Source organism: Pseudomonas sp. WJP1, from assembly GCF_028471945.1.
Taxonomy (GTDB): domain Bacteria; phylum Pseudomonadota; class Gammaproteobacteria; order Pseudomonadales; family Pseudomonadaceae; genus Aquipseudomonas.
The window spans coordinates 2530284-2587450 of the sequence record NZ_CP110128.1 but is presented as its reverse complement, the minus strand read 5'-3'; the positions used below and the strand labels follow the sequence as shown (position 1 = coordinate 2587450).

The following is a 57167-nucleotide window of genomic DNA, read 5'->3' as shown; positions in this document are numbered from 1 at the left end:
TTGCCTCCAAGCGTAGTCTCGCGGCTTCGACTGTGGAAGCATCCGCACCCTGAGGCACTTTGATCAGGATATGCCTGACCTGGATCTCCTCGGGACGGTTCATTTCGGCGCGGTGTTCCTGGTAAAACGCCTGCACCTGCTGTTCGTCCGGCTCGCCGACCTTCGTGAGTTCGGCAAACATCTGTTGCGCCGCCAGGTCACGGCGGGTGTACTCGATGTAGCCGGCCTCATCGAAACCTGCGTCTTCGAGGCGCCGGGCGAACACCTGGTCGCCCCCCATGGCCTGGCGGGTCTGGGCCACCTGGTCGTGCACCGTGGCATCGCTGACCACCACCCCGCGCTTGACCGCTTCCTGCCAGAGCAGCTCCTTGTCGATCAGGGCGTCCAGCGCCGCCTTGCGCAGCTGCTTGTAGGCGCTGGGACTGCGGATGCTGGCGACCGCCCGGCCCTGATCCTCCAGGTATTCGGCGAAATAGCGCTCCAGGCGCAGCTGGGAAATTTCCTCGCCATTGACCCGCGCCACCGCCGGGCCATTGCTGCAAAACGCGGCGGGCACCCACAGGGTCAACAGCACCAACACAGTCGCAAGTTTCATCTTCGGCCTCCGGATCAGGGCATGGCGGCAATGGGTTTGTAGGGGGCGACCAGATAGAAGCGCTGGTCTGGCAGGTCCACGGTGACCACATGGGCGCCGTTCAGGCCCAGGCGTCGACCCGGCCCGAAACTGATCAGCGGGGTCAGGCCGGTATCGAAGTCATGCAAAGCTTCCAGGGCACTGATCAGCTTTTCCCGGCTGGCATCGCGGCCCGCCTGTTTCATGCCCTCGCTGAGCAGCATCATCGAACTGTAGGCACCGACCTGCAGCACCGCGTGTTCGCCGCCGAGCTTCTGGCGCTCGCGCAGTTGCGTCAGGGCGGTGCGCCCGGTCATCGTCCAGTCGCTGGGCACGAACGGATAGGCCAGGAACACCCGCCGGGAAAAACCGCTGGGCACCTGCAACAGATCGCCCGCCACCTGATTCGAGGCGGCGAACAGGTAGGGCACCTGGCCCGCGGTCTGCAAGCGCTCGGCCAGGCGACTGAAACCGCCACTGCTGCCCATGTAGAACACTGAACGCGAGCCCAGTGGCAACTCGTCCTGCGCCGACTCGTAGGGTTGCAGGCGCACTTTCTGCCAGTCGTTGTCCTGCAGGTACTGGGCAAGTTTCTCGGCTGCCAGTCGTTGGCCCGGATCGTTCGGGTAGGCGATCAACGTGGGGCCTTGCAACACGCGCAGGCTGGTGGCGGCGTAGTTGGCCAGCGCGATCATCTGTTCACGCAGCCCCGGCAGCGGTTCGAAAATCTGGCGGCTGGCCTGGGCCGTGCCCTGCAATGACAGCGGGCCGATCAGGGGTACGCCGGCCTGTTCCAGGCGCGGCGCCAGTTCGGCATCCAGCGCCGGCACCAGCGGTGCGACCAGCGCGAACACCTGTTCCTGTTCGATCAACTGGTCGAGCGCGTGTTCGGCGCTGACACGGTCGGGACCGGGATCAAGGATGGTCAGGCGCACCTGCCGGCCGTGAATCCCCCCGGCTTCGTTGATCCGCGCCACGCTGCCCCTGAGCACCGCCGCCACGGTAAGACCCTCCTCGCTCAGCACGCCAGAACTCGGCAGCAAGGTACCCAGGTGCAGGCTGTCGGGGCTCAGGCCCGGATCGCGCTCATCGGCCAGGCGCTTGAGGTACGCCGTCAGGTTGCGTTGATCGTTCATCGACAGCACGAACCGCGGCATCGCCGCATCGAGCCGGTTGTTGCCCGGGTCGCGCCCCTCCTGGACCGCACGGGCCAACGTGCCCTCGGTGTAGGCCGGATAGGCGCGCCCGTTGACCTGCTGTTGACCGTAGGTACTGGTCAGCCGCGACCAGCTCAAATCCGGCGGCCGCACCCCGCCTTCCGGGCGCCCCAGGCCATCGCTGCCGTGGCAGTTGGCGCACGGCAGGCTGGTGGCCGGCAGTAGCATGCCCGCCGCCCCGATCCGCGCCATGATCGGCTCACCACTGGCCGATACACCTTCGCGGTACAGCCGTTTGCCGGCGCTTTCGCTGGGCGTCAGCGATAACGCCTGGGCGCTCAGGCTGAGGCTTCCCAGGATAAGCAGGCCGAGGATCAGGGCGTTTTTCATGGCCCGGACTCAACGGCCGGCCACGGGCATTGCCAGCAACTGCAAGCGCTGGGCAATGGCCGCGGCCGGGGCATCGGGACGGATCTTGCTCCAGCGCTTGTTCGACACGTCGCCGACGATCAACTGGGTGGAGTGTTGCTCGGGGGACGGTATGACCTGGCCGATACGTCCCAGGACCAGGTCCATTTGCGCTTTGTCGCCGGTAAGAAAAAGCCAGTGGGGCTCATCGACGCCCTGCTTCAAGGTATAAGCCTTGAGTACCGCCGGGGTGTCCCGCAGCGGATCACTGGTAAGGGAGATAAAGGTGATGCCGTCCGCCTTGTCGCCCAGCACTTCGCGCACTTGCTTGAGTTTCTGGGTGATCAGGGGGCAGGCATCGGTGCAACTGGTGAAAATCACATTGAGCAGCACCACGCGGTTTTCCAGCGCGTCGCTGTAGAAACGCAGGGTATTGCCGTTCTGGTCCTGCAACGGCGTGTCGGTGAACCAGGTCTTGGCATCGCGGGTGCCACCGGCCGGCTGCGCGGCGGCCGCTACCGTGGCGGAGGCCGGCGCCGCTTGTTCATGCCCTTCATGGGCCAAGGCCAGGGAGCTTGCGAGGCAGGAGCAGAGGCTCAGGGCGATCCAGTCGAGAAGTCTCATGGTTGATGCTCCATGGCGATGGCGGTGTGTTTGGCGTGGGCGTTGCGTTCACCGCTGAGCTTCTCCACTTGCCGGGTCAATATGGCCGGGTCGGTGAAGCCGTAGTAGCGGGTCCAGTGGCGGCTGTTGCCGTCCCCCACCAGGATCAGCGGCGCATGATTCTTGAAGTCGCCACTGAAGCTGCCCAGGCCTTTGAGGGTTTCGTTGACCGACTGCGTGGAGCCGGTCAACCAGCTCCAGCCCGGGCCGTTCTGGAACGTGCGGGCGTATTCGTTCAGGCGCTTGGCGTCGTCGCGCTGCGGATCGATGCTGATCGACACCAGCTGCACCTCGGTGCCGACCCGTGCCCCCAGCTGTTTCTGCACCTTGCCCATGATCGAGGACACCACCGGGCAGACCGTGGTGCAGCTGGTGTAGATAAAGCTCATGACCACGATCTTGTCGGCCACCAGGTCTTTTTCCAGGCGTACGCTTTTGCCGTTCTGGTCCACCAGCGCGACGTCGGCGAACTTGACCTGGGCGGTATCGGAACTGGAGCTCTTGGCCGCCATGGTGTGGCCGGCATGTTCATCGGCCGAATGGGCCAGGGCCTGGCCGATGCTGGCGGCCAACAGGCAGAGTGTCAGCAGTCCGTGATGTGCGAATCGGTTCATGTCGATGTCCTCTTCAATGAGCTTGGCCGGGTGTCACCCGAACGCTGGCAAAAGTCTGGTCGTCGAAACTTGCGCCCAGGGACGCCGCACGCACGTGCAGGTACCAGGCGCCTTTCTGGTCAAGGGTGACCGGGGCTTCATAGATGCCGTTGCCGACGTCCAGTGCCGCGACGTACTGCGGCCGTGAACTGGGCGCCAGGAAGTAGCGCACCTGCACGTCCTTGACCCCGCTGCGCTGGACCTTCTGCTTGCCCTGGACGATGCGAAAGCGCACGACATAAGGGCTGCCCAGGGCGGCCGTGGTCTTATCGAGCATGAACTCGACTTTCGGCACGCCGGCGACGGGGCCGAGCTTGTCGTTCGGCTCAACCACGGCGCTGAAGCAATGGATGATGTTGGGCTGGTTGAGCAGGAACGCCACGTCGAAGCGCCCCGCCGCCGGCAGCTTGATCCGCGCGCTGTACAGCCCCGGCTCGACTTCGCGCAGGCTGCGGTCGATGACCAGTGCCGCCCGTGCCACTTGCCCGCGGTTGGGGTAGCCGGACATCGGCGCGTTCATGCCTTCGGCGTAGAAGTAGGTGGTGTTGTCCACCGGGTTGACCGCAAACACCGCGTTGTCGTCCCGCGACACTGCCAGGCTCGACGCCAGCGGCAGGTCACCAGCCAGCCGCGGCGGTTGTGTTCCGGCTTCAAAGCCCTGAGTGATCGGCTTGCGGCCTTCACCGAGGGAGGCCAGGTTGATCATCGTCACCTTGGCCGAGGCCAGGCCGCGCACATAGGCATAGGCCTTGGTGAACACCACTTGATAGGGTTCGGCGGACACGTCCAGTTCATGGATCAGCGAATCGGTGGCCGCGTCGATTACCGCGGCCTGGTTCTCCAGGGTATTGAGCACGATGCCGAAACGGCCGTCCGCGCTGAAGCCCATCGGGCCCAGGCCCTGCTTGATCTTGATCACCCGCCGCACCGACTGGTTCGCCGCATCGACCACGGTGACCGTGCCGTCCTTGCCGTCGGCCACGTAGGCCGCGCCGGACAGTGGCGAGTACACCACCGACAGCGGGTGCGAACCGGTCTTGAGCTGCTTGACGATGGTCAAGGTGGCGACATCGATGAGGCTGACTGTGCCGTCGTCGCGGTTGGTGACAAAGGCGAAGCGATTGTCCTTGCTGAAGGCGATTTCGTGGTGGCCGCTGCCGGTCGCCAGGTGCTTGAGGGTCTTGAGGCTGGCGGTGTCGATCACTGTGACCCCGGAGAGCTCGGCCGACGGGGCATTGTTGCCGACCCACAGCAGGCGTTCGTCCGGTTGCAAGGCCACGCGCACCGGGTTGCTGCCGGCGGCCACCGAGTCGAGTAGCTTGAATTGTTCACTGTCGATCACCGCGACTTCACCCGCCGTCGGCATCGACACGAATACCCGCTTGTTGTCCCGGGGGGTGACCCAATCCATCGGCGGTTGCTTGATATCGATGCGGGTCATGGTGCTGGTGATGCCACCCACCGAGACGGACGGGTCGACCACCGAGACGCTGGCATCGCGGTTCATCACCATCAGGAAGTAGCTGTTGAGATCGAGCAGCGGCCGTGCGCCGATACTCGACTTGAGGAACACCCCGACCCGGGCCTTGCAGCTCTGTTCGCGGCCCTGGGCCTGGTCGGCGGCAACGGTTTCGGGGTCGATCCAGGCGCCGGGGGCGACGCCCGCCAAGGGTTGGCCCGAGGCCTTGTCGGTGACTTTGAAGCGCACGTCGGCAAATTCACCCTCGCGCAACACGCCGCCTTGGGCCAGCGGCCGCACCTCAAGCGCCACCGACACGCCGTCACGCTCAAGCGTCTGGCCGGTCCAGGTGTCGGGTAGCGCAATGTCGCTGAGCTGGGTTGGAGGCGACGTGCGCCACACCCCGAGCCAGATCAGCGCTACCCCGACGACCAGGGCAACGCTGGCGATTTTGATGGTCCTGTTCATGTCACCTCTCCCCTTCAGATCTATGCCTGCTTCACCGCCCTCCTGTGGGAGCGGGCTTGCTCGCGAAGAGGCCAGCACATCCAGCATTGATGTGTCTGACACTCCGCCTTCGCGAGCAAGCCCGCTCCCACAGGTGTTGCGTTGTTTCCTGCCCTACGGCGCTGGCGCCGGTTCCGGGTCATTGGTCACCCGCAACAGCCCCCACAACCCGGAGGTGTTGCCATAGGCGCCGTAGTCGCGGAACAGGTAGTCACCCGGTATCGCGTTGACCCCACCGGCGCTCGGCAGCATGAAGCTGAAGTGCGCTGCCGGCAGGACGCTCTCGTGGGCGCCGATGTACATCGACATCGGGTTGTAGCCGAACTTCACCGAACCCACGCCCGGGGTGCTCATTGGGTAGCCACCGGTATCGCTCTTCTCCGACAGGAACGGGTTGGTCGACCAGACGTGACCGTCAAGCTGGAAGGTCGTACCGCGACTACCGCCGGTAGGCATCAGGATGTGCGTGCGGAACGGCTGCCCCGGCTTGGCGTACAGCACCGGTGTTTGCGGATCGCCACCCACCAGCGCATTGCTGTAGGCCATGTGCGCATTCGCCATGTCGCCGTAGCCCGCGCCGTCGGCATGGCCGAAGGGTGCATCCGGGGCCAGGCCGAAGCGGTACCACATCGGTTCGGTCTTGTAGTTGATAGCCATGCTCGAGTTGTCCTGCGGATCGGTCGGCACGCCGAACCCTTCCGCGGCAATCCCTTCCACCGGCCGCCCATTGGCCCAGCGAGTGTTCAAGGCCTTTTGCCAGACCATCGCAAAGTCGCGGTAGGTGGTTTGCCCAGGGGCGGTGACGGTTGCATTGACCTTGCGCGTATCGTCAACCCAGGTGGCGCCCACCGGCAGAATGCTCATCGCCCCGGCCAGGCCTTTTTGCGACTGCTTGATCACGTCCGCCGGGGTGATGTTCAAGCCGCCGAACTCGATCGCCGTGGCATTGATGTTGTCGACATTGCGCCCCAGTTGCGTGATCGGCTTGCCTTCACGCTCCAGGTGCCCGGCGTAGTACTGATAGGTACGGGTCGGGTAGGCCCCGCTGTTGCCAACACGCGGTGGCACGGTCTGGGTCGGGTTGGCGCCGATGTTGGTACCGTCGGATTTGGTGATGTCGTACGCCAGCAATTGCGCGTGCAGACCCACGTGGCTCGACGGCCGCATCAGGTTGTTGCTGAAGGTGGTCGAACCGCTGCCGCTGTTGCGATCACGTTTGACCATGCCTTGCATCACCGCTGTCTGGGTCAGGTCCGGCATGACGCTCGGCAGACGGTTTTCCAGGGTGATGTTGATGCAGTCACCGGCTGCTGCGCGCAGCACCAGGGGTTCGACAGGCACACCGGGCTTGAGCTTGCCGGTGGCCGGGTCGAGGTCGGCCTTGCGCACATAGAGGATCGCGGTCGGATCATGCAGCGGCCCGCTTTGCCCGCCGATGGTGATGGTTTCACCGTCTTCAGGGTCGGTCACGGTGACCTGTGGAATGCTCACGGTACGCGAGTTGAGCACCAGGGTACCGCCGGCCGGATTCAACGGCCCGCCCACATGCATGCCGAGGCCCGCCGGGTCACCGATGGTCAAGCCCAGTGGATTGCCGAGGATGTCATTGGCCAGCGCCGCGACCACTTCATAGTTGCGTTGCGGGGTCGGCCGGGTGCCGATGCCGTTGGGGTTGGCGCCGATCCGCGGGCAAACGCCGTCGAAGGCCACGGTGTTGCGCATACCGGTCGGCTTGGCGTTGTTGGGCAGCGCGAACAGATCGTTGCGTTGCGCCGTGTAGTTGCGCATCACGCCCCAGATCCCGCTCCAGTAACCCTCGATCGAAGCGTCCATCGAGTACAGGTAGTCACCGGTGGTGGCGGCCGAACTGGACAGCATCGAGACCGGTGCAATGAAGCCCATCTGCTCGGAGATGCCGATCATCTGCGACGCGCGCCAGCCGGAGTTGGAGCTGTTGCCGAAACCGGAACCGCTTTGCAGCCACTTCACGCCGTGCAGGGTGACGTTGTGCTCCTCTTCGTGACCGCCGGCATGCACCCGCAGCCGCACGTTGTCGCCGGTGTAGGTGCGCAGCATCGGGGTGAACGGGTCGCCAGGTTCGGCGCCGCCCTTGTTGATGTGCGGCGGGAACAGCGTGGTGCCGCCGGTTGGGCCGGTGGCCGCGGTGATCAGGTTCGGCGCCAGGTTCATCGCCGGGATCGCACGGTCGGTACGGCTTTGCATGGCGTACGCCAGGTCGCCGCCCAGGCCGTCGGCCTGCATGCCGCGCTTGCCGTCCGGGCCGACCTTGTACGGGTCATACACCCGCAGGGCCAGCGGTTCGTTGCGGTAGTTGACCACGAACATGCCCGGGTCATCGACCGAGATGGCTTGTGGGCATGGCCGGCTCGGGCAGCCGGGAACCATGCCGCCCTGCACTTCGAGAATGCCGTCGAGCAAGGTACTGGCGTTGTTACGCACAGGCGGGTTGATCGCGTAGCGGAAGCTGTCGGCGGTAGCCGGGAAGCTTTGCGCATTGGGTTTACCGTCAGGCCCGGCGCCCACGTACACACCGGCTTCATAGGCGTGCTGGAAGTCGCTGTATTCGAGGAAGAACTCACGGAAGCTGTCGTTCTTGCCGTCGCCGTCCAGGTCACCGGTGGAAATCACCGCTTGCCACGAAGTCGGCCCGCCGTCCTGACGCGCGCCGCTGTACAGCGGCTCGCCGGTTTCGGCGTGGAACCAGGTGGAGCCGGCAGGTTCTGCCAGCACGGTGGCGTAGAGGCCGATCTGTTGGTGCGTCGATGGGCCGAGGTGGTCGTGGGTAAAGATGGTGCCCAGGCCACGGTCGACGCCTTTGGCGTTGACCACCGGGTCGACGAACCAGCGCTGCATCGCCGTACGCGCACCGACCCAGTCGGCCCGGCCGTATTGGCCGAAGTACGGGTGGTTCTTGGCTTTCGGGCAGGCCGGTGTGCCATCGCGTGGATCGCTACCCTGGCACTGGTTGAACTCGCGGATGGCGTGGATGCGTTCTTGTACCGCACCTGGGGAGAGTACGCCGTCTTCGTAGTTCCAGCCGTTGGACGAGCCATCGGCAGACACCAGGTCCCACTTCGGCAGGTGAATGTGCTGGCCGATCACGTCGGTCGGCGTGCGTACCTGATAGTCGTCCATCTCATAGGTGGCCGGCACCAGGTTGGTTTGCTGGTACTGCACGCAGTCGAAGGTGTTCATGCGCATCACCAGGGGCTCTGGCGGACGCTGCTTGGTGATCACAGGCCAAGCGTCTTCCCAGAGCGCCAGGATGCGCGCTTGCGGGAAGTGGTAGCCGACCTTGTTGTACACCGCGTCGAACTGGATGTTGGCCGCCTTGTAGATGCGCGGACGGTCGGCGGTGAAGCTCGAGGAGCCGATGAACGACATGCCGTCGAGCCGCTCGCCACTGTTGAATTCACCGGTGCCGGCGCTGCTGCTCAGGCGTTTCTGCCGGTCGTCCATGCACGGTTCGTAGAACGGCGCACCGGCCATCGGCAAGGCGCCGTTGGTGCGGAAGGCCCGTGCGACGATTTGATTACCCGGCAGCAGGGCGAAGCTTGGGTGGTCCTTTTTGGCGTGGAACGCCATGGCCGCTTGCTCGACTTCGGTGCCCTCTTCCGGCAGGTAGATCGGTTTGGCGCGCGTCACCGTCTTGGAGAAATCCAGCGATGTGGTAATGGTTTCGGCCTCGCCTCCGGCAGAGACGCCGTCCAGCGAATGGCGCCCAAGGCCACCGTCCCAGCCACCGGACTGCGCTGGGTCAAGGTTGGCCCACAAGGCTTTGCCGGTCGCTTTCAAGGCCTGCGCCGTGGCAGCGTCGAGCATGTCCAGCGGCGGGGTCGGTGGGCGTTGGCCGACCGAGCTTTCCATGCCGCCGATCCAGAAGGGGTAGCCTGGGTTTTTCAGCGTGCCATCGGCGTTGCGGTTGGCTTCGCTGCGATCCACCAGCGCCAGGGAACCGATGGCCTGGGCACCACCGCTGCCGCCATGGTGCTCGCCGTCATCGTCGTCTTCTTCATCATCGTCGTCATCGTTGTGGGCGGCCACCAGGGTTTCGCCGATTTTCGGTACGACCGCGACTTTGCCTGGCATCGGTGCCATGGCTTTGCCAGGCAGCGGCACCACCGCCGGGATCGGCGTGCCGGCAACGATCTCGCCATCGGGCAAGGCCCGTGCACCCGCGGCGGGTTTACCGCTGCGCAGGGCATAAGGCTCACTGTGGAAACCGTCCGATCCTTGTTGCGACACCTCCAGCTTGGTGCCTTCTTCAAACACATCGTGCACCCGCCACATGGCCCACATACCCTGGGCGAAGTGCGGGTAGAAGTGGCAGTGATAGATCGCATCGCCCGCTACCCGGTTGCGGTTGCCCGAACCGCCGTTGGCGATTTCATAGGTGTAGCCGGCACCCGGGCCGATGCCCTGGGCGTCCACATAGTCGGAGTTGTCATCGTTGGGGTTGAACAGCCACTGATGCCCGTGCAGGTGGAAGATGTGCTGCTCATGGCCGTTGTGGGTGTTGCGGAATTTGACGAAGTCACCGATGTAGCTGTGGTTGACGTTGGACGGCTCGGACGGATACAGCGCCATGGTCGCCTTGACGCCCACCTGATCGGCGTTCGGTGTCTGTCCCGGGGTGATGCCTTCCAGGCCGGCGTTGGCCGGTACGTCCACCAGCATCGCCACGTCGCCGACGGTGTGGGAGCTGAGGAAGAATTCTTCGTAGGCGCAGGACAGGCAATCGTGCATCGGGCCTACGCCGAGACGGTTGGCAACCACTTCGGCACCCATGCCGCCAGAGCCATAGTTGATCATGAACGAATCGCGGGTCGGCTCCAGCACGTGGGCCATCACAGGGTCCGCCCAGTAGGCCGGGAAAGCTTGGGTCGCGGCGGTTTCATCCTGGAACTGCGAGGCGAAATCGCGGAACGGCTCCAGACGATTGGGCAGCGCCGGGTTGCGTTTGCCCACGGCTTCCAGCGGATAGGTCGAGGGCGGGAAGCTGCCATCGGCGTTGCTGCCCATGACGATCGCGTCGCTTTCGCTGGAAATGATTTCATTGCCGTCGACCATGTTGATGATCGGCGTGCCGGCCTTGCCTTCACGGACCCATGGCTCACGTTGCGGGTAACGCGCCTGGTAATCGACGATCGGCTGGCCGGCCGGGGTGCGGCCGGTGGTGGCCAGGCGCATTTCTTCTTCGGTCACGGTGTTGCGGTAAGTGCGACCGCCCTTGGGCACCACCACGACCTGGCCGAACAAACCGTTGGCCACGTTGCCGGCCGCCCCTTCGCCACCGAAGGTTGCGCCACGGCTGCTGACGGCGAACACCCCTTCACGCTCGGCGTACAGGGTGTAGGAACGGCTGGCACCCGGTGCGATCAAACTGTTGGCATTGCGGCCGGTGAACGAAGCGATGTCATCGATGCTGTTGACCGCCTGCATGCCGTTGACCTGGAAACCGACATGGCGGTCGGCGACTTGCTCGTCGACCTTGAAGTTTTCGTTGTTGCCGATTTCGATGCCTTCTTCTTCCTCGCCCTCCTCCTCTTCTTCGCCACCGTCATGGGAACCGGGGTTGGCCTGGTAGGCCAGCAGGTTCTGCAGATTGATGGTCAGGCAGTCACCGGCGGCTACCCGCAGCACCAGCGGACGCGGACGCTTGTCGGGACGCAGCGAAACCTTGCCCGGCACCGCCGCTCCACCCTGGGCCAGAGAGATGTCATGGTCATCGACCACATCGCGACGCAGGGCGAACATCATACCGTTGACGTTCTGCGCACCGAGGCGGTTGAACATCAGCGGCTGGTCGAGAGTCACGACGTTGGCCACCAGGTTGCGTTCACAACGCGCGGCAGCCTCGGCCAGCTCGACGCCAAGCATGGACGCTGCGAACAGCAGGAAACTGAGCAGGGGTGGAGCGTGGAATATGCCGGTCATGATCACGGGCCTCGCTGTGGGCGCTCACAGGGAATAATTCTCGACAAAACCCCTTGAGCAATCTGTATGCCATAAAAAATCTATCGGTTTTTCAAACAGTTACAGTCGCCACTTAATTCATCGGGGGATATTCCCCATTTATTCCCCACTTTTTTGCCGGGGCCACCATGCCCCAATGTTGGGGAAACCCGCCCCAGGCTGTGCGGTCACAACGGGGCATCCGCTGCCAGCCCCTGCAGACGCCGGTACTGGCGCAGCACGCTGGGCACATAACGCTGGGTTTCGGCGAACGGCGGGATCACGCCGCCACGGCTGAGCACCGCTTGGGGGCCGGCGTTGTAGGCGGCAACGGCAAGGGCGATGTCGTTGTCGAACATGGTCATAAGGCGCTTGAGATATTTGGCCCCGCCCTGGATGTTGGCCTTGGGGTCGTAGACGTTTTTCACGCCCAACTCCCGGGCGGTATCGGGCATCAGCTGCATCAGCCCGCCCGCGCCCTGGGGTGATACGGCGCTGGCGTCGTAGCTGGATTCGGCCTGGATCACCGCGTGCAGCAGCGCCGCCGGCAGCTGGTTGTCGGTGGCCGCCTTTGATACCAGTTCGGCATACGGCCTGGCGGCGATCATCTGCGGCTGCTGATCGAGGCTGGCCACCTTCGCTTCGACATCACGGACCACCCGTTCGTACTGGCGTCCGGGGCGATGGACATTGGACAAGACGAAGTCGCCCTTGGCGTCCCTGGAAACGAATACATCGGCCTGCGCCGTGCCTGCCAGCAGCATCACGCCGAGCAGTCCTGTGGTGAGAGTTTTCATTGTTCTACCTCCCGTGACCGGCCCCCGAAAAATGGGGGTTATGCCCCAATGGCCGGTCGTGTATCAGCCATACGCAAGCACTGTGCCGAAAGCGCAAGTGGCCGTAATACGGGGGTTGCACGGGGATGTCCGGCGCTGGGCCGGGCCTGTGCATGGCAATTGCATAAGCCTTTGTCGCGACCCTTCTGCCGACTGTGTGAGGTCATCATGAAACAGCGTCTGCGTTTCGCCCCGCGTGCTTTTGCCCTTCGAGCCGAGCGCGGGTTCACATTGCTTGAACTGTTGGTGGTGCTGGTGGTGCTGGGGCTGTTGGCCGGCATCGTCGCGCCGAAGTACTTCGCGCAACTGGGCCGCTCCGAAGTGAAGGTGGCCAAGGCGCAAATAGAAGGCCTGGGCAAGGCCCTGGACCTGTACCGCCTGGAGGTCGGCCATTACCCGTCGACCGAGCAGGGTTTGCAGGCACTGGTCACCGCCCCCAGCGACGAAACCCGCTGGACCGGCCCTTACTTGCAGAAAAAACTGCCGCAGGACCCGTGGGGCCGTAACTACACCTACCGCTACCCCGGGGAAAACGGCGAGTACGACCTGCTGTCCATGGGCAAGGACGGCCAACCCGGCGGCGAAGGCGAAAACGCCGAAGTCACCAGCTGGCAATGAGGGGAATGGCGACCATGCGTTTTCACCTCAAGGCGGTAGGCAAGGCCGGTGTGGTTTCAATGACCGTCGAGGCGCCGGGCGACAGCGAAGCCCGGCGCATCGCCGAAGACCAGGGGCTGCGGGTAGTCAGCCTGCACGCCGAGAGGCATTGGCGGGCACTGCGCCTCAAGCAGCGCGAGACCTTCAACCTGGTGCTGTTCAGCCAGGAACTGACCACCCTGCTCAATGCCGGCCTGCCGTTGATCGATGCGCTGGAAAGCCTGGCGGAAAAAGAGAATGCGCCACAGGCCCGCAAGACCCTGAGTGAACTGGTGCGCCTGCTGTATGAAGGCAAATCGTTTTCCCAGGCCTTGGCCCAATTGTCGGCGGTGTTCCCGCCGCTGTACGTGGCATTGGTCCAGTCCAGCGAGAAAACCGGTGCCGTGGGCGATGCGCTGGGTCGTTATGTCAGCTATCGCCAGCGCATGGACGAGGTTCGCCAGAAGATCGTCAGCGCGTCGATCTACCCCATGCTGTTGCTGGTGGTGGGCGGTGGCGTGGTGTTGTTCCTGATGGGGTATGTGGTGCCGCGCTTCAGCCTGGTGTTCGAAGGGCTGGGGTCGAACCTGCCGTGGCTGTCGCAGATCCTGATGAGCAGCGGCATGTTCCTGCACGCCCACCAGGGTGAATTCTTTGGCGCACTGGCGACGATCGTCATCGCCCTCGCCTTCCTCCAGCGCCAACCGGCCTTTCGTCGGGGCCTGGACCGCCTGATCGAAAAACTCCCGGCGGTGCACCAGCGCATCTTCATGTACGAACTGGCGCGTTTCTACCGTTCCCTGGGGATTTTGCTGCAGGGCGGCATACCGCTCGTCACCGCCATGGGCATGGTCCGCAACCTGCTCACTCCCGCCTCCCGATTGCGCCTGGACCAGGCCTGCGAACGGGTGCGCGAGGGGCAATCCTTGTCGACGGCGCTGGAACTCAACCACCTGGTGACCCCGGTGTCCCTGCGCCTGCTGCGCGCCGGCGAGCAGTCCGGCAACCTCGGGCAGATGATGGAGCGCAGCGCCGACTTTTACGACGAAGAAATCAGCCGCTGGATCGAATGGTTCGTACGCCTGTTCGAACCCTTGCTCATGACCTTCATCGGCCTGCTGATCGGGGTGATCGTGATTTTGATGTACATCCCGATTTTCGAGCTGGCTTCAAGCATCCACTGATGCCTCTGGGACGGGCCTGCGCGGGAAGTCGCAGTCTTTTTTCAACATCACAACGAATAAAGCGGCACCTTGGCGTGTTTACCCACTGAATATGGCAGCACGTTGCAATGTTCATCAACGTTCCAACTTGAATTAGAAGACGGAGAACGACATGCACATCAACAAGCTATTACTGGCAGTAGCGATTGGCGCGATCTTATCGGCGTCTACCGTCCTGATTCCGGACAGCCTCTCCGGGGTATCGAGCGCTCAGGCGAAAGAAGGCGGAAGTGGCGGTGGCGGTGGTGGTGGTGGCGGTGGTCACGGTGGTGGCGGCGGCAGTGGGGGCGGCGGTGGCGGTCACGGTGGCGGCGGCAGTGGTGGCGGTGGTGGCGGTCACGGTGGTGGCGGCAGTGGTGGCGGCGGCGGTCACGGTGGAGGCAGCGGTGGCGGTGGCAACGGTGGTGGCCACGGCGGCAGTGGTGGCAGCGGCGGTGGTAATGGCGGTGGCCACGGCGGCAATAGCGCCGGCAGCGGTCATAGCGGCAGCGACCATGCTTCCGGGCATTCCGGCAGCACAGCCTCGAACTCCGGACGCAGCGGCACCCATGCCGAACCGGGTGACGACCATGGCGTGCATCAGGCCGGGCATGACGACAATGGGGTTCACCGCTCCGGCGAGGTAGGCGACGACCACGGCGTGCACCGCTCCGGCGAGGTAGGCGACGACCACGGCGTGCACCGCGCCGGCGAAGTGGGTGACGATCGCGGCCTGCATGCCGCTGGCGAGCCGGGTGACGATCGTGGTGTCCACGTCGGTGGCGAACCGGGTGACGACAAACGCGTCAACTGACGTGCACAAACCCTTGTAGGAGCGAGCCTGCTCGCGAAAAACGTCCAGACAACGCGGGCATTCAGACAGCCCGTGTCATCGTTGACGTCCATCGCGAGCAGGCTCGCTCCTACAAGGGGTTGTGCGAATCGTCCAGGCGCTCGCGCAAAAACTCGATCAACGCCTGCACCGGTCGCGAGGACTGACGATGTTGCGGATACACCGCCGATAACGTCAGCGGTTGCGGTCGAAACTCATCCAGCACCGCCACCAGCCGCCCGTCCTTCAATGCCGAACCGACGATGAACGTCGGCAAATAGGTAATCCCCATCCCGGCAATCGCCGCGTCCTTGAGCAACTCACCATTGTTGACCCGCATCCGTCCCGTAACGTTGACCACCAACGGCTTGCCCTGCCCTTCGAAGCGCCATTGCACCTGACGCCCGTGGCCGTATGGCAGGCAGTCATGCTGGTGCAGATCTTCGGGTTTGAGCGGCGTGCCACGCTCTGCCAGGTAAGCCGGACTGGCGCAGTACACCCGCTGGATGGAGGCGATGCGCCGCGCGATTAGCGTCGAGTCTTCCAGTATTCCGATGCGCAGTGCCAGGTCATAGCCTTCGCCGAGCAGATCCACCGGGCGATCGCTCAAGTCCACCTCCACCGTGACGTCCCGATAGCGCTGCAAAAACTGCGGCAGCAGGCACCCCAGGTGCGCCAGCGCAAACGACAGCGGCGCGCTCACGCGCAAGGTCCCGCGCGGCTCGGTGGTCTGCCCGGCGATGCCCTGCTCCACCTGCTCGACTTCACCCAGCAAGCGCAGGGCCGATTCGTAGTAGCTCTGCCCCAATGGCGTGACATCCAGCCGCCGGGTCGAACGATTGAGCAGCCGCACGCCCAGTCGCTCTTCAAGTTGCATCAAGCGTCGGCTGACAAACTGCTTGGACAGCCCCAGTTGATCGGCGGCGGCCGTGAAGCTGCCGGAGTCCATCACCTGGCAAAAAATACGCATATCTTCGAACGGGTTCATTGTCATGCCTTGATTGACAGTCACCCGCTTTTATAGCGTTTTATTCTCGTTTCGGCACCCTATTCAGGGTCCCACGCAAAAACTGTAGGAGCACGGCTTGCCGGCGATGGCGATTTCATGGACGCCTTCGCCGGCAAGCCGGGCTCCTACAGGTGCGGTGCGGTCTTACTTGGCGGTGAACGTGGTGTAGCTGTTGATCAGGTTACGGTAGTTCGGCAGGCGCTCGGACAGCAGGTTGGCCAGGCCTTCCATATCGTTGCGCCAGTCGCCTTGCAGCTCGCAGGCCACGGAGAACCAGTTCAGCAGATGCGCACCGGCGGCCGACATGCGGGCCCAGGCAGCCTGCTGCACGGTGGTGTTGAAGGTGCCGGAAGCGTCCGTCACCACGAACACTTCAAAACCTTCGGCAATGGCCGACAGGGTCGGGAACGCCACGCACACGTCTGTGACTACACCGGCGATGATCAGTTGCTTGCGACCGGTGGCCTTCACCGCCTTGACGAAATCTTCGTTGTCCCAGGCGTTGATCTGGCCTGGACGGGCAATGAACGGCGCCTCGGGGAATTGAGCCTTGAGCTCCGGCACGATCGGACCATTTGGCCCCTTGTCGAAGCTGGTGGTGAGGATGGTCGGCAGTTTGAAGAACTTGGCGATGTCGCCCAGGGCCAGCACGTTGTTCTTGAATTCGTTGGGCGAGAAATCCTGCACCAGCGAGATCAGGCCGGTCTGGTGATCGACCAGCAGCACAACAGCGTCATCTTTGTTCAAGCGAGAGTACGGAACGTTGCTCATGAAAAAACTCCTTGGTGGATGGTTGTCGCTTGTGGCGCCTGGCCAGGAGGCCGGCGCTTATTGGTATTCGTCAGAAGGCAAAACACGAGCAGCCGAAGGCGCCCCAGAAACCGGCGAAATCACTGACCGGCGCATTCGACAGGCGTGCCCGCTCATGGCTGTGGGAATGCACCGCACACGGCCCGCTGCACTGGTGAACCTGGGCCTGCAACGGCGAATTCGGCCGCCAATGGCCCGGGACTTTCACCACTGGCGACCAGTCCGGCAGCACCGGCACGCTCGCTGGCCCAAGCTTTTCGAAATCACCGGCGGCGTACACCACCTTGCCGCCGACCACGGTCAGCACCGACTCGATCCACTTGATCGCTTCTTCGTCGACGCTGAAAAAGTCCGCGCTCAATGCCGCCACGTCCGCCAGTTGCCCGACCTTGATCTGGCCTTTCTTGCCCTGCTCGGAGGAGAACCAGGCGCTGCCGTGGGTGAACAGTTCCAGCGCGGTCTGCCGCGACAGGCCCTCGGCGTGTAATGCCAGGCCACCCACGGTGCGACCGCTGACCATCCAGTACAGCGAGGTCCAGGGGTTGTAGCTCGACACCCGCGTGGCGTCGGTACCGGCACCGACCGGCACACCTTCAGCGAGCATGCGTTTGATCGGTGGCGTGGCTTCGGCGGCCTTGGCACCGTAGCGTTCGACGAAATATTCGCCCTGGAACGCCATGCGATCCTGAATCGCGATGCCGCCACCCAACGCCCTCACCCGCTCGATGTTCCGGGGAGTGATGGTTTCGGCATGGTCGAAGAACCACGGCAAACCGTTGAACGGAATGTCTCGGTTGACCTTCTCGAACACGTCGAGCATGCGGCTGATGGATTCGTCGTAGGTGGCGTGCAAACGGAACGGCCAGCGCTGCTCGACCAGGTGGCGCACCACCGGCTCCAGTTCGTCTTCCATGCTTTGTGGCAGGTCCGGACGCGGTTCGAGGAAGTCTTCGAAATCCGCCGCCGAGAACACCAGCATTTCCCCGGCGCCGTTGTGCCGCAGGTAGTCGTCGCCCTGGTGCAACTTGACGCTGCCGGTCCAGTTCTGGAAATCCGCCAGCTCTTCCTTGGGCTTTTGGGTAAACAGGTTGTAGGCGATGCGAATGGTCAGCTGCTGGTCCTTGGCCAACTGCTCGATCACCTGGTAGTCGTCCGGATAATTCTGGAAACCACCGCCGGCATCGATGGCGCTGGTCAGGCCCAGGCGATTGAGTTCGCGCATGAACTGGCGCGTCGAGTTGACCTGATACTCCAGCGGCAACTTCGGCCCCTTGGCCAGGGTCGAGTACAGGATCATCGCGTTGGGGCGCGCCACCAGCATGCCGGTGGGGTTGCCATTGGCATCGCGCACGATCTCGCCACCTGGCGGGTTCGGTGTGTCGCGGGTGTAGCCGGCCACGCGCAAGGCCGCGCGGTTGAGCAAGGCCCGGTCGTACAGGTGCAGGACAAACACCGGGGTGTCCGGCGCGGCCTGGTTGAGTTCTTCGAGGGTCGGCATGCGCTTTTCAGCGAACTGGAATTCGTTCCAGCCCCCCACCACCCGCACCCATTGCGGCGTCGGTGTGCGGTCGGCCTGCTCCTTGAGCATGCGCAGCGCATCGGCCAGCGACGGCACGCCTTCCCAGCGCAGTTCGAGGTTGTAGTTCAAGCCACCACGGATCAGGTGCAAGTGCGAGTCGTTGAGGCCGGGAATCACGCAACGGCCCTTGAGGTCGATCACTTGCGTGCCCGAGCCACGCAACGCCATGGCTTCGGCATCGCTGCCGACCGCGACAAAGCGGCCATCACGGATGGCTACCGCAGTGGCGTGTGGGTTCTCACGGTCGACGGTATGAAATTGGCCATTGAACAGAATCAGATCGGCGTTCATCGCGTTTCCTTGGGCGAAGTGGATGAGGACAGCCAGGGCGCGAACAAGCGCGTCGCCATCGGCATGAACAGGTACACCACCGACAGCACGATGGTCAGGGTGATCAGGAAGGTCGCGACCACGTAATGGGAGAGAAAGGCGTTGAGTTGCAACAACGGCCCCCAGAGCAACGGCACCAACAACGTGTGCGGCAGGATCACCAGCAGCGTGACCACGGCCTGCTTCCAGCGCGGCGCCGGCGAGCCCGACTCGGCCTGCGGGGTAAACCAGAACTCGTTGAGCGGATTGACCTCGGTCTGGTCGCCGTCGGCCAGCATCGGCGTGGCTTCCTTGACCAGCGCCTGGCGTTGCGACGAATCGAGCCAGCGCTGCATTGCGTCGGTAGAGCAAAAGCGCAAGACGCAGGTGTACATATCGAGCCCGGCATTCTTGCCGCGCATCACATCCACGCCCAGGTGCCCCTCCTGCTGTCCGGCGATACTGACAATGTTGCGCAGCCAGGCTTCGTAGGGCACTTCAAAACCGGCCTTGACCCGGTGTTTGATGACCAGGGTCACGACTTCCTCGAAAGGCGAGTCGGGCACGTTGGAATCAGGCATGACGCAGGGCTCCGGCGAGACAATATTGGGGGGCGAACAAACAACCGCAGGGGGTTGATTGCTGGTATTGAGTTGGATGGTGCCGGGGCGGGGAAGGAAAAAATTGGATGTACGTGCTGTTTTTGCGGGGGACGCGAATCCACAGAACGGGACAGGCCCTTGCTCGCAATGGCGGAGTGTCAGCCGATATCACTGTTGAATGACACACTGTCATCGCGAGCAGGCTCACTCCTACAGTAGATCAGGTACAGCCGTAAGAGATTGGTCGGTTGTCAGGCCGCCATCGCTGGCAAGCCAGCTCCCACAGGGGATGGGTACATCTGCCAGATGTTGGTCGGCTGTGAGGCCGCATTCGCGAGCAAGCCCGCTCCCACAGGAGATTGGGTGCATCCAGAAAGGTATAGTCGGCTGTCAGGCCGCCATCGCGAGCAGGCTCACTCCTACAGTGGATCGGCGCACATCCACCCGCTCTTCACCACTCATCAGGCCGAGCGTTAGCTCGCCTTCAGCTTTTGATCTTGATCTTGATCTGCCGGCCCCTTCGGGAGGCTGAGTGGAGGTGTTCATCCGGGGATTGGCGCGCAGCGCCGTTCGACGGAGTCGAACACATCGCATGTAGGTGCCAGCGAAGCCAACCGGAGGGCGATGCCCCCGGATGAATGCCGGAGCGAAGGAACGCCGAGCCCTAGCGAGGGGCCGGACGCTTGGGGCGAGCCTTTTTTTGCTTACTTTTTTTTGGCGTTTGAAAAAAAAGTGAGTCGCCGTAAGGGCGAAACCGCCTGCGGCCGTTACCGCAGCAACGGATATGTACTCAAACAACCAGCAACCTGGTCGGCTACCAGGCCGCCAAGGTCAAGCCGGAACCGCCAAAGGCTCAGACATGAACTGACTGATCCGCGACCGCAACCAGCGCTCCGCCGGATCATTGTCATGCACCCCGCTCCACGCCATCGACAACTGCGCCGCCGCAATCTCGAACGGCGGATCTTCAGCGCGCAATCCACACCCCTCCACCAACGCGCAAGCGGCATAATCGGGCACCGTGGCAATCATCTCGGTGCCGGCGAGCAACGCGCGCAAACCACTGAACTGCGGCACCCCCAACACCACACGGCGGGTGCGGCCAACCTTCGCCAGATCCAGGTCGATATTGCCGCTCAGGTCCCCGGAAAACGAGACCATCGCATGGGGACGCGCACAGTATTCATCCAGGCTCAGCGTCCCCGGTCGCTTGTCACCGCGCAGCACCTTGCAGGGAATATCCCGCAGTTTCTTGCGCTTGGCATTGGCCGGCAGGTCGGTGGTGTAGCTGACGCCCACGGAGATCTCCCCCGACGCCAGCAAGGCCGGCATCAACAGGTAATTGGCCCGGCGTACGACCACGACAATGCCCGGCGCTTCTTCCTGCAGCTTGCTAAGCAGTGGCGGAAACAAGCCGAACTCGGCATCGTCCGACAGGCCAATGCGAAACACATCGCAACTGGTCGCCGGGTCGAATTCCTTGGCCCGACTGACCGCACCGGAAATGGTGTCCATCGCCGGTTGCAGCTCCTTGAGAATCGCCACTGCCCGCGCCGTCGGCTCCATGCTTCTACCGTTGCGCAACAGCAAGGGGTCGTCGAACAGATCGCGCAACCGCCCCAGGGCCGCACTCACGGCCGGCTGGCCCATGAACAGTTTTTCCGCAACGCGGGTCAGGTTCTTCTCGAACATCAAGGCTTCGAAAATCACCAACAGGTTCATGTCGACGCGGCGCAAATCGTTACGGTTCATAGGCACGGTTCCTTTTTGTGTTGAGCCAGGCGCAAGGCAGATTGTGTCTGACTTTACCCAAGACTGCCCGCCCCGGACGAGGAATTAACAACGTTTAACTCGCACGCCAGAGCCCTGGAGTTCAAGAATGAAGCCTACCGACACGGACATTCGCCATGGCTCAGTTGCAGCAAAGCGCCGCCCGCGCGGCAGTCGCGCAAACACAAGGCAAAAGCACCAGCGGCCTCAGCCCGCAGCGTGAACGGTTGGTCAAGCGACTGATCCTCGAGCGCCTCGGCGAAACCCTGCAAGTGACCGAACTGGCCGAGGCCTGTTCGTTGTCGCGCAGTCATTTCTCCCGTGCGTTCAAATGCAGCACCGGTTGTTCGCCCCAGGAATGGATCCGCCAACAACGCATCGCCCGGGCCAAGCTGCTGATCCAGCACACTGACCTGAGCCTGACGCAGATCAGCCTCGAATGCGGCTTCTGCGACCAGGCGCACTTCTGCCACATGTTCACCCGCAGCGAAGGCATCAATCCGTTTGCCTGGCGTTGCCGCACAGTACGTGCCCTCCCCACCTCACCCGCACAAACAATTGCGCAGTAGCCGGCGATGGCGACCTCACGGGCGCCATCGCGACGTACATCAACCCTTGAGGAAGGCCAGCAGATCGGCGTTGAGCTGATCCTTGTGGGTGTCGGTCAAGCCATGGGGCGCGCCAGGGTAGACCTTCAGCTGCGACCCTTTCACCAGCGCTGACGCAGCGATACCCGCGGCCTCGATCGGCACCACCTGGTCGGCGTCGCCGTGCACCACCAGCGTCGGCACGTCGAACTTCTTCAGGTCTTCGGTGAAGTCGGTTTCCGAGAAGGCCTTGATGCAGTCGTAGGCGTTCTTGTGGCCGGCGGTCATGCCCTGCATCCAGAACCAGTCGATCATGCCCTGGGACGGCGTGGCGCCAGGTTGGTTGAAGCCGAAGAACGGGCCGCTGGCGAGGTCCTTGTACAGCTGCGAGCGATCCACCAGCGACGCCTGGCGAATGCCGTCGAACACTTCGATCGGCAGGCCGCCGGGATTGGCGTCGGTCCTGAGCATCAGCGGCGGCACCGAGGAAATCAGCCCGGCCTTGGCCACCCGTTCGGTGCCGTGACGCCCGATATAACGCGCCACTTCGCCGCCACCGGTGGAGAAGCCGAACAGCACGACGTTGTGCAAGTCAAGATGGTCGATCAGTTGCGCCAGGTCATCGGCGTAGGTGTCCATGTCGTTGCCAAACCACGGCTGGCTGGAACGGCCGTGCCCACGGCGGTCGTGGGCGATAACGCGGTAACCCTGGTCGGCCAGGAACAACATCTGCGATTCCCAACTGTCGGCATTGAGCGGCCAACCGTGACTGAAGACGATCGGCTGACCGGTCCCCCAGTCCTTGAAATAGATCTCGGTGCCGTCGCGGGTGGTGAACGTACTCATGGGGCGTGCTCCTTACGTGGGGTTTGAGTCAATCAATCGGATGCGCGGCCCATTCGTTCGGCCAGCCGCGCCACGCGCTCGCCCAGGTGTGCCGCGGTGCAGCGGTCCTCGGCGGGAGGTGCCAGGTCGGGGGACTGTTCGACATTCGACTGGGCCATGGCGCCCAACGAACTGCCCAGCCGGTTCATTTGCCCCTCGAACACGCCCGTGGCGGAGCGTGCGGGCAGCAGGTCGAGGCCAACCCAGATCATCGAATGCTGGGCGGCGAACACCGCCATCTGCAGCAAGGTGTTGAGTTTGTCGCCGCACAGGCAGCCGGAATTGGTAAAGCCGGCCGCCAGTTTGTCGCGCCACGGTTGCGCCAGGTAAAACGCCGCCGTGGCCTCCATGAAGGCCTTGAAGGCCGCCGAAGCGCTGCCCATGTAGGTCGGCGCACCGAAAATGATCGCATCGGCGTGGTGCAGACACGCCCAGTGTTCGTCCACGTCTTCGACGGCAATGAGTTGGCAGGTGCTGCCCACGTGCCGTTGCACACCCTGGGCCACGGCTTCGGCCATGACCCGGGTGTGCCCGTAACCGCTGTGATAGACCACCACCACCTTGCTCATTTCCGGCGTCCTTTGTGGGCGTGAGCTGGCTTCCACACGACCGGTGGAAGTTGAAGAGGCAGAGTTTTGGGCGTAGACCGGACGCACGACGAGTTAAACGTTGTTAATTTTCCCTGGCACGGCAAAAGTCCCGACGGAACGGTTTACCGCGTCCCCGACCAATGTTCACGGGACGCCCGGCTTTACCTGATACTCAACATTCAATGCACTTGAACAACAGTCACCCGCGCAGCGCATTGCACGGCGGCAAAAACCTGAGGAATATGCTCGAAAAGCGCGTTCCAGACGCATGCATGCAGGAGTGACCCGTTGACCTTCGCCCCCGAACAGGCTGTGCATTTCGGCCCCTACAGGATCTACCCCGGACAACGTCTGGTGATGGAATCCGAGCGCCCCCTGCGCCTGGGCCGACGCGCCATGGACATCCTGTTGATCCTGCTGGAACACGCCGGGAAGGTGGTCAGCAAGCAAGACCTGATGGCGCAAATCTGGCCCGACAGCGTGGTGGAAGAGATCAACCTGCGGGTGCACATGGCCGCTCTGCGCAAAGCCCTCGGTGACGGTCAGGCCGGCCAGCGCTACATCGTCACCGTGGCCCAGCGCGGCTACAGCTTTGTTGCGCCGTGTTCGCTGGGACATGCCGGGCAAGGCCCACAAAGCGACACCGTTGAATCGAGTGGCCACAACCTGCCCTTGCGTCGCACCCGCCTGATCGGCCGCCAGGTGCTGGTCGACAGCCTGATGGCGCACCTGCCACGGCAGCGCTTCATCACACTCGTCGGCCCCGGCGGCATCGGCAAGACCACCGTCGCCCTGCGCGTTGCCGAGCAACTGATCGGCCGCTACCGCGACGGCATCCGCCTGCTGGACCTGACGCCGATCAACGATCCGTCGATGATCAGCGGTCATCTGGCGGCCGTGCTGGAACTGTCCCTGCACGACAGCGAACCGATGAACAGCCTCGCCACGTTCCTGCGCGACCGGCATATGTTGCTGGTGATCGACAACTGCGAACACCTGATCGACAGCGTGGCGCTGTTGTGTGAAAGCCTGCTGAGAGGCGCGCCACAGGTGCATATCCTGGCCACCAGCCGCGAGAGCCTGCGCGCCGAGGGTGAATTCGTGCAGCGCCTGGAATCACTGGACTGCCCCCCGCCCATCGCCGTGCTGGACCGCACCCAGGCCCTGGGTTTTTCCGCGCTGCAGCTGTTTGTCGAGCGGGCCATGGCCAACCACGACAACTTTGAGCTGACCGACGCCCAATTGCCGCTGGTGATCGACATCTGCCGGCGCCTGGACGGCATTCCGCTGGCCCTGGAACTGGCGGCTGCGCAAGTCGCGAACCTTGGCCTGCAGGGTTTGCTGACGCAATTGCAGGAACGTTTTCGTCTGCTCACCCACAGCAGCCAGACGACCCTGGGCCGGCATCAGACGCTGCGCACGACGCTGGACTGGAGCTTCAACCTGCTCAATGCCTGCGAACAAACCTGCCTGCGTCGACTGGGCATCTTCCGCGGTGGCTTCACCCTGGAATCGGCAGCGGCGGTGATCGTTGGCGAACACATTGAACCGCGCGAGGTGTTTGGCTCGATCACGCAACTGGTGGCCAAGTCGCTGCTGAACGTGGACGTCGGGGACGAAGAGGTGTTCTACCGCCTGCTCGACACCACCCGCAGTTATGCGCTGGAAAAACTCGAACAGAGCGCTGAACTGCCCGCCACCCGCGACCGCCACGCCCAAAGATGCCTGGCCCTGATGCAGCAGGCTCAGAACGACTGGGAACAGATTCCCACCGGGCAGTGGATCGAACGTTATGCCCGCGGCTTGCAAGACATCCGTGCGGCGCTCGACTGGGGGCTGTCCGCGTCAGGGCCGCATGCGCTGGCCATCCGCCTGACCGCGACGTCCACGCCGCTGTGGCAGGAACTGTCGCTGCTCAACGAGTACGGCGGTTATGTGCGCAAGGCCCTGACGCTGCTCGATGCAGCGCCAGAACCCTGCCCACAACTGAAAATGCTGCTGAAACTGGCCCTGGGCAGCACCTGTTACCACGCCCAGGGCGGCACTGCCGAAACCATCGAAGCCTTCGTCAGCGCCCGGGCCCTTGCCAATCAGTGCAACGACGTGGCCGGACAATTGCGCGCCGTTTCCGGGCACCTGGCGGTCAACCTCAGTTGCGGCCATTATCAAATGGCCCTGGAACAGAGCGAGCAATTCGACCGACTGGGGCTGCATCGCGACGCGGCGCTGTCCTTGAGCACCCATCGCTTGCGCGTGCTGACCCTGCACTTTGCCGGCGATCAGCAACGGGCGCGGATGAACGCCGAAGAGGTGATCCAGCGCATGGCCCACAGCGGCCATCTCAACCGCTTCACCCACGGGTTTGGCGTGCAGTACGACCAGAGCGTGGCGGCCCTGACCATCCTTGCCCGCATCCTCTGGGTCCAGGGCCAACCCGAGCAAGCCTGGCGTACGGCCCGGCAGGCGCTGGACGTTGCGCTGCAGATCAACCATGGCACATCGATCTGCTACACCCTGGCGCTGTCGGGTTGCCTGATCGCCCATTACAACGGCGACGGCCAAACCGCTCGCGAACTCTTGCGCCTGTTGCTGGAACAAGCGCAGAAACACTCGGTGCTGCTGTTCTACACCTGGGCGCGCCACTATGCGCAGGTCATCGACAGTGCCGAGGCCCCTGCGCTGCCTCGCCCGGGTGTGGGTCTGATCAAGGAAATCATGGTCACCCTCGACAGCGGCCTGGTCGATGACGATTTGCTGCAACGCGCCGAGACCGGCGTGGCAGGCTGGAGCACCGCGGAGATTCTGCGGGCCAGGGCCAATGCTTTGCTGGCTGCCGAGTGCCCGGTAAAAAACTGTGCCGCCGAGACCCTGTTGATCAAGGCACTCAACGTGGCAAAAGCCCAGGGCGCCCTGGCCTGGGAGCTGCGCAGCGCCACCTCGCTGGCGCGGCTTTGGCAGCGCCAGGGCCGCTACCGCCAAGCCCGGGAGCTGCTGTCGCCGATCTACCAGCGGTTTACCGAAGGCCATGCCACGCCGGACCTGGTCGCTGTGCAGCGGTTACTCGGCGAGCTGCAGGCTCACCTGCCTGGCTGAAGGTCGGCGGGTATGACTGACGTAGCCGGCGTAGCGCATTTCGAAGGTGCGCAACGCCCCGCTCTGTTCGAGTTTTTCCAGGGCATAACAGCGTGTCGTGTTGAGGAAGCGATAGCGGGTCACGCCGCGGACCAGCTCCAGCGACAGCAGCGATTTATGCGCCAGGCCTTCCATGACGCCGGCCAGACTGGACGGCGGCAGCATCGCGCAACTGATCACGGCCATCGCCGCGTCCATTGTGAACGCCGACTTGAACACCGCCAGACGCTGCAACACCGTTTGCTCCATCGGTGTCAGCCGCTCATAGCTCCAGTCCAGGGCCGCCTTCAGGGTCTGGTGCCGCGGGACTGCCGTGCGTCGCCCCTGGGTCAGCATCTGAAAGCAGTTATCCAGTTGCGCTTGCATTCCCACCAGCGCCAGCGCATCGATCTGCGCCGCCGCCAGCTCGATGGCCAAGGGCAAACCATCGAGTCGCCGACAGATTTCGCGCACGGCCTTGAGGTCCTGCTCACGCAGGGCAAATCCTTGCTGGCGGGCGCGGGCACGGCTGACGAACAACTGCACCGCCGAATAGCCCATGAATTCATCGAGACTGCACAATGCCGACGCGGGTGGTACCAGCAACGGCGGCAAAGGCAGGAGTGTTTCGTCGCTGGCTCGCAGCGGTTCACGGCTGGTGACGAGAATCGACAAGCGAGGTGCCGAATTCAGCAGCGCCTCGACCAGTGTCCGGCAACCTTCAAGCAGGTGTTCGCAATTGTCGAAAACCAGCAATGCATGCCATTGTCCCAACGCGTCCAGGGGCGTGCCGATGCCCAGCTGCAAGGTGCGCTTCAGATGATCGACCAGCTGCGCCGGGTCATCGATCATCGCCAGATCCACCCGCCACACGCCATCGCGATAGTGCTGCAACAGCAATTCGGCGACTCGCAGGGCAACGGTGGTCTTGCCGATGCCACAGGGCCCGACCAGGGTCATGCAACGGCGCACCGGCAACTGCCGCACCAGGCTGCCGACGATGGCATCGCGACCGGTGACGGGCGTGAGTCGCGCCGGCAGATTGTGTGGAGGAGCCGCAACGGCGTCGCGGGTCAAAGGCGTAAGCTCCATCGCCTGGCGCACCGGCGCGACAAAGCTGTAGCCACGCTCGGGAACAGTGGCGATGTAGCAATGCCCGTCCTGCCCATCACGAAATGCCCGACGCAGCGCCGCAATATGCACGCGCAAGTTGATTTCCTCGACCACCGACCTCGGCCAGACCCGGGCAATCAGCTCGCCCTTGCTGACCACCGAGCCTGCATGCTCGAGCAGCACCTGCAAGATATCCAGTGCGCGCCCGCCCAGGCGCAACGGTTGATCACCTTCCAACACCAGTCGTTGATGGAGGTGGAACGCGTAGGGGCCGAAGTGCAGCACCGTGTCGCTGGTTGGGTTTGTAAGGCTGTTCATCCACGTTCACCCGCTGGAAACCTGCCCGGCACGTGAGGCCATCCAGGCTCCGTACCTTCCTTGCAATGAGTTCAGCGGTATCTTGGCAGGCCCGGGTGACGGTACAACAGCCACGTGGGGAGCGTCACGGCCATTAGGGTGCGCACTACGGACATGGGCGCTAGCTGAATTGTTCGCGGTACTGGCTCGGGGTCAGGCCGAGCTTTTCAGCGAACAGGAAACGCATGTGGCGCACGCTGCCAAAGCCGCTTTTGAACGCCACGGTCTTGAGCGGCAAGTCACCGGTTTCAAGCAGGTTCCTGGCGCAGTCGATGCGTGCGCTTTGCAGGAACTCCATGGGTGTCATGTTCACTTCCCGGGCAAAGACCCTGGCGAAATGCCGCGGGCTCATGTTGGCGAGGCCAGCCATGCGTTCAATGCTGAAGGTTTCGTCCAGGTGTTCGAGCACATGGTTCTGCACCCGGGTGATGGCCGTTTCATGGGGGGCCACCGCCGCCATCAACGGGCTGAACTGCGCCTGGCCACCCTGGCGTTTCATGACTACCAACAACACCTTGGCCACGTCCTGGGCGACCTTCTTGCCATGGTCCTGGGCGACTACCGCCAGCGCCAGGTCAATGCCGGCGGTGACGCCGCCGGAAGTGATGAGGTTGCGGTCCTCGACGTAAATCCGGTCGGTCTCAACCGTCGCCCTGGGGAATGCCTTGATCAGGCGTTCGGTGTAATGCCAGTGGGTAGTCACGCGATAGCCGTCGAGCAAACCGGCGTGCCCCAGCACAAACGCTCCGGTGCAGATCGAGCCATAGGCCTTCGATCGACTGACGTTGCGCTTGAGCCACTCGAGCAAGGGCGGATGTTTTTCGTTGTAGGCACCGGGACCACCGGGTACCAGCAACAAATCGAAGCCATCACAGGCCTGCTCGACAGGAAGGTCCGCCTGCACCTTCACGCCATTGGACGCCCGCAGTGCGCCGGGCTCGGTGCCAATGGTCGTCAGCACGTAGTGGTCGGCGGGCTTGAGATAACGATTGGCAATGGAAAACACCTCCATGGGCCCGGCCATGTCGAGCAGGAGAAAGTCGGGGAACAACACCATTGCTACGGTTTTCATGGGTTCAAAATCACTGGAATCAAAAAAGGAATGCTTACACCGCCCCCTGTAGGAGTGAGCCTGCTCGCGATAGCGGTCTAACCGTCACATTCATCGTGGAATGTGACATCGCTTCGCGAGCAGGCTCGCTCCCACAAGGTCAATGCTGTGCAGTATGCCGAAGTGTGGACCGAGCGTCGTCCGTACATTACTGTCAACCTGAAGGAGACAGTATTTCAGTTTTCATCTACTTATTGCATCAATCGATTAACATTAACCTTCTCCTCACTCGGACGAATCAACGTCCCCACAGGAGATTTCATCATGCTGACCCTTCGCAAAGCATCGGATCGTGGCCTGGCCAATCACGGTTGGCTGAAGTCGTTCCATACCTTTTCCTTCGCCAGCTACCGCAACCCGAAAGAACAGGGTTTTTCCGATCTGCTGGTGATCAACGATGACCGCGTGGCCGCCGGCAAAGGCTTCGGCCAGCACCCGCACCGCGACATGGAGATTTTCTCCTATGTGCTCGAGGGCGCGCTGGAACACAAGGACACCCTGGGAACCGGCTCGGTGATCCGTCCTGGCGATGTGCAGTTGATGAGCGCCGGCAGCGGCGTGGCGCACAGCGAGTACAACCACTCGGACTCGCGGCCCGTGCACTTCCTGCAAATCTGGATCGTCCCGGACGTCAGCGGTGCCAAGCCCCGCTATCAGCAAGAACATTTCAGCACCCAGAAGAAACGCGGTCGCCTGCAATTGATCATCTCCCCCGACGGCGCCCAGGGCTCGCTGAAAGTGCGCCAGGATGCACGGGTGTATGCCGGCCTGATCGATGGCAAGGAAAGTGCCACGCTGGAACTGGCGGCCAATCGCTATGCCTACGTGCATGTGGCTCGCGGTCGCGTCGAACTCAACGGCGTGCCGATGCAGGAAGGCGACGGTGTGCGGATTCGCGAAGAACAGCTGCTGACCTTGAACAATGGGGTGGATGCTGAAGTACTGGTGTTCGACCTGCGGCCGCAAGAGCTGCCGGAAATGCCGTAATCTCACGCCGATACATTGGCCCCGGAAAACCCTTCGACAATCTCCTCGATCACCACACGGACCCTCGCGGTATGTCGAAGGTCCGCGTGGGTCACCAGCCACACGTCATACGGCAACGTCCGCGTGCGCTCCGGCCACAGTCGGACCAGCCCATCTTTCTGCCCGACGTACACCGAAATTTCCCCGATCCCGATCCCCTCGGCAATGGATCGCCGCACCAGCAGGCTGGAATTCAGGCTCGCGGCGATCCGCCCGCGCACCACAGGTTCGTTGACCAGCGTCATGTCCTTGCCAGCCTGCAAATACGGCTGATACACCACCAGGTCGTGCCCTTCGAATGCCGACCCCGGCTCGGGTATACCGTGGGCATCCACATAGGCTCGCGAGGCGAACAGGCCCACCGGCCAACGGGCGATTCGCCGGGCGATGAGGTCCGGGTTGTCCGGCCGGGTATTGCGCACGGCGATGTCGGCTTCGCGCTTGGCCAGGCTGAGGATTTGTGTCGAAGCGTCCAATTGCACCCGCACGTCGGGGTGACGTTGATGCAGGCGAGCGACGGCCGGGATCAGGAAGTCGATGGCCAGTGAGTCGGTGGTGGTCACGCGCACCGTGCCCGTCAGCCGGTCATCGAGGCCCTGGATACGCCGCTGCAGTTCCAGCGCCGAATGCTCCATCTTCTCGACCGCGCGCATGGCCGCTTCGCCCACGGCGGTCAGCGCATACCCGTCGGAGGTACGCAGGAACAGCGTGGCGCTCAACGATTTTTCCAGCGCAGTGATGCGCCGACCGACCGTGGCCTGATCGACACCCAACACCCGCGCGGCACCGCGCAGCGTTGACTCGCGGCAGACCGCGAGAAATACCCGTGCGTCATCCCAATTCATGGGCTTCTCCCTCCGATGCATTTACGCATCACCATAACGCGAATTCGCTGCGTAAGTGCATCAGTAAAGGTGGTTAAGCTGTTCACCAGTGAAAAACTAGCAGGAGAGCATCCATGCCCAGTCCCTCGAACACCCCACGCAACGCGTTCTGGCTGCCGATCCTTGCCGGCCTGTGCGCCAGCCTGGTCAGCATTGGCCTGGCGCGTTTTGCCTATACGCCGCTGATCCCCTCGCTGATCCAGGCCCACTGGTTTTCCGCCGGCGACGTGGTGTACCTCGGCGCCGCAAACCTGGTGGGCTACCTGGTCGGGGCACTGATCGGCCATCCGTTGGCCCGTCGCACGTCCAACAAAACCGCGCTGCGCCTGATGATGCTGGCGGTCACCCTGTCGTTCTTCGCCTGCGCTTTTCCCTTGTCCATGAGCTGGTTCTTCGGCTGGCGCTTGCTCTCGGGCGTTGCCGGCGGCGCGATCATGGTGCTGGTGGCGGCTACGGTACTGCCCCATGTGCCGGCCTCACGCAAAGGCCTGGCCAGTGGTGCGATCTTTCTCGGCATAGGGCTGGGTATCGCCGGGTCGGGAACGATCGTCCCGCCGCTGTTGAGTCTGGGCCTGCAGCAAACCTGGTTGGGCCTCGGCTTGCTGGCACTGGTCCTGACCGCCATCAGCTGGTTTGGCTGGCCGTCGGCGGCACCCCAGGCCACGATGACCGCGACAACCCACACCACGCCGACCCGCACCCACCCGGGTGTCTACCTGCTGTTCGCCCAATACGCACTCATGGCCGCGGGGCTGGTGCCGGCCATGGTGTTCCTGGTGGATTACGTGGCGCGCGGCCTCGGCGCCGGGCAACACATCGGCGCGCTGATCTGGGTGATGTACGGCCTCGGCGCGATTATCGGGCCGGTGAGCTATGGTTTTCTTGCGGATCAACTGGGCGCGAAGCCGAGTATCCGCCTGGTGCTGGTGGTGCAGGCGATTGCCGTGGCCCTGCTGTCGGTCTCCAGCTCCTTCGCGACATTGGCTGTGCTGGCACTGATCCTCGGCTCGTTCCCACCGGGCATCGTGCCGTTGGCATTGGCGCGGGTTCACGAACTGGTCCCCGGGCATCATCAGCAACAGGTGGTGTGGAGTCGCGCCACGGTGTCCTTCGCCACCTTCCAGGCCATTTCCGGGTTCGCTTATTCGGCCCTGTTCAATGCCAGCGGCGGCCACCATGGACTGATGTTCGTGATTGCGGCCGGGGCGATTGTCGTGGCGTTGTTGCTGGAGTTGGCCGCGCGCTTGATGAATCGACCTGACCCTCTGGTTCAGGCCAGTTGCCCATGAAGCTCAAAAGATTCTCGAAACAGGAATATGAAATGAATTTGCCTAAAGACATGACCCTGATTGAAATCACCCAACCGGGTGGCCCTGAAGTCCTGCAACCGCGCCAGGTGGCAGTGCCCACGGCGGGGGTCGGTGAAGTGCTGATCCGCGTGCACGCCGCCGGGGTCAATCGCCCCGACGTGATCCAGCGCGCCGGCAAGTACCCGATGAAACCCGGCATGAACCCGATTCCGGGGCTGGAAGTGGCCGGTGAAGTGGTCGCCGTGGGCGCGAACGTCAGCGACTTTATCGTCGGCGACAAGGTCTGTGCGCTGACCAATGGCGGCGGCTATGCCCAGTACTGCGTAGTCCCGGCCAGCCAGGCCCTGCCGATACCCGAAGGCATGGACTGGGTGCAGGCGGCGGCGGTGCCGGAGACCTTCTTTACCGTGTGGGCCAATCTGTTCGACATGGGCGGCGCCAGCAAGGGCCAGCACGCGCTGATCCACGGCGGCACCAGCGGCATCGGCACCACCGCGTTGATGTTGTGCCGCGAATTCGGCATCAAGGCATTCGCCACCGCGGGCAGTGAGCAAAAGTGCGCGGTCATCCGCCAATTGGGCGCCGAAGCGATCAACTATCGCGATCAGGACTTCGTCCAGGTCATCCAGGAAAAAACCGCCGGCAAGGGCGTCAATGTCATCCTCGACATCATGGGCGGTTCGTACCTGAACCAGAACATCGCGGCATTGGGCATGGAAGGTCGGCTGGTGATGCTGGGCTTCCTCGGCGGCGCTTTCGCCAAGGAGGTCGACCTGTTGGCGATCCTGGGCAAACGCGCCACGATCACCGGGTCGTTGTTGCGTGCCCGCACCCGGGAAGAAAAAGCCTCGATCGCCGAACAGTTGCGCGAATACGTATGGCCGGTGCTCGCGGCCGGGCGTTGCCTGCCGATGATCGACCAGGTTTACGCGCTCACCGAGGCGGCGCAGGCACATGCGCGGATGGAGGCCGGCGACCACATCGGCAAGATCGTGCTGCGCGTGGACTAAAGAGCCGAGCAAAAAACCTGTAGGAGTGAGCCCTGCTCGCGATGGCGGAGTGTCAGACAACATCGATGTCGACTGACACACCGCCATCGTCGGAACGCCGCCCGGAGCCGGGCTCACTTCCACAAGTCGCATTTTTCCCCATCCCGCGGGCGCATCTGTTAAAACGCGGACTTCATGTCCGTACCGGTGAGCCACCCGATGCCCTCTGCCCTCCTCACCCGTCTGCGCCTGCGCTGGCTGCCGCTACTGTGCATGGCCGCGCTGATCGTCGGCCTGCCGGTGGGTTGCGGCGCACTCCAGTACAAAGAGCGCGAGCTGCTGTTTCGCGTCGAACCGGGCACGGCCGGCTGGTATCGCGGTTTGCCTCGGGATGTGCAGGAGTTCGACATCAAGCCCGCCGATTTCAAGGCCGGGCAAAACCTGCATGCCTGGTGGTGGCCGGCTGCGCGCCGCGACGCGCCGTCGATCCTCTACCTGCATGGCGTGCGCTGGAACCTGACTGGCCAGGCCTTTCGCATCGAGCAGTTGCGGGCCATGGGCTATTCAGTGCTGGCGATTGACTATCGCGGGTTCGGACAGAGCCAGGGTGATTTGCCCTCGGAAGCCAGCGTTTACGAAGATGCCCGGGCCGCCTGGGAACGTTTCACAACGATGCAACCGGACGCCAGCAAACGGCTGATCTACGGCCACTCCCTGGGCGGTGCGGTGGCCATCGACCTGGCGGCGGACCTGGCCGCCCAGGCGAAAAAGGCAAAAAGCCCGGTCCCGGTGCGCGGCCTGGTGATCGAGTCCACCTTCACCTCCCTTGGCGATGCCGTCACCGAAGTGGCGGGCAACAACTTGCCGGTAAACTGGCTACCGGTACGCTGGTTGCTGTCGCAGAAGTTCGACTCCATCGACAAGATCGTCGACATCGACATGCCATTGCTGGTGGTCCATGGCCTGGCCGATCAGTTCATGCCGTCGCGGTTCAGCCAGCAGTTGTTCAATGCGGCCAACGAACCCAAGCGCCTGTTGCTGATACCCGGCGGCACGCACAACAACAGCATGAGCCTGGGCGGCAGCCAGTATCGCCAGGCACTGGAAGGCCTGATGCGGGCAAGACCGCAGATCGCCGGGCCGACGACTTCACGGGGCGACCAGGATTCCTGAGGATTATCGATAGCCCCGCGCCTGCAGGTCGAACAACTGCGCATAACGCCCGCCTGCCGTGACCAGCGTGGCATGATCGCCGCGTTCAAGGATGCGGCCTTGATCCAGCACGATGATGTGGTCGGCGTTGCGCACGCTGGAAAAACGGTGGGATATCAGCAGGGTCATGCGGCCTTGGGTGTGCTGGCTGAAATGCTCGAACACCGCCGCTTCCGCCGCCGGGTCGAGTGCCGAGGTCGGCTCGTCGAGGATCAGGATATCGGCGTCGCGGCGCATGTAGGCCCGCGACAGGGCGATTTTCTGCCACTGCCCGCCAGACAGCTCCAGCCCACCGGCAAACCAGCGCCCCAACTGCGTGGCGTAGCCGCGATCGAGCCGCTCGATGAACGGCGCGGCCATACCTTCGGCGGCGGCTTGCTGCCAGCGCTGCTCATCCTTGAACGCCAGTGTGTCGCCCACGCCGATGTTCTCGCCTACGGAGAACTGGTAGCGAATATAGTCCTGGAAGATCACCCCAATTCGCCGGCGCAGTGCATCTTCCTCCCAGGCCTGCAGATCGCTGCCGTCCAGCAGGATGCGGCCTTGATCGGGACGGTACAGCCGGGTCAACAGCTTGATCAGCGTGGTCTTGCCCGAACCGTTCTCCCCCACCAGCGCCACACTGTGCCCGGGCACCAGGTGCAGGTCGATGCCTGTCAGTGCAGCGCGACTGGCACCCGGGTAACGGAAGCCAACGTTCTCGAAGCGCAAGCCATCACTAGGCACCGCGCCCACCGTCAGATGGCCGGTGTCGGCAACCACGGGTTCGGCCAGGTATTCATAGAGGCTCGACAGGTAGAGGCCATCCTCGTACAGACCGCTGATGGCGCTCAGGCTGCTGCTCACCGCCGCCTGTCCCTGCTTGAACAACACCAGGTACATGGTCATCTGGCCGAGGCTGATGCTGCCGTGGACGGCATCGACCACCACCCAGGCATAAGCCAGGTAGAACGCTGCGGTGCCGAGCAGGCCGAGGACAAATCCCCAGCCATCGCGACGCAGGGTCAGCCGCCGGTCCTCGGCATAAAGTTTGGCAAAGGTGTCGCGGTAACGCTGCAACAGCAGCGGCGCGAAACCGAACAGCTTGACCTCCTTGATATAGCCCTCGTGGGAAAGTAGCGTCTCGATGTAGTTCTGTTGCCGACTCTCCGGCGCGCGGCGGGTAAACAGGCGAAAGGCATCGCCGGAAAAGTGCGCCTCGGCAAAAAATACCGGCAACGCGCCGACCACCAGCAACACCAGCGCCCAGGGCGAAAAATGCACCAACAGCACACCGAAGCTGATCAACACGATCATGTTCTGGATCAGCCCCAGCGACTTCATCACCAACGCCAACGGCCGGGTCGAGGCTTCGCGGCGAACCCGCACCAGCTTGTCGTAGAACTCCGAATTCTCGAACTGCACCAGCGATAACGTCTGGGCCTTTTCCAGAATCATCGTGTTGACCTTCTGCCCCAGCTGCACCCGCAACAGCGACTGCTGTACCGACAGCGCCCGCTGGGCGCCGGACAGCAAGGCCAGCACACCCGCCTCCAGCAGCACATAGCGCACCACCGGCCACAACGGCGCACTGCCCTGCTGCGCGTGCAATTGCATGGCGAAAACCACGGCGTCGACGATGCGCTGGCCCAGCCACGCCGCCAGCGCCGGAAGCACACCGGCAATCAGCGTTGCCAGCACCAGGCCGAGGAACAAACCGCGTGAGGTGCCCCAGACCAGCAGCAAGGCACGCCGCGACTGGTCGAGTAACGAAGTGAAGCGGGCAAAAACCGGGCTCACGCCAAAGGCTCCGCCGGGTCGAGCCGTTCCCCCTGAAACCGCGCCCGATACCGTCCCGGACTCTCCCCCGTCCACTTCTTGAACGCCCGGTGGAACGCACTCGGCTCCTGGAAACCCAGTTGTTCGGCGATATCGCCGATGCTGGCCTGGCTCTCGCGCAACTGTTCGAATGCCACCGCGCGTCGTACTTCGTCTTTGATCTCCTGATAGGAACAGCCTTCGCGCTCCAGTTTGCGGCGGAAGGTGCTGGGGCTCAGGTGCTGTTCGAGGGCAAAGGCCTGCAGGGTCGGCCACTGGCTGTAGTGGGTGTTGCGCAAGCGTTGGTGTACCTGGGAAGCCAGGCCGTGCTGGTTGCGAAAGCGGATCACCAGCCATTGTGGCGCGGTGCGCAGGAACACTTTGAGCGACGCCAGGTCCTGGACCACCGGCAGGCGCAGGTAATGGCTGGCGAACTCGATTTCGGTGCGCTCGGCGCCAAAGGTCAGGTTCGGCCCCCAGAGCAGACGGTCGTCGCTGAGTGACAGGCGTGCATGGCGAAAGTCCGCGCGGTCGATCGGGATGCGCCTTCCGCCCAGCCAGCAGAGCAGGCTGATCATCAACACCAGGAACGTCTCTTCGCCGAAACGGCTGACGTCTTCGTTGACCGCCTGGCTGTCCAGGCTGATGACCGCCCGTTTGCCGCGCACGGTCAGCGTGCCGCGAAAGTCCTGGAGGAACAGGGCGAAGTTGGCCAGGCACTGGCGCATGGCCTTGTGCAGGTCGGGCTCCTGAATCAAGGCGCGGCAAATCAGGGCGAATGCGCCCGGCGGCATGCCATGGGAGTCGAGCCCAAAGAACTCGTCATTCAGCTCGCGGATCTGAATCAGCCACAACGCCGCAAAAGCATTGGCCGACACCCGCGCCGTGGGGTCCTGCATCAGCGCCGGATCGATTCCGGCCTGTTCCAGCACAGCCCGTACACGCTGTGGATCGTCTCCCAGCCCGTGGATCATCGCCTGCACGAAGTAGGCGGCTACCGAGTCCTTTTCCCGCATGCGAACGCTTCGCTCCCCATCACCCGAAATGGCAAAAAACATCAGTGCCGTTGAACAGTTTCGGCATAGGCCAACCACCGTGCCGGCTCTAGACTCGTGGCAATAGTACGCTTTCGGCCATCACGGCGGCCAAGGTATCGCAGGGTTTATCGAAAGGACGGCAACATGAATCTGCAAAACATTGGCGTGATCGGCGCCGGCACCATGGGCAACGGCATCGCGCAAGTCTGCGCCCTGGCCGGTTTCAACGTGACCCTGCTGGACATCAGCGAGGTTGCCCTGCAAAAAGCCCTCGCCACCGTCGGCAAGAACCTGGACCGCCAGGTCGCCAAGGAAACCCTGAGCGCCGAACAAAAAAACGCCGCCCTCGACAAGATCCGCACCAGCACCGACTACAGCAGCCTGCACGATGCGCAATTGGTGATCGAAGCCGCCACCGAGAACCTCGACCTGAAACTGCGGGTGCTGCAGCAGATCGCCGCGCAGGTCGGCGCCGAGTGCGTGATCGCCTCCAACACTTCGTCGCTGTCGATCACCCAGCTGGCGGCCAGTGTCAGCCAGCCTGAACGCTTCATCGGCCTGCACTTCTTCAACCCGGTGCCGGTGATGGGCCTGATCGAAGTCATTCGCGGCCTGCAAACCAGCGATACCACCCACGCCCTGGCGCTGGACATGGCGACCCGCCTAGGCAAAACCGCGATCACCGCCGGCAACCGCCCGGGGTTCGTGGTCAACCGGATCCTGGTACCGATGATCAACGAAGCGATCCTGGTCTTGCAGGAAGGCCTGGCCAGTGCCGAGGACATCGACGCCGGCATGCGCCTGGGCTGCAACCAGCCTATCGGCCCGCTGGCCCTGGCGGACCTGATCGGCCTGGATACGCTGCTGGCGATCCTTCAAGCCTTCTACGACGGCTTCAACGACAGCAAATACCGCCCAGCGCCATTGCTCAAGGAAATGGTCGCCGCCGGTTACCTGGGACGCAAGACGGGGCGCGGCTTCCATGCCTATGCCTGAGCGTTGCTCGCGTTTCGCCGAATACCGGGACAAGGTGCTGGAGCTGTTCGCCAGCAAGGGTTTCGGTCAGGTTGGCATGCGTGAGCTCGCCACGTGCCTGGGGCTGTCCCCAGGCTCGCTGTATCACCATTACCCGAGCAAACAGCACCTGCTGCTGGATTTGATCGAAGAATTCTACGAAGAGTTGCTGGCCACGCTGGGGCGCATCAAGCAACAGGCGCCGGCCAAACGCGACCGCATCAACGGACTGATCCGCGCACACCTGAACCTGCATCGCGAGATGCCCTGGCATTTTCGCCTGGTGGAACGCGACAGCGATTGCCTGAACGAAGAGCAACAGGCACGGGTTCGACAGTTGCGCGAGCAGTACGAACGCCAATTGATGGTGATCCTCGGCGCCCGGTCGAGGTTCAGTGAGTCGGGGCTTCTGGCGGCCGGTCATGCCATCGCCGCCTTGCTCAACAGCGCTCCCTGCTGGCTGACCGTCCATTCGCTGGACGAAAGCGAGCACGATGAACTGCTGGAAAACATGGTCGGCGGCGCCATCGAGCGCTTGCTGGCGCCACGGCGCACGGGCGAGGCTATAAGCCTGGCGCGCCCTATCGAGAAAATATCTAAAAATACCCAGGCTCCCGCCGCGATTTAGCGCTTTGCTTGCCCAGTCGATGCCGTCGGAATTCGCGCTTGAACCAAGCGTCCAATCCGGTGTGTACCTTCCACTGACCGGGAGCGCAATCATGAAAATCAATCCCTACCTGATCTTCAATGGCGACTGCAAAGCCGCGTTCACCTTCTATGCCGAAAGCCTCAAGGGGCAGATCGAAGCCATGCTGACCTTCGGCGAAACCCCTGCCGCCGAGCATGTCCCCAAGGATCTGCACAATCTGATCATCCACACCCGCCTGGCCGTGGGCGACCAGGCGATCATGGGCTCGGACACCACCCCTGACCGCCCCACCGACGAGATGAGCGGCTGTTCGATTTCGCTGAATGTCGACAGCATCAAGGAGGCTGAACAGGTGTTTTCAGCCCTGGCCGAAGGCGGCCAGGTACAAATGCCGCTCGAGGCCACTTTCTGGGCCGCGCGTTTCGGCATGTTGGTCGACCGCTTTGGCGTGTCGTGGATGATCAACTGCGAGAAGGACCAGTAACAGAGCGCGTGCAACGACACTGTTCAAGCCTGAGCTGGAACGGTCGTGCATTCTGGAAACTCCCGGGCCGTCTGCTACCGTCAACAAGCCACCCCCGTGGCAGCGGCCCTTCGGAGGACACCACCATGCAAACCCATGACGCGTCATGGTCCACCCGTTTCAAACTGTCGCTGCTGGCGGGAGGGCTCGCCGCCGCCCTGCTGGCACTCAGCGGTTGCGCGACAGTCGATGCCCAGACCACCGCCTACGTCGGCGTGGAACATCCCGCACCGACCCTGCCCAGTGAAGTCGTGGTGCTGCGCTCCGAGCCCCTTCGCCCGCACATTCGACTGGGGGAAATTCTGATCGACGCCAGCGTCGACCCCGCCCCGCCTATTACCGAGGTCGAACAGAAACTGCGGGAAGAATCCGCCAAGCTCGGTGGCGATGCCGTGGTAGTGGTCTATGACCATATCCAGCCGGTAGGTGCCTACCTCAACGGGCCGCTATGGGCTCGCGACGTACAGACCGTCAATGGCCGCAAACTCAAAGGGATCGTGATCAAGTACAAAATTTGAGACGCTGGATTTTCCGTTGGAAGTGACAACGCGGGGCACCGTTTCCCCGCGAGTCACTGGGCGCATTTGTGCCCGCGTACCACCCTGCTTCACCCCTCCCTGGATCCGCTAAAACCTGCTACTGCCATCCTGCCAGCCTGAGCGGTTGCACTTCAGGCTTCCCCGATTTCGTCCTGCCGATAGTGACAGTGCAGGCATGCAATTTTTCGTCGCGCACTGATATGTTTTTTTTCATTTGTTTGATTAATGAAATTTTATGTGCCATTTATAGCCTAGAGAATCCCGGGAACGGTTGCCCTCGCCAGATCGGACGGCCGTTCCCCGCAGCACCCAAACACCTCATCCAGGGAGTCAACAATATGAACAAGACAGAACTTCTAGGTGCTCTGGCACTGTGCGCCGCAAGCCTGCTGGCACATGCCGACGAGGACAGCCTGCGCATCGGTATCGAAGCCGCCTACCCGCCCTTCTCCTTCAAGACGCCAGAGGGCAACGTCAGTGGTTTCGATTACGACATCGGCAACGCGCTGTGCGAAGAAATGAAGGTCAAATGCGAGTGGGTCATCCAGGAATTCGACGGCATGATCCCGTCGCTGAAAGTGCGCAAGATCGATGCGGTGCTGTCGTCGATGTCGATCACTGACGACCGCATGAAGTCGGTCGACTTCAGCAAAAAGTACTACCACACGCCGGGCAAGTTCGCGATGAAGGCCGGCAACGTGATCAACGACCCGCTGGTCGATCTCAAGGGCAGGAAAGTTGGCGTCCAGCGTTCTTCGACCTATGACCGCTTCGCCACTGAGCAGCTTGAGCAGGCCGGCGTCTCGATCGTTCGCTACTCCTCACAGAATGAAGCCTTTCTCGACCTGGCGGCGGGTCGCCTGGATGCCACGCTCGCCGACATCGTCAACACCGATGAGAGCTTTATCAAGACGCCCCTGGGCAAGGGCTTTGCGCTGGTCGGGCCCGACATCAACGACCCCAAATACTTCGGCAGGGGCGCCGGGATCGCGGTGCGCAAAGGCGACAGCGCGAACGTCGCACGCCTGAGTGCGGCGATTGACGCCATCCGCAGCAATGGCAAGTACCAGCAAGTGATGGCCAAGTATTTCGCCTTCGATATCTACGGCGAATAAGCCTCCATCCGAAACCCTGGCGCCGGCCCCTGCGGGCGCCACTTGTGGCTTGTCTCGCGCGCCTCGCGGCGCTCGCTTGAGGAACTTCATCATGCTCCACGGCTACGGATCGAGCATTCTCGATGGCGCCTGGCTGACCATCAACCTGGCCCTGACCTCCATGACCATGGCCATTGCCCTGGGCCTGATCGGCGCCGCCTTTCGGTTGTCGCCGTTCAAATGGCTGGCGGTACTCGGCGAAGGCTATACCACCCTGATCCGCGGGATTCCCGACCTGGTATTGATCCTGCTGATCTTCTATGGCGGCCAGGATCTGGTGAACCGCCTTGCCCTCGCACTGGGCTACACCCGCTACATCGACATCAATCCCTTTATCGCGGGCGTCTGCACCATGGGATTCATCTTTGGTGCCTATCTCTCGGAAACCTTTCGTGGCGCCTTCATGGCAATCCCCAAGGGCCAGGGCGAGGCCGGCGCTGCCTATGGCATGAGTGGCTTGCAGGTGTTCTGGCGGATCCTGGTGCCACAGATGATCCGTTTCGCCATTCCCGGTTTCACCAACAACTGGCTGGTGCTGACCAAATCCACCGCGCTGATCTCGGTGATCGGCCTGCAGGACATGATGTTCAAGGCCAAGAACGCGGCGGACGCCACCCATGAGCCGTTCACCTTTTTCCTCACGGTTGCCGCGCTCTACCTGATGCTCACCAGCGTGTCATTGCTGGTGCTGCGCTACCTGGAAAAACACTACTCGGTCGGCGTCAAAGCCGCTGAACTGTAACGGGGAACACCGCCATGATTCTCGACTACCACCTGATCTGGGAAAACCTGCCGCTGTACCTCAATGGCGCCCTGGTGACCCTCAAAGTCCTGCTGATTTCCCTGGCCATCGGCCTGGTGCTGGCGATTCCCGTCGCGTTGATGCGCGTATCCCGTTCACCGCTGGTGAACTTCCCGGCCTGGCTCTACACCTACGTGATTCGCGGCACGCCGATGCTGGTGCAACTGTTCCTGATCTATTACGGGTTGGCGCAGTTCGAAGCGGTACGCCAAAGCGCGCTCTGGCCGTACCTGTCCAGTGCCACGTTTTGCGCCTGCCTGGCCTTTGCGATCAACACCAGTGCCTACAGCGCCGAACTGCTGGCTGGCAGCTTGAAGGCCACGGCCCACGGCGAGATTGAAGCCGCCAGGGCCATGGGCATGTCGCGCTTGACCCTGTACCGGCGGATTCTCCTGCCGTCGGCCCTGCGCCGGGCGCTGCCGCAGTACAGCAACGAAGTGCTGATGATGCTGCAAACCACCAGCCTGGCGTCGATCGTCACGCTGGTCGATATCACGGGCGCCGCGCGAACGGTCAGTTCGCGGTTCTACTTGCCGTTCGAGGCGTTCATTACCGCGGGCCTGATCTACCTGGCCTTGACCTTCATCCTGGTTCGCCTGTTCAAGCTGGCCGAGCGCCGCTGGCTGGCCTACCTGGCACCGCGCAAGCACTAAGGAGCCTTATGCAGCACATTCAATACCTCTTGCCGTGGAGTGCCTCGGGCACGGAGCGCAAGCTGTCGCTGTTGCGTTTTGGCAGCGGACCGCGCAAGGCCTACATCCAGGCCTCCCTGCATGCCGACGAATTGCCGGGGATGCGCGTCGCCGTCGAACTCAAGCGCCGCCTGCTGGAACTGGAAGAGCAAGGCCGCCTGAGCGGAGTGATCGAGTTGGTGCCAATGGCCAATCCGATCGGCATCGCGCAGATGTTCCAGGCCACCCATCAAGGTCGCTTCGAATTCTCCAGCGGGAAGAACTTCAATCGCGATTTCCCGGAACTGGCCGATGACGTGGCGCAGCGACTGGAAGGTCAACTGGGCGATGATGCCGATGCCAACGTCGACCTGATCCGCCGCGCCATGGGTCATGCCCTCGCCAACTTGCCAGCGGCGACCTCGGAGCTCGACGGCCTGCGTCGCCTGTTGCTGCAGCACGCCTGCGATGCCGATGTGGTGCTGGACCTGCACTGCGACTTCGAGTCGATCATGCTGCTGTATGCCATGCCGCAAAACTGGCCACGCTTGCGCTCGTTGGCCGCCCGCCTCGGTGCCGGCGTTGCGCTGCTGGCCGAGGCTGCAGGCGGCAACGCTTTCGATGAAGCCTGCGCACTTCCCTGGCTGCAACTGGCCGCGCGCTTCCCGCAAGCCAACATTCCCCTGGCGTGTGCGGCCACCACTATCGAATTGCGCGGCATGGCGGACACTGAACGCGAGACCTGTGTCGACAGCGCGCAAGCCATTCTCGGCTATCTCGCCGAGCAAGGCCTGATCAGCGGTGACTGGCCCGCGGCGCCACCGGGCGAGTGTGAGGCGACACCCTTTGCCGGTGCGCAGTACGCCTACGCACCACACCCGGGGGTGGTGAGTTACCTGCAACCGCTGGGTGCCCGGGTTGAGGTCGGCGATCCGCTGTTCGAGGTGATTGATCCGCTCACCGACCAGCACAGCGTGGTGCGCGCCAGCACCGACGGCATTCTTTATGCCCGCGAACGCCTGCGCTTCGCCCAGCCCGGCCTGTGGCTGGCGAAAATTGCCGGCAATACCCCCATTCGCCAAGGCCGCTTGCTCAGCGACTGACAAACAGAGAGTCGGAACCATGTACAAGCTGGAAATAAACAATCTGCACAAAAGCTACGGCAGCCACGAAGTGCTCAAGGGCGTGTCCCTGGAGGCGAAAGCCGGTGACGTCATCAGCATCATCGGCTCCAGCGGCTCGGGCAAAAGCACCTTCCTGCGTTGCATCAACCTGCTGGAACAGCCCAACGCCGGCAACATCGTGCTCAATGGCGAACAGCTCAAGCTGGTGAGCAACAAGCTCGGCGGGCTCAAGGCTGAGGAACCCAAACAACTGCAACGCATGCGTTCGCGGTTATCGATGGTGTTCCAGCACTTCAATCTCTGGTCGCACATGAGTGCCCTTGAAAACGTCATGGAAGCGCCGGTGAATGTACTGGGCATCAACAAAAAAGAAGCGCGGAAAAAGGCCGAGCACTATCTGGACAAGGTCGGCGTGGCGCACCGCATGGACGCTTGGCCGGCGCATATGTCCGGCGGTGAGCAACAGCGCGTGGCGATTGCCCGGGCACTGGCCATGGAGCCGGAGGTGATGCTGTTCGACGAGCCCACTTCGGCACTCGACCCCGAACTGGTCGGCGAAGTGCTGAAGGTCATGCAGGATCTGGCGCTGGAAGGCCGGACCATGGTGGTCGTGACCCACGAAATGGGCTTTGCCCGCGAGGTGTCGAACCAGCTGGTGTTCCTGCACAAGGGCCAGGTCGAGGAACGGGGCGATCCGCGCGAGGTGCTGGTCAACCCGCAGTCCGAACGCCTCCGTCAGTTTCTGGCTGGAAGCTTGAAATAAGCCATCTGCGCACACCGAGGGTCGGCATCAGATACACTCGCGTGCACATACCTGTAGGAGCGAGCGGGCGGCGTTCCGACTTGCCCGCGAAGGGAACGCCGCGGTGTTTCAGGTATTGCGCGTCATCGTTCTTCGCGGGCAAGCCTCGCTCCTACAGGGGGTTTGCGCCCGCCCCATCTCCAACCCTCAGGAACTGTTGAGCCGGATATGCCGAACCCTTCGAAAGACACCACGGTCTATGCCGCGCCAGTGATGCGCAAACTGGCGGAAATCGTTTCCGATCTGCCGCCGTCACTGCGCAAGGTGGCGGACTTTGTCCTGCGTCACCCGCTCCGGGCCGCGACGCTGACCATCGAAGAAATGGCCCATGAAACCTCCACCTCGCCCGCCGCGGTGAATCGCCTGGCCAAGGCGCTGAACCTGGGTGGCTACACCGGCATGAAGGCCGAGCTGGTGGCGACGTTGCAGCAGATGGTGTCGCCGGTCGACAAACTGCGCAACGAACTGGCGCATCGACCGGGTGGTGCATTTGGCCTGCATGAGCAAATCCACAGCGCCAGCAGCAACCTCGCCACGGCCGCGACCAACAACCATGCCGAGACCTTTGAGGCGTTCGTCACACGCCTGACCGAAGCGCGGAAAATCTACATCCTGGGCTTTGGCAACAGCGTGTACTTCGCCGGTCTCGCCGCCTCGACCCTGATGCCCTTCTGTGCGGACGCTACCGCCATCAGCATGGAAGGCGGCAACGAAAACGCCGCTTACCGGCTGGCCGCCATCACCGATCAGGACGTGTTGCTGGCGATCTCGTTGCCGCGCTACTCCCTCGACACCCTGCAACTCGCACGTTTCGCCAACGCGCGCGGCGCCTCGGTACTGGCGATCACCGACTCACCCGCCTCCCCGCTTACCGCCATTGCCGAACACGTGCTGTTCGCCCCGGCCGACCATCCGGTGCTGACCAGTTCCAACATCGCCGTACTTGCCCTGATCGAAGGATTGGTGGCGGGCGTGATGGCTCGCAACAAGGAAGCCGTCAAGCTGGCGACCGAACTGACCGAAAGCGTGATGTCCTACCTGCATATCCCGCCCGGCAACAAAGCGCCGAAAAAGTGATGTTTCCGGTCGCCTCCTGTAATGCCAACCCACGCTAGCGCGCGGGTTGGGTCTGTGTCAGGAACGGCGTGGAAAACAGCGCTGTATCCATGAGCTTCTCGACGTCGACGCGATGGGGAAAGATCTTCTTTTCCACGAACAGGTCATCGACTTGCTGCAAGGCCAGCACATCCTGTGGCTCGACCGGCAACAGCGACTCATCGCCCCAGCTGCGCAGGCGTTGCGAGACGTCCAGCGGAATATCATTGACCCTGGCGAAGACCCGCGCGTACTCGTCGGGGTTCTGCCGGGCCCACTCGAACGCCTTGGCGAAACGCTGCAACAGGTCACGCTCAGCGAACGCTTCCAGGGCCCGGGTGTCGCCGCCCTGCTCGACAGTATTGGCGTGCCCGCGCCCCCCGGGGCGCAGTTTTTCACCAATGGCGCCAGTACGCGTACCTCCGGGGTCGATGTGGTGGGTAACTACCGGCAGAACCTCAATGCGTTCAGCTCGGTGCGATGGACCGCAGCACTGAACTACAACCACACGCAAATCCTCAGCGTCGACCAGACCCCGTCCCTGCTCACCGCCCTGAACAGCAGTTATCAACTGATGGGGCGCCAGGCCCGAGCGTTGATCACCAAGACCTCCCCCAGCAGCAAGGCGATTTTCTCGGCTGATTGGGCGATCCATGACTTCGACGTCAATCTGCACCTGACCCGCTATGGCACCTACACCGAGGTCTACCTGACCAGCACGAGCTACGCCAAGGCGCACCCGGAGGTCCTCAAGGTGGTCTACGAGCAACTGGACAAGACCGGTAGCTGGGTAAAATCCAACCCCCGTGAAGCGGCCCAGGTGCTCAGCCCGCAATGGGGCAACCTTGGGGTAGACACCGTCGAGAGCGCCAACACCCATCGCAGCTATCAGGTGCAGCCGGTGAAAAGCGATGAGTTGGGAGAACAGCAGAAAATCGCCGACGCTTTTTTTGCCGCAGGCTTGTTGCCCAAGGCGGTGGATGCGAAGGATGTTGAGATCTGGCGGCCGTGAAATTTCGGATGCGTCAATAAAGGATTCGGCTTATCGGATCGCCGCGTCGAGGCGTAGGCGCCAACCATTCGATAATTTTTTCGACTGACGCGAACACCACCCGATCAGGCCGTTGATCCATGCCGCGTCACAGCCTGTGGGAGATTGTTGTCTGGGTGCATATCCATTGCTGCGGTAACGGCTACTTATGGTTTCGCCCTTACGGCGACTCTCTTTTTCAAACACCAAAAAGTAAGCAAAAGGCTTTGCCCCACCACTCGGTGCCTCGCCTAGGCTCGGCATGCCGTAACGAAGGCATTGCTCCGTGGGTCGCCGCGATGGGCCATCCATGGCCCAGCGCGGCTAAACCGGCGTCCTGCCGGTTTACCCACTGCACAATGCCTGCGTTCGGCCAGCGTGGTTAACGGGGCACCCAGATCAAAAGCCAAAACGAGGCGGCCTTAAGCCGACCTGACTTTGCGGGTGCACCCGATCCCCCGTAGGAGCCAGGCTTGCCGGCGAAGAACGATAACGTGGTGCAACAGAGACACCGCAGCGCCTGGTTCGCCGGCAAGCCTGGCTCCTACAGGGAAATGCGCGGCTCCCGATCAGGTCGGCTTTAAGGCCGCCTCGCTCTGCTTTTGCTCTGCTTTGGCTTTTGATTTTCTTGCCCCATCGCGGCGGGCCCACGGAGCAGGATCGGAGCGAGGGTACCCCGAGCCCCAGCGAGGGGCCGATCGCCAGGGGCAAGAGCCCTTGGTTACTTGGGGCTTTTCCAAGTGACTCGCCGTAAGGGCGAAACCCTAAGTGGCCGTTACCGCAGGAACGGATATGTACACCTGAAAGACAATCATCGATTGTCAGGCCGCCTTCGCCGGCAAGCAGGGCTCCTACAGTAAAACGGGTACAGCCGCGAGCGATTGGTCGGCTGTCAGGCCGCCATCGCTGCGATGCGGCGACCCGAAAAGCCAGCCCCTAACAAGAGAAATTCGTACGACTCCCCTCGCCTTGCCGCTCGTCCGCCACTACGCACCTTCCCATGAGTCGGCCTTCCAATGCAGTACATCCCCTCGCACGGAAGACTCAAAAGATGAACATAACCCTCGCCACTCTCATGCTCACGGGCTTGCTGTCGGCTTCGCCGCTTTACGTGCAGGCCAACGAGAAAACAACCGAGGATGCAACGATTCCACCTTCGGCACTTCCCGGGCTCAACCAGCCGGAATCCAACGAAGAAAAGGCCGATAAAAAGGGCGAGGAAGCGGCGGGTTCAAACGCCGGTGCCGACGCGCACTCCATGAAAAAAGACGCAGCGTCGGAGGATGACGGCGACAACCAGAGAGGTAGCAAGTCGGGGAGCTGATCGACCCCTACCCCTCTTTCAAAAGACGCTGACTGTATCAGTCGTCCCGGTCGTCACGATCGCGATAACGACGGTTGTCGCGGTCATCGTCACGACGATCGTATCGATGGTCATACCCTCGATCATCGTCATCCCGGTCATAGCCACGGCGATGATCATGATCGTGATATCGACCGTACCTTTCTCCGTCATCCCAGTGAGGTCCGCAGCCTCCCAGCAAGAGCAGGCTGGAAAGGGCCAGGGTCATCATTACTGCGCGTTTCATTTGAGCATCCTGAAGGTCGGGGGGGGGGTGAGAGGGTTTCGGCCGTAGGAAATCCCCCATGGCGTTGAAACCCTGTCTATGACCATTCAGTAACTCAATGATTCCGTTGGCAAATACAACAGGCAGGTGTTCACGTGGCGCACGCTTTTTCGACCCTGAAAAAAATCGCCCTTGGTGCGCTCACTCAACTTGCAGACAACAGCCTGCGCAACAAAAATTCTTACAATCCAATAATGCACTAAAGTGTGGGGTTGAGTGTTCTAATGGGCCTTGAAATGCCAAAGGCTCAATCATGCGCATCAAATTTCCCGGCATTCCTGCATTCGGCATCTACCTTGCCCTGGTTTGCCTGTTCGCGGCTGCATGGATCACCCACCCGGCCCCCGAGCATTCGCCCTTTGCCCTGACCGCTCCCGCCTCGGCTGTGGCGGACAAGGAAGCCAAGCCCATCTATACCAGCCGTTTCGCCTCCTCCGGGCTGGTGGACTTCGTGCATTCCGCGGCGGTCACTGCCTTGCCTGACGGTAGCCTGATGGCAGTCTGGTTCGCTGGCACCCGCGAAGGCGCAGCCGATGTGCAGGTGCGTTCCGCCCGTTTCAACCTGAGTACCGGCGAGTGGGGGGAGGAGCAGGTCATGGCGACCCGGGACTCAACCCAGCAAAGCACGCGAAAGTACATCCGCAAACTGGGCAACCCGGTCATTGCCCTCGCGCCGGACAACCGCTTGTGGCTGTTCTACGTTTCCGTATCCATGGGCGGCTGGGCCGGTAGCGCGGTCAATGTGATGGTTTCAGACGACTTTGGCGGGCATTGGTCGGCGCCGCGCCAATTGATCACTTCACCTTTCCTGAACATCAGCACCCTGGTCCGGTCGGCACCGGTGTTTCACGCCGACGGCTCCATCGGTCTGCCGGTCTACCACGAATTCCTCGGCAAGTTTGCCGAATACCTGTACTTGAGCCCAGACGGTGTGGTGATCGATAAATTCCGCATTAGCCACGGCAACAACTCATTACAGCCGGCGATCGTCCCGCTGGATGGCCAGCGCGGCATCGCCTTGTTGCGTTATGCAGGTGACACCCACCACCGGGTCCTGGCGAGCCGCACGGAAGACGCCGGGCAAAACTGGAGCGAACCTTATCCGCTGGTGCCTTCGAACCCCAATTCCTCGTTGGCGGCCGTTGCCACGCCAGACCGCGGGTTGCTGGTAGCGCTCAATGACCTGCAGGAGGGGCGTTTCAAGCTGAGCCTGTATGTCACCGATTCGAAAATGGACGACTGGCGCCTGCTGCACGACCTGGACAAATCACCGGATCCAGAAGGCGATCCGTACACACCTCTGGTCTACAAGGAAATCATCGGCAAACAGTTCCGTGGTTCCAGTGGCAAACTGCGCCGGGCGCTGGAGGCGCAATTCCTCGCCAACCTCGACAAACGTGTGTGTAAAAGCCAGGAATGTGAGTTTGAATATGAATACCCCTACTTCATCCGCAGTCCCGACGGGATGTACCACCTGGTCTATTCCTGGAACAACACCTTCATCAAGCACGTCACCTTCAACGATGCCTGGCTGGCCGAGCGTCTCCAATGATTAACCTGTGGCAGGCCCATGCCAGCTTCGCGATGGTCATCTTCCTGTTACTGCCGTCTTTTGGCCTGAACAGGGGCTGGCGCATCGCCCTGCTGCTTGCCTTGCTGGCCGCCAGCTTCATACCGCTGGGCGGGTTGTCGCTGGCCGCTTACCTGCGCAGCCATATCGATGACCTTGCGATCACCTCAATGGTGTTCATGGCGTGGGGGTGTTTACGCAGGCTGGGTGTGTTACCGCCTGAGCGGCAGGGTCAAGTCAGCGTATTGATCCTCTTCGCCGCGCTGGCCCTGGTGCTGTACCCGGCAACCCTGGGCCTGAGCGACCTGGACCCTTACCGGCGGGGTTACAGCCCGCGGCCCCTGTTGTTGTTCGTCGCACTGATGACGCTGGGCCTGTTCTACCTGCGTCATTACCTGACCGTGGTGATGTTGACCTGCGCGACCCTGGCCTTCCTCGTCGGGATCAAGCCTTCCCACAACTATTGGGATTACCTGGTCGATCCGCTGCTGGGCCTGTATTGCTGCCTGGCGCTGCTGATACTAGGGACACGTTGGGCGTATCGCCGGCTCATCACCCTGCGCAGCGCTTGAAATTCAACGAAATTTTAACAAGGAAACTGGCATGGGCTGGCTGAAATCGAGACGTCTGCATTACTGGCTGGGCGCAACAGCGATCGCCTTTGTGCTGTTTGCACTGCTGCGGGTGGTGTTCTTTTTCGGCTTTTCCGGTTTCGACGCCAAAGCCCTGGGCGACGATCATGTGCTGACAACCCTGGGCATCGGCTTTCGATTCGATTTGCGCCTGGCCATCCTGGTCATGCTGCCGCTGGCGTTGCTGGCCTGGATCCCGCGCTGGAACCTTGTCCGCAGCCGCCTACTGCGTGGCATCGCCCGCCTGTACCTGGTCGCCGTCCTCAGCGCTGTGCTGCTGATCTACATCATCGATTTTGGCCATTACGCCTACCTCGGCGTAAGGATCAACGCCACGGTGCTGCGCTTCATCGAGGATGCGCAAATATCCCGTGACATGGTCTGGCAAACCTACCCGGTCATCTGGATCTCACTGGGCTGGCTGGCAACCGTCGCGTTGGTGACTCTGGCCCTGGTGCGCCTGGAACGCGTCACGCTGGACCGCCCGCGCCAAACCATTCACCCGCTCTCCGCGACATGGGGCGGTGCGGTGATGGTGGTGCTGGTGCTGCTGGGTATCCTGGGTCGTGTCGAACACCTGAACCTCGAAAACCCTGTGCCGCTGCGCTGGAGCGATGCGTTCTTCTCAGGCAATAACCAGATCGCCGCGCTGGGCCTGAACCCGGTGATCTTCTTCTACGACACCGTCAAGGTCGGCCAGTCGCGCTATGACGAAGCACAGGTGCGCGAACATTACGCAGTGATGGCCCACTATCTGGGCGTCGACAAACCTGATCCGCAGACCCTCGACTTCGTCCGCCACCAAGCGCCACAAACCTACAAAATCAACGGTTCGCGGCCACCGAACGTGATGTTCGTCATGCTCGAGTCGCTGGGCACCAGCGCCGTCGGGGCCTATGGCAACCCGATCAACCCAACGCCCAACATCGATCGCCTGGCCACGCAGAGCTGGTTCTTCAAGCATTTCTATGTGCCGGTTACGGGGACGGCCAAAACCGTCTGGGCCAGTATTACCGGGGTGCCTGACGTCACTCGACAGGAAACCGCGACGCGTAACCCACTGATCACCCGGCAAAACACGCTGATCAATGCCTTCACCGGCTACGACAAGATCTACACCATTGGCGGCAACTCCGGCTGGGCCAACATGAATGCCCTGATCCGGCAAAGCATCGACGGCGTTCGCCTGTTCGACGAGCGCGACTGGAAATCCCCGGTGGTGGATGTGTGGGGCATCTCGGACCTGGACCTGTTCAAGGAAACCGACCAGATCCTGCAAGCGCTGCCCAAGGACAAACCGTTCTTCGCCTATGTGCAAACGGCCGGCAACCATCGTCCCTTCACGATTCCAAAGAGCAATGACGGGTTCGAGGTCAAGCACCCTACCCTGGAACAGGTCCAGGCCGCAGGCTCGCGCAGTGTCGAGCAATACAACGCCGTGCGCCTGCTGGACTTCAACATCGGACGCCTGATGGAAATCGCCAAGGCCGGCGGCTGGTACGAAAACACCATTTTCGTGCTGTTCGGCGACCACAACACCCGTATTGCCCAGATCCCCTTCCTGGCCCCGGCCTACGAGCAACTGGGCCTGGAAAGCAACGCGGTACCGATGATCATCCACGCGCCAGGCCTGATCGGAACGCGCAAGGTCGAGGAAGCCGTCGGCCTGGTGGACCTGCTGCCAACCGTGGCGGGCATGGCCGGCCTGGAGTTTCGCAACAGCGGCATGGGCCGCGATATCCAGCAGCCCGCGCCCGAAGGCGAACGCGTGGTTCCACTGGTGCTGCGTGAAGGCACCTTCCCGCTGATTGCCGGCGTGACGCAACACTACATGGTGCAGATGGAGCACGACGGCAGCTCGCCAACCCTGCATGACCTGGCCTCACCGACGCCGCTGGACAACGTCGCCGAGCAAAACCCCGAGGAGTTCAAGCGACTGTCACGGTTGACCCGCGCCATGCATGAAACCTCGCGATTGATGCTGTATCAGAACGTACGCCAGTAACCCGTCGACGATTACGGTTTTACCGCATGACCATCGCCAGCGTGAGGGGTGGCAGCGAGTTGCTTGTCCGGAACGGTAAAACTCACTGTCGTGCTGGTGAGTATCCTGTGCGTCGGGTCGGCCACTTCAAGCAGGACCTTGTGGGCGCCGGGAGTCAGTCCGACCAGGATGATCGGGTCTTCACTGGTGTGCGCCCATGTACCTTTCCAGTCATCGACGGTCACGTGAAGGTGACCCAGGCGTGGCGATACATCGGCAGCCGCCTTGCCGAATACCGGCATGATCCTGGCCTGCTCTGTTCGATACTGGATAATGACCACGCCGCGAGCGAGCGGCTCGGCAAGCGGCGGATAGGCAATGAGCCTTGGGGCCGTTTCGGATTCCAGTGGCAGTATTGCCGGTGGGTGATCGGTGTCTGCCGCCCCTTGACCGAACGCTGCCGTGCAAAACAACACACCCCAGGCAATGGCCAACAGATTTGCGCAAGCCATGGTGGATTTCTCCTAAAGACCGACTTTGCTCTTGAGTTCGGCTTCGTTCCAAAGGCCGCTCAACGGGCCGCCCGGCAAACCTTCATTGGCTCGCGCCAGCGGGAAAATGACCGGTAAAAACCCGGCGTCGCGCACCAACCGGGCGCCCATGTCCCGGGCCTGGGCGTCGTCGGCGAAAATCGCAATCGCCTTGTCTTTGCCGGACTGGTCTTTCATCGAGGCATAGCCTATGGCGTTGAACGCCCGCACCAGGCGTATTCCGGGCAGATATTGCTGGTCCGCCGAGGCGACACCCATCTCCAGCGCCTTGCGCCCGACCTCTGCGTCACGGCCGCTGAACGGGTTGCTGGTGCTCAACACCACCTTGCCGTCCAGCTTGCCCTGGAGCTGTTCGGACAGCTCTGGCATCGCGCCATAGGGAACACTTAACACGATCACCTCGCCCCATGTCGCGGCATCGCTCACCGAGCCCGCCTGGGCGTTGGGGCCGGCGCTATTGACCAGATCCGTCAGTTCCTCGGGGTGGCGAGAGGAAAACATGACCGAGTGCCCGGCCTTTACCCAGAGCGTTCCCAGCGTACCGCCGACGTTACCGGAGCCGATGATGCCGATCTTGAGGGGGTCAGCCATAGCCTGGCTGGCGCACATGACCATGCCGGCGAACATCAAAAAGAGGATTCTGGACATACGCTGTGCTCCTGCGCTGGAAAGCAGTCTCCTGTCCACACGGCAAGAGCCTGCAACACCAAGGTGAAGACTAGCTGCTTATTGCTGATCCTCGAGAGCTCTGCGTAAAACGCTTACCGACCTACGCTGCAAAAAAAATCCCGGAAACAGACGTCTCCGGGATTTTTTTGTAAAAGCCTGGCCGCTAAAAAGTCGCTTGCCCGGTAGTTTCCGCTCAATGGGATTTTTTTGGCGCGCCGGCTTTACTCAGTCCCTTCGAGTTGTGATCGCCCGGCGTCGACGCCGAAATAGCCCTGGCCTTATCAAGGCCGCGCGTATCTTTGGAGTGGGCAATGCCTGAAGTCGTGGTGCCGTGGCCATTGTCACTATTACGATCACTGCCGTAATGGTTGCCACTGATGCCGTGGTCGCGAACCGACTTGCCGGCATGATCACTGTTCAATCCCTCGCCACGGCCGTTACTGCCGGAATGACCCGAACCACTGTGGCCGCCACCATTGCCGCCACCGTGACCACCGCCGTTTCCGCCACCGTGGCCACCGCCATTTCCGCCGCCGCCGCCACCACCACCACCACCACCACCACCACCACCACCACCACCACCACCACCACCACCTTCTTTCGCATAGGCGGCGTTCATGATGGACAGGTCAGCAGGGAGTAAGGGGGCAGCTGCAAGCATCATGGCGAATGACATTACAGCAACGAGACTCTTGTTTTTAAAAAGCATGATTGCTTCCGTGAGGGTTGATTACGCGTACCTTATGACGCGTAAACCCCCTGACAGTTCCAAGTCTCGCGACGGACGGAATGCGCCAACAGAAATCAATCGAAAGCGCCGTTGAGCACTTCATAGATCAGACCGGTAGCGATCGCCACCAGTATCAAGTCGGTGCCCGCCTGCTGCCATTCATACCCGTCATAATGAGGCAGACTGCCGATCAGCCGGCCATCGAGCTTTTTGGCAATCCCCGGCGGAAGCGGTTTACCTCGGGCAAGGTTCTTTTGAATGCCGGGCGGTAACGCAGGTCCGGGGCTCCAGTAGTCCCGATGCCCATCGACAATGCCAATAATACTTCCCCGATTGATGCTGGGGCCATTGTCCCAATCACTGCCTCCAGAATGCTTCCCTTTGTTGCCCTGGTTGCCATGCTCCTGGCTGTTTTGCGAATTGCCTTTTGCGTTTCCCTGCCCCTTGCCATTACCTGGATCGGCCAATGCCGGCGCGGAGCCAGAAACCAATGCAATACACGTAATAGCGACAATCAACGAGCGTTTTCTGAACATATCCGTTCTCTCAGAAAGGGAGTATTCCCTGGAATGTAGACGCTTCGAAGCGAAGCCATGCCAAATTTTAAACAATCCACTGTGACACAGGCCACAACCCTGGCGCATGCTAAAGCGATGATCGAGCAGTAACAAAAGCAACGCCTTCTGCCGCACCGGAGTACCCCATGACCCCAACCATCGAGGTGCCGCGCATCCAGCGCTTCGCTGCAAACACCGCTGGTCGGGATTTCGCGGCAGGTGACATTCATGGGCACTTCACCCGATTGCAAGCTGCGCTGGATGCGGTCGGTTTCGATCCTGTTGTCGACCGCCTGTTCAGCGTCGGAGACCTGATCGATCGTGGACCCGAGTGCAGAGACGCCCTGGACTGGCTTGCCAAGCCATGGTTTCACCCGGTGTGCGGCAACCATGACGACTTCGTGGTGCACTTCGACACGTGCGACGTCTTCAGCTGGATCTGCAACGGCGGATCATGGTTCACCGAGCTGTCGCCGTTCGAGCAGCAAGCGTTCGCGCTGCAGTTCGCCGAGCTGCCGATTGCCATCGAGATCGAGACGCCTGGCGGACTGGTCGGGATCATTCACGCCGATTGCCCCGTGCCGTCATGGGATCTGCTGCGCAACGAACTCGAATCGCCTGAAAGCGACAAGCAGCTGCGACTGGTGCAGCTGCGCTGCATGTGGTCACGCACCCGGATCCAGATCGGGGACACCGGAGGCGTCGAAGGACTTCGCGCCCTGGTGGTCGGCCATACTCCACTCAAGCAAGCGGTAGTGCTCGGCAACGTGTACCACATCGACACAGGCGGCTGGATGGACGGTCATTTCACATTGCTGGATATCGCAACGCTGGAGTGCTACCCGCCGATTGATCCTGAACCGGGTTTCGATTGGGAGCGTTGAAAGCCTTCCGGTCTAGACCAGACTCGCCGTTCGTCCAAAGCCCGGCACTCGCAATGCGCCGCTGTCTCTCATGTACAAGCACGGACATCCCGCGCATCAGAACGGAGAACCAGCATGGACATTGACGAGAATGCACTGGGCAACAGGTCGCAGCAGGACGTAACGCGGACAACGGACAACGAAACCGGCCATGACCCCAGGAAGGATGGGGCCGAGGTGCCATTGCCGCCGGACGATGAAGCGCCTGTCGATGAAGAGATGACGGATGTGAATGCCAATGACTCAGTGTCGGGTGAGCATCCGGTAGCAGGACAACGCGGTCGCGTCGACGATCCTGACGCCGCCCCACAGATGAACGATCAGGACGAAAATGACAAGGAAGCTCGCGGCCTGCCCGCGAGCGACCCGGAATCAGGTGCCTGAATCAGTTCGGAACATTCAGATGCCCGCTCAGCGCGGGCTTTTTTAAGTCCCGGATTCATCAAACTGTTAGATATTGTCGTCCTGGTCTTCTTGATCAATCGAATCAAGGTAGTCCAGGTCATCCTCTTCTTCGTCTTCATCGTCAAGAATGCCTTGAGCGTCTACTTCAACCCAAGGTTCCTCATCGTGGAATTCGTGATCGAGCAGATGGTCGTGCTCGGGCTCTGGAATATCAATCTCATCGCTCATTTACATTTCCTGCATTGACTAAATTGCGCATAGGGCACCGGAGCGCCTTTTGCAAAACTCTACAAACCGAATCACCCCGACCTTGCTTGCAACTATGCCACGTGGCGGCCTTGCAAGGCATCATGGAGATTCAAGGATGAATTCGGCAACACCAGACAGCTACCCAGCTTATCCTTATGGGATGTGCGCCGAAAATTCAGGATCGTCGGCGTTGTCGAGCCCTTACTACAGAAATTTTGACCATGTCAAAGAAGCGCCAGACAGAAACTCCAACAGCAACCGCTGCGGACATTGAAAGAGCTATCCAGGCCCTGAACAAAATGGCTGAACGATTATGGGGGGATGACAGGGAAGCTGAGGCCAAAGCCCTCCTCGATGCCTTGGACGCATTAAACCGGGCGCTTGACCGGATCAGGATTGGAGAGAGTCGCAAGACGCTCCATTGAGACAAAATCTGGCCTGCACGTGATGTGCGCACTCCCGTCACGCGTTCGTCACACTGGCCATGCACACTGCAGTCAGCCAAAGGGATTTGGCTACGTGATTGGAAAGCCCGACCTAGTGTCGGGCTTTTTCTTTTGCGGTCTGCGCCTTGGATCCTTCGCCCAGGTCATGCGAGACATTTTGCCTGCTAAGCTTTCCTCACATGAAGGAGGCCCCACCCACTGGAGGAACGGCCATGCCTGACGATCCCACCCCCGCCCTGCTCTATCGTCTCAACCAGAACATCATGGCCTTGAGCTGCGCCGTTGAGGAGCTCAGCATCTGGATTGATCAGCGCGGCGCTTCGCAAGTGTCCAACCGTATCGAGGAACATCTGGCGGTGATTACCGGAAACGCGAACTTCATAGCCGAAA

Annotated in this window: 52 protein-coding genes and 3 pseudogenes (2 of these 55 cut by a window edge); 29 read left to right on the top strand and 26 right to left on the bottom strand. The window is 62.2% G+C overall.

Annotated features, from left to right (window positions below; translation table 11 throughout):
* From OH720_RS11745 to OH720_RS11715, 7 genes are all read right to left on the bottom strand, one after another.
* On the bottom strand, positions 1–595 hold the 5' portion of the coding sequence (locus OH720_RS11745; protein WP_272605736.1) for a peptidylprolyl isomerase. The gene continues 359 nt to the left of window position 1, outside the view; only the first 595 of its 954 coding nucleotides appear in the window; the start codon lies at positions 593–595; the stop codon falls past the left edge of the window.
* A gap of 14 nt (positions 596–609) precedes the next feature.
* The gene (locus OH720_RS11740) at positions 610–2160 is read right to left on the bottom strand and encodes a cytochrome c/ABC transporter substrate-binding protein (protein ID WP_272605735.1); all 1551 of its coding nucleotides are present in this window, start codon (positions 2158–2160) and stop codon (positions 610–612) included.
* Between the two features lie 9 nt (positions 2161–2169).
* Complete coding sequence (locus tag OH720_RS11735) at positions 2170–2802, bottom strand: SCO family protein (protein WP_272605734.1); 633 nt, start codon at positions 2800–2802, stop codon at positions 2170–2172.
* Positions 2799–3455: an SCO family protein gene (locus OH720_RS11730; RefSeq protein WP_272605733.1), complete on the bottom strand. Its 657-nt coding sequence runs from the start codon at positions 3453–3455 to the stop codon at positions 2799–2801. Before OH720_RS11730 ends, OH720_RS11735 begins: the two co-directional genes overlap by 4 nt.
* A gap of 13 nt (positions 3456–3468) precedes the next feature.
* Complete coding sequence (locus OH720_RS11725; protein WP_272605732.1) at positions 3469–5421, bottom strand: YncE family protein; 1953 nt, start codon at positions 5419–5421, stop codon at positions 3469–3471.
* A 153-nt stretch (positions 5422–5574) separates the two neighbouring features.
* The gene (gene mnxG, locus OH720_RS11720; protein WP_272605731.1) at positions 5575–11418 is read right to left on the bottom strand and encodes a manganese-oxidizing multicopper oxidase MnxG; all 5844 of its coding nucleotides are present in this window, start codon (positions 11416–11418) and stop codon (positions 5575–5577) included.
* A 206-nt stretch (positions 11419–11624) separates the two neighbouring features.
* Positions 11625–12233, bottom strand: a complete 609-nt coding sequence (locus OH720_RS11715; RefSeq protein ID WP_008055566.1) for a lytic transglycosylase domain-containing protein — start codon at positions 12231–12233, stop codon at positions 11625–11627.
* Positions 12234–12440: 207 nt separating this feature from the next.
* Here OH720_RS11715 and gspG point away from each other — a divergent pair, with 207 nt between their 5' ends.
* The 3 genes from gspG to OH720_RS11700 all read left to right on the top strand — a co-directional run bounded on the left by gspG (position 12441) and on the right by OH720_RS11700 (position 14924).
* Positions 12441–12890 carry a type II secretion system major pseudopilin GspG gene (gene gspG, locus OH720_RS11710; protein WP_008055567.1) on the top strand — a complete coding sequence of 150 codons (450 nt, stop codon included), beginning with the start codon at positions 12441–12443 and terminating at the stop codon, positions 12888–12890.
* A gap of 14 nt (positions 12891–12904) precedes the next feature.
* Positions 12905–14092: a type II secretion system F family protein gene (locus OH720_RS11705; RefSeq protein WP_180206127.1), complete on the top strand. Its 1188-nt coding sequence runs from the start codon at positions 12905–12907 to the stop codon at positions 14090–14092.
* A gap of 151 nt (positions 14093–14243) precedes the next feature.
* On the top strand, positions 14244–14924 hold the full coding sequence (locus OH720_RS11700; protein WP_272605730.1) for a hypothetical protein: 681 nt from the start codon (positions 14244–14246) through the stop codon (positions 14922–14924).
* A gap of 109 nt (positions 14925–15033) precedes the next feature.
* Here OH720_RS11700 and OH720_RS11695 read toward each other — a convergent pair whose 3' ends face one another.
* The 5 genes from OH720_RS11695 to OH720_RS11675 form a co-directional block, all read right to left on the bottom strand.
* The gene (locus OH720_RS11695; protein WP_272605729.1) at positions 15034–15930 is read right to left on the bottom strand and encodes a LysR family transcriptional regulator; all 897 of its coding nucleotides are present in this window, start codon (positions 15928–15930) and stop codon (positions 15034–15036) included.
* Between the two features lie 165 nt (positions 15931–16095).
* A complete protein-coding gene (gene ycaC / locus OH720_RS11690) occupies positions 16096–16722 on the bottom strand; it encodes an isochorismate family cysteine hydrolase YcaC (RefSeq protein WP_180206124.1) in 627 nt (208 codons plus the stop codon).
* A 70-nt stretch (positions 16723–16792) separates the two neighbouring features.
* Positions 16793–18631, bottom strand: coding sequence for an amidohydrolase (locus tag OH720_RS11685; protein ID WP_272605728.1), 1839 nt, complete (start codon positions 18629–18631; stop codon positions 16793–16795).
* Entirely contained in the window at positions 18628–19230 is a 603-nt protein-coding gene (locus tag OH720_RS11680; RefSeq protein WP_272605727.1) for an antibiotic biosynthesis monooxygenase, read from the bottom strand. The genes OH720_RS11685 and OH720_RS11680 overlap by 4 nt, the downstream gene beginning before the upstream one ends.
* Before the next feature lie 852 nt (positions 19231–20082).
* Entirely contained in the window at positions 20083–21003 is a 921-nt protein-coding gene (locus OH720_RS11675; protein WP_272605726.1) for a LysR family transcriptional regulator, read from the bottom strand.
* 155 nt (positions 21004–21158) lie between these two features.
* On the opposite strand from OH720_RS11675, the gene OH720_RS11670 reads away from it, so the two are divergent.
* Positions 21159–21590, top strand: a complete 432-nt coding sequence (locus OH720_RS11670; protein WP_272605725.1) for a helix-turn-helix domain-containing protein — start codon at positions 21159–21161, stop codon at positions 21588–21590.
* Between the two features lie 39 nt (positions 21591–21629).
* Here the strand turns inward: OH720_RS11670 and OH720_RS11665 are convergent, their stop codons facing one another.
* The gene (locus tag OH720_RS11665) at positions 21630–22454 is read right to left on the bottom strand and encodes an alpha/beta fold hydrolase (protein WP_272605724.1); all 825 of its coding nucleotides are present in this window, start codon (positions 22452–22454) and stop codon (positions 21630–21632) included.
* A gap of 32 nt (positions 22455–22486) precedes the next feature.
* Positions 22487–23062, bottom strand: a complete 576-nt coding sequence (locus OH720_RS11660; protein WP_272605723.1) for a flavodoxin family protein — start codon at positions 23060–23062, stop codon at positions 22487–22489.
* A gap of 309 nt (positions 23063–23371) precedes the next feature.
* On the opposite strand from OH720_RS11660, the gene OH720_RS11655 reads away from it, so the two are divergent.
* Positions 23372–26176, top strand: coding sequence for an ATP-binding protein (locus tag OH720_RS11655; protein WP_272605722.1), 2805 nt, complete (start codon positions 23372–23374; stop codon positions 26174–26176).
* Here OH720_RS11655 and OH720_RS11650 read toward each other — a convergent pair.
* Together OH720_RS11650 and OH720_RS11645 are read right to left on the bottom strand one after the other, a co-directional pair.
* Positions 26141–27625, bottom strand: coding sequence for an ATP-binding protein (locus OH720_RS11650; RefSeq protein ID WP_272605721.1), 1485 nt, complete (start codon positions 27623–27625; stop codon positions 26141–26143). The two genes, OH720_RS11655 and OH720_RS11650, sit on opposite strands and share 36 nt — an antisense overlap.
* 160 nt (positions 27626–27785) lie before the next feature.
* Positions 27786–28736 carry a GlxA family transcriptional regulator gene (locus tag OH720_RS11645; RefSeq protein ID WP_272605720.1) on the bottom strand — a complete coding sequence of 317 codons (951 nt, stop codon included), beginning with the start codon at positions 28734–28736 and terminating at the stop codon, positions 27786–27788.
* Positions 28737–29039: 303 nt separating this feature from the next.
* On the opposite strand from OH720_RS11645, the gene OH720_RS11640 reads away from it, so the two are divergent.
* Positions 29040–29762: a pirin family protein gene (locus OH720_RS11640; protein WP_272605719.1), complete on the top strand. Its 723-nt coding sequence runs from the start codon at positions 29040–29042 to the stop codon at positions 29760–29762.
* A 2-nt stretch (positions 29763–29764) separates the two neighbouring features.
* On the opposite strand, the gene OH720_RS11635 is transcribed toward OH720_RS11640, so the two are convergent.
* Complete coding sequence (locus OH720_RS11635; RefSeq protein ID WP_272605718.1) at positions 29765–30646, bottom strand: LysR family transcriptional regulator; 882 nt, start codon at positions 30644–30646, stop codon at positions 29765–29767.
* Between the two features lie 113 nt (positions 30647–30759).
* Here OH720_RS11635 and OH720_RS11630 point away from each other — a divergent pair, with 113 nt between their 5' ends.
* The 3 genes from OH720_RS11630 to OH720_RS11620 all read left to right on the top strand — a co-directional run bounded on the left by OH720_RS11630 (position 30760) and on the right by OH720_RS11620 (position 34157).
* Entirely contained in the window at positions 30760–31974 is a 1215-nt protein-coding gene (locus OH720_RS11630) for a YbfB/YjiJ family MFS transporter (RefSeq protein ID WP_272605717.1), read from the top strand.
* A gap of 32 nt (positions 31975–32006) precedes the next feature.
* Complete coding sequence (locus OH720_RS11625) at positions 32007–33005, top strand: NAD(P)H-quinone oxidoreductase (RefSeq protein WP_272605716.1); 999 nt, start codon at positions 32007–32009, stop codon at positions 33003–33005.
* 198 nt (positions 33006–33203) lie between these two features.
* Entirely contained in the window at positions 33204–34157 is a 954-nt protein-coding gene (locus OH720_RS11620) for an alpha/beta hydrolase (protein ID WP_272605715.1), read from the top strand.
* Positions 34158–34160: 3 nt separating this feature from the next.
* On the opposite strand, the gene OH720_RS11615 is transcribed toward OH720_RS11620, so the two are convergent.
* Together OH720_RS11615 and OH720_RS11610 are read right to left on the bottom strand one after the other, a co-directional pair.
* Positions 34161–35975 (bottom strand): ABC transporter ATP-binding protein, encoded by a 1815-nt coding sequence (locus OH720_RS11615; protein WP_272605714.1) that lies wholly within the window; start codon positions 35973–35975, stop codon positions 34161–34163.
* Positions 35972–37009: an AraC family transcriptional regulator gene (locus OH720_RS11610; protein WP_272605713.1), complete on the bottom strand. Its 1038-nt coding sequence runs from the start codon at positions 37007–37009 to the stop codon at positions 35972–35974. Before OH720_RS11610 ends, OH720_RS11615 begins: the two co-directional genes overlap by 4 nt.
* A gap of 165 nt (positions 37010–37174) precedes the next feature.
* On the opposite strand from OH720_RS11610, the gene OH720_RS11605 reads away from it, so the two are divergent.
* From OH720_RS11605 to OH720_RS11560, 10 genes are all read left to right on the top strand, one after another.
* Positions 37175–38026, top strand: a complete 852-nt coding sequence (locus OH720_RS11605; RefSeq protein WP_272605712.1) for a 3-hydroxybutyryl-CoA dehydrogenase — start codon at positions 37175–37177, stop codon at positions 38024–38026.
* A complete protein-coding gene (locus OH720_RS11600) occupies positions 38013–38672 on the top strand; it encodes a TetR/AcrR family transcriptional regulator (protein ID WP_272605711.1) in 660 nt (219 codons plus the stop codon). The genes OH720_RS11605 and OH720_RS11600 overlap by 14 nt, the downstream gene beginning before the upstream one ends.
* Before the next feature lie 91 nt (positions 38673–38763).
* The gene (locus OH720_RS11595) at positions 38764–39177 is read left to right on the top strand and encodes a VOC family protein (protein ID WP_008066131.1); all 414 of its coding nucleotides are present in this window, start codon (positions 38764–38766) and stop codon (positions 39175–39177) included.
* 125 nt (positions 39178–39302) lie between these two features.
* Positions 39303–39734, top strand: coding sequence for a hypothetical protein (locus OH720_RS11590; protein WP_180206106.1), 432 nt, complete (start codon positions 39303–39305; stop codon positions 39732–39734).
* 359 nt (positions 39735–40093) lie between these two features.
* Entirely contained in the window at positions 40094–40870 is a 777-nt protein-coding gene (locus tag OH720_RS11585) for an ABC transporter substrate-binding protein (protein ID WP_180206105.1), read from the top strand.
* Positions 40871–40961: 91 nt separating this feature from the next.
* Positions 40962–41651, top strand: coding sequence for an ABC transporter permease (locus OH720_RS11580; protein ID WP_008066123.1), 690 nt, complete (start codon positions 40962–40964; stop codon positions 41649–41651).
* 14 nt (positions 41652–41665) lie between these two features.
* Positions 41666–42364 (top strand): ABC transporter permease, encoded by a 699-nt coding sequence (locus OH720_RS11575; protein WP_180206103.1) that lies wholly within the window; start codon positions 41666–41668, stop codon positions 42362–42364.
* Between the two features lie 8 nt (positions 42365–42372).
* On the top strand, positions 42373–43485 hold the full coding sequence (locus OH720_RS11570; RefSeq protein WP_272605710.1) for a succinylglutamate desuccinylase/aspartoacylase family protein: 1113 nt from the start codon (positions 42373–42375) through the stop codon (positions 43483–43485).
* Between the two features lie 19 nt (positions 43486–43504).
* Positions 43505–44269, top strand: coding sequence for an ABC transporter ATP-binding protein (locus OH720_RS11565; protein ID WP_272605709.1), 765 nt, complete (start codon positions 43505–43507; stop codon positions 44267–44269).
* 207 nt (positions 44270–44476) lie between these two features.
* Positions 44477–45385: a MurR/RpiR family transcriptional regulator gene (locus OH720_RS11560; protein ID WP_272605708.1), complete on the top strand. Its 909-nt coding sequence runs from the start codon at positions 44477–44479 to the stop codon at positions 45383–45385.
* Positions 45386–45419: 34 nt separating this feature from the next.
* Here OH720_RS11560 and OH720_RS11555 read toward each other — a convergent pair.
* Positions 45420–45716: pseudogene (locus OH720_RS11555) on the bottom strand (ABC transporter substrate-binding protein); the annotation flags it as partial.
* On the opposite strand from OH720_RS11555, the pseudogene OH720_RS11550 reads away from it, so the two are divergent.
* From OH720_RS11550 to OH720_RS11540, 3 genes and pseudogenes are all read left to right on the top strand, one after another.
* Positions 45708–46121: pseudogene (locus OH720_RS11550) on the top strand (TonB-dependent receptor plug domain-containing protein); the annotation flags it as partial. The pseudogenes OH720_RS11555 and OH720_RS11550 overlap by 9 nt on opposite strands.
* Positions 46095–46415, top strand: a pseudogene (locus OH720_RS11545) (ABC transporter substrate-binding protein); the annotation flags it as partial. The pseudogenes OH720_RS11550 and OH720_RS11545, both read left to right, overlap by 27 nt.
* A 1069-nt stretch (positions 46416–47484) precedes the next feature.
* Positions 47485–47757: a hypothetical protein gene (locus OH720_RS11540; protein WP_272605707.1), complete on the top strand. Its 273-nt coding sequence runs from the start codon at positions 47485–47487 to the stop codon at positions 47755–47757.
* 37 nt (positions 47758–47794) lie between these two features.
* Here OH720_RS11540 and OH720_RS11535 read toward each other — a convergent pair whose 3' ends face one another.
* Positions 47795–48022, bottom strand: a complete 228-nt coding sequence (locus OH720_RS11535; protein WP_008063996.1) for a hypothetical protein — start codon at positions 48020–48022, stop codon at positions 47795–47797.
* A gap of 292 nt (positions 48023–48314) precedes the next feature.
* On the opposite strand from OH720_RS11535, the gene OH720_RS11530 reads away from it, so the two are divergent.
* Genes OH720_RS11530 through OH720_RS11520 form a run of 3 tightly spaced genes read left to right on the top strand, consistent with a single transcriptional unit; the run spans position 48315 to position 52268 of the window.
* Entirely contained in the window at positions 48315–49613 is a 1299-nt protein-coding gene (locus OH720_RS11530; RefSeq protein WP_272605705.1) for a sialidase family protein, read from the top strand.
* Positions 49610–50203 (top strand): hypothetical protein, encoded by a 594-nt coding sequence (locus OH720_RS11525; RefSeq protein WP_272605704.1) that lies wholly within the window; start codon positions 49610–49612, stop codon positions 50201–50203. Before OH720_RS11530 ends, OH720_RS11525 begins: the two co-directional genes overlap by 4 nt.
* 31 nt (positions 50204–50234) lie before the next feature.
* Positions 50235–52268, top strand: coding sequence for an LTA synthase family protein (locus tag OH720_RS11520; RefSeq protein WP_272605703.1), 2034 nt, complete (start codon positions 50235–50237; stop codon positions 52266–52268).
* A gap of 11 nt (positions 52269–52279) precedes the next feature.
* Here OH720_RS11520 and OH720_RS11515 read toward each other — a convergent pair whose 3' ends face one another.
* From OH720_RS11515 to OH720_RS11500, 4 genes are all read right to left on the bottom strand, one after another.
* Entirely contained in the window at positions 52280–52759 is a 480-nt protein-coding gene (locus OH720_RS11515; protein WP_272605702.1) for a DUF6130 family protein, read from the bottom strand.
* A 12-nt stretch (positions 52760–52771) separates the two neighbouring features.
* Complete coding sequence (locus tag OH720_RS11510) at positions 52772–53446, bottom strand: NADPH-dependent F420 reductase (RefSeq protein ID WP_272605701.1); 675 nt, start codon at positions 53444–53446, stop codon at positions 52772–52774.
* Positions 53447–53660: 214 nt separating this feature from the next.
* The gene (locus OH720_RS11505; protein WP_272605700.1) at positions 53661–54176 is read right to left on the bottom strand and encodes a hypothetical protein; all 516 of its coding nucleotides are present in this window, start codon (positions 54174–54176) and stop codon (positions 53661–53663) included.
* A gap of 95 nt (positions 54177–54271) precedes the next feature.
* A complete protein-coding gene (locus OH720_RS11500) occupies positions 54272–54733 on the bottom strand; it encodes an anti-virulence regulator CigR family protein (RefSeq protein ID WP_272605699.1) in 462 nt (153 codons plus the stop codon).
* A 167-nt stretch (positions 54734–54900) separates the two neighbouring features.
* On the opposite strand from OH720_RS11500, the gene OH720_RS11495 reads away from it, so the two are divergent.
* On the top strand, positions 54901–55638 hold the full coding sequence (locus OH720_RS11495; protein ID WP_272605698.1) for a metallophosphoesterase: 738 nt from the start codon (positions 54901–54903) through the stop codon (positions 55636–55638).
* Positions 55639–55752: 114 nt separating this feature from the next.
* Positions 55753–56061 carry a hypothetical protein gene (locus OH720_RS31845; protein ID WP_272605697.1) on the top strand — a complete coding sequence of 103 codons (309 nt, stop codon included), beginning with the start codon at positions 55753–55755 and terminating at the stop codon, positions 56059–56061.
* 66 nt (positions 56062–56127) lie between these two features.
* On the opposite strand, the gene OH720_RS11485 is transcribed toward OH720_RS31845, so the two are convergent.
* Complete coding sequence (locus OH720_RS11485; RefSeq protein WP_272605696.1) at positions 56128–56310, bottom strand: hypothetical protein; 183 nt, start codon at positions 56308–56310, stop codon at positions 56128–56130.
* 242 nt (positions 56311–56552) lie between these two features.
* Here OH720_RS11485 and OH720_RS11480 point away from each other — a divergent pair, with 242 nt between their 5' ends.
* Positions 56553–56756, top strand: coding sequence for a hypothetical protein (locus OH720_RS11480; RefSeq protein WP_032831964.1), 204 nt, complete (start codon positions 56553–56555; stop codon positions 56754–56756).
* Between the two features lie 233 nt (positions 56757–56989).
* Positions 56990–57167, top strand: the 5' portion of a protein-coding gene (locus OH720_RS11475; RefSeq protein WP_272605695.1) for a hypothetical protein. 59 nt of this gene lie beyond the right edge of the window; only the first 178 of its 237 coding nucleotides appear in the window; it begins with the start codon at positions 56990–56992; its stop codon lies beyond the right edge, outside the window.

Coding starts and splice junctions, on each gene's coding strand:
- OH720_RS11575 (WP_180206103.1), top strand. CDS start 41,666: ATGATTCTCGACTACCACCTGATCTGGGAAAACCTGCCGCTGTACCTC.
- OH720_RS11565 (WP_272605709.1), top strand. CDS start 43,505: ATGTACAAGCTGGAAATAAACAATCTGCACAAAAGCTACGGCAGCCAC.
- gspG (WP_008055567.1), top strand. CDS start 12,441: ATGAAACAGCGTCTGCGTTTCGCCCCGCGTGCTTTTGCCCTTCGAGCC.
- OH720_RS11680 (WP_272605727.1), bottom strand. CDS start 19,230: ATGCCTGATTCCAACGTGCCCGACTCGCCTTTCGAGGAAGTCGTGACC.
- OH720_RS11480 (WP_032831964.1), top strand. CDS start 56,553: ATGTCAAAGAAGCGCCAGACAGAAACTCCAACAGCAACCGCTGCGGAC.
- OH720_RS11620 (WP_272605715.1), top strand. CDS start 33,204: ATGCCCTCTGCCCTCCTCACCCGTCTGCGCCTGCGCTGGCTGCCGCTA.
- OH720_RS11585 (WP_180206105.1), top strand. CDS start 40,094: ATGAACAAGACAGAACTTCTAGGTGCTCTGGCACTGTGCGCCGCAAGC.
- OH720_RS11625 (WP_272605716.1), top strand. CDS start 32,007: ATGAATTTGCCTAAAGACATGACCCTGATTGAAATCACCCAACCGGGT.
- OH720_RS11660 (WP_272605723.1), bottom strand. CDS start 23,062: ATGAGCAAGGTGGTGGTGGTCTATCACAGCGGTTACGGGCACACCCGG.
- OH720_RS11670 (WP_272605725.1), top strand. CDS start 21,159: ATGGCTCAGTTGCAGCAAAGCGCCGCCCGCGCGGCAGTCGCGCAAACA.
- OH720_RS11600 (WP_272605711.1), top strand. CDS start 38,013: ATGCCTATGCCTGAGCGTTGCTCGCGTTTCGCCGAATACCGGGACAAG.
- OH720_RS11695 (WP_272605729.1), bottom strand. CDS start 15,930: ATGAACCCGTTCGAAGATATGCGTATTTTTTGCCAGGTGATGGACTCC.
- OH720_RS11725 (WP_272605732.1), bottom strand. CDS start 5,421: ATGAACAGGACCATCAAAATCGCCAGCGTTGCCCTGGTCGTCGGGGTA.
- OH720_RS11570 (WP_272605710.1), top strand. CDS start 42,373: ATGCAGCACATTCAATACCTCTTGCCGTGGAGTGCCTCGGGCACGGAG.
- OH720_RS11495 (WP_272605698.1), top strand. CDS start 54,901: ATGACCCCAACCATCGAGGTGCCGCGCATCCAGCGCTTCGCTGCAAAC.
- OH720_RS11485 (WP_272605696.1), bottom strand. CDS start 56,310: ATGAGCGATGAGATTGATATTCCAGAGCCCGAGCACGACCATCTGCTC.
- OH720_RS11525 (WP_272605704.1), top strand. CDS start 49,610: ATGATTAACCTGTGGCAGGCCCATGCCAGCTTCGCGATGGTCATCTTC.
- OH720_RS11535 (WP_008063996.1), bottom strand. CDS start 48,022: ATGAAACGCGCAGTAATGATGACCCTGGCCCTTTCCAGCCTGCTCTTG.
- OH720_RS11520 (WP_272605703.1), top strand. CDS start 50,235: ATGGGCTGGCTGAAATCGAGACGTCTGCATTACTGGCTGGGCGCAACA.
- OH720_RS11540 (WP_272605707.1), top strand. CDS start 47,485: ATGAACATAACCCTCGCCACTCTCATGCTCACGGGCTTGCTGTCGGCT.
- OH720_RS11730 (WP_272605733.1), bottom strand. CDS start 3,455: ATGAACCGATTCGCACATCACGGACTGCTGACACTCTGCCTGTTGGCC.
- OH720_RS11560 (WP_272605708.1), top strand. CDS start 44,477: ATGCCGAACCCTTCGAAAGACACCACGGTCTATGCCGCGCCAGTGATG.
- OH720_RS11645 (WP_272605720.1), bottom strand. CDS start 28,736: ATGAAAACCGTAGCAATGGTGTTGTTCCCCGACTTTCTCCTGCTCGAC.
- OH720_RS11740 (WP_272605735.1), bottom strand. CDS start 2,160: ATGAAAAACGCCCTGATCCTCGGCCTGCTTATCCTGGGAAGCCTCAGC.
- OH720_RS11510 (WP_272605701.1), bottom strand. CDS start 53,446: ATGTCCAGAATCCTCTTTTTGATGTTCGCCGGCATGGTCATGTGCGCC.
- OH720_RS11605 (WP_272605712.1), top strand. CDS start 37,175: ATGAATCTGCAAAACATTGGCGTGATCGGCGCCGGCACCATGGGCAAC.
- OH720_RS11635 (WP_272605718.1), bottom strand. CDS start 30,646: ATGAATTGGGATGACGCACGGGTATTTCTCGCGGTCTGCCGCGAGTCA.
- OH720_RS11515 (WP_272605702.1), bottom strand. CDS start 52,759: ATGGCTTGCGCAAATCTGTTGGCCATTGCCTGGGGTGTGTTGTTTTGC.
- OH720_RS11505 (WP_272605700.1), bottom strand. CDS start 54,176: ATGCTTTTTAAAAACAAGAGTCTCGTTGCTGTAATGTCATTCGCCATG.
- OH720_RS31845 (WP_272605697.1), top strand. CDS start 55,753: ATGGACATTGACGAGAATGCACTGGGCAACAGGTCGCAGCAGGACGTA.
- OH720_RS11630 (WP_272605717.1), top strand. CDS start 30,760: ATGCCCAGTCCCTCGAACACCCCACGCAACGCGTTCTGGCTGCCGATC.
- OH720_RS11640 (WP_272605719.1), top strand. CDS start 29,040: ATGCTGACCCTTCGCAAAGCATCGGATCGTGGCCTGGCCAATCACGGT.
- OH720_RS11715 (WP_008055566.1), bottom strand. CDS start 12,233: ATGAAAACTCTCACCACAGGACTGCTCGGCGTGATGCTGCTGGCAGGC.
- OH720_RS11650 (WP_272605721.1), bottom strand. CDS start 27,625: ATGAACAGCCTTACAAACCCAACCAGCGACACGGTGCTGCACTTCGGC.
- OH720_RS11530 (WP_272605705.1), top strand. CDS start 48,315: ATGCGCATCAAATTTCCCGGCATTCCTGCATTCGGCATCTACCTTGCC.
- OH720_RS11590 (WP_180206106.1), top strand. CDS start 39,303: ATGCAAACCCATGACGCGTCATGGTCCACCCGTTTCAAACTGTCGCTG.
- OH720_RS11675 (WP_272605726.1), bottom strand. CDS start 21,003: ATGAACCGTAACGATTTGCGCCGCGTCGACATGAACCTGTTGGTGATT.
- OH720_RS11735 (WP_272605734.1), bottom strand. CDS start 2,802: ATGAGACTTCTCGACTGGATCGCCCTGAGCCTCTGCTCCTGCCTCGCA.
- mnxG (WP_272605731.1), bottom strand. CDS start 11,418: ATGACCGGCATATTCCACGCTCCACCCCTGCTCAGTTTCCTGCTGTTC.
- OH720_RS11700 (WP_272605730.1), top strand. CDS start 14,244: ATGCACATCAACAAGCTATTACTGGCAGTAGCGATTGGCGCGATCTTA.
- ycaC (WP_180206124.1), bottom strand. CDS start 16,722: ATGAGCAACGTTCCGTACTCTCGCTTGAACAAAGATGACGCTGTTGTG.
- OH720_RS11685 (WP_272605728.1), bottom strand. CDS start 18,631: ATGAACGCCGATCTGATTCTGTTCAATGGCCAATTTCATACCGTCGAC.
- OH720_RS11705 (WP_180206127.1), top strand. CDS start 12,905: ATGCGTTTTCACCTCAAGGCGGTAGGCAAGGCCGGTGTGGTTTCAATG.
- OH720_RS11610 (WP_272605713.1), bottom strand. CDS start 37,009: ATGCGGGAAAAGGACTCGGTAGCCGCCTACTTCGTGCAGGCGATGATC.
- OH720_RS11595 (WP_008066131.1), top strand. CDS start 38,764: ATGAAAATCAATCCCTACCTGATCTTCAATGGCGACTGCAAAGCCGCG.
- OH720_RS11580 (WP_008066123.1), top strand. CDS start 40,962: ATGCTCCACGGCTACGGATCGAGCATTCTCGATGGCGCCTGGCTGACC.
- OH720_RS11665 (WP_272605724.1), bottom strand. CDS start 22,454: ATGAGTACGTTCACCACCCGCGACGGCACCGAGATCTATTTCAAGGAC.
- OH720_RS11500 (WP_272605699.1), bottom strand. CDS start 54,733: ATGTTCAGAAAACGCTCGTTGATTGTCGCTATTACGTGTATTGCATTG.